The organism is Providencia rettgeri, from assembly GCF_013702265.1.
Lineage (GTDB): Bacteria > Pseudomonadota > Gammaproteobacteria > Enterobacterales > Enterobacteriaceae > Providencia > Providencia zhijiangensis.
Map to the genome: position 1 here is coordinate 1,672,471 of NZ_CP059348.1, position 57,671 is coordinate 1,730,141.

The following is a 57,671-nucleotide window of genomic DNA, read 5'->3' on the forward strand; positions in this document are numbered from 1 at the left end:
ACGGCGAAGATGCCGCCATTTGGTCGCTCTGGTCAATCGGTGGATGTGGTTGTTTCCTCGATGGGTAATGCAAAAAGTTTACGTGGTGGTACTTTGCTGATGACCCCATTAAAAGGGGTTGATGGGCAAATTTACGCAATGGCGCAAGGTAACGTTTTAGTGGGCGGAGCAGGGGCTAGCGCGGGTGGAAGCAGTGTAAAAGTCAACCAGTTAAATGGTGGGCGCATTACTGATGGTGCAACGATTGAGCGTGAACTGGCCAGTAGCTTTGGTCAAAGTGGTGCTATCAACCTGCAACTTAACGAAGACAGCTTCGCATTAGCGCAAGACATTTCAGATGCGATTAACCGTCTGGGGGGAATGGGTTCTGCTCGAGCATTAGATTCGCGAACTGTTCAATTACTCGTTCCTGCAAATAATACAGACCAAGTCCGCTTTTTATCACGAGTTCAAGAGCTGAACGTGCGCACACCGATGGCAGAAGCCAAAGTTATCCTGAACTCACGTACTGGCTCAGTAGTGATCAACCGCAGTGTTACCTTAGACAGCTGCGCGGTCGCACACGGTAGTTTAGCCGTGACGGTTGACCGTCAAACCCAAGTTAACCAACCGAATACGCCATTTGCTGGCGGACAAACGGTGGTCACTCGTAACACTAATATTGGCGTGAAAGAGCAAGGTGGGGCGCTACAGAAAGTGAATGCAAGCGTTCAGCTTAACCAAGTTATCCAAGCGCTCAATACGTTAGGGGCAACGCCAACAGACTTGATGTCTATCCTGCAAGCGATGGAAAGTGCGGGTTGCTTACGTGCGAAACTGGAGATCATCTAATGAGCGATATGCAGTTATTACAGGGGGCTGCGTATGATGTCCAGTCGTTAACCAGTTTAAAAGGTGAGTTAAACAAATCGCCAGAACAAGGGCTGCGTCAAGTGACGCAGCAACTGGAAGCGACATTCGTGGAAATGATGCTCAAAAGCATGCGTTCTGCATTACCGCAGGATGGTATGTTCTCCAGCGACCAAACGCGCATGATGACCAGTATGTATGACCAACAAATTGCCCAAGATCTTGCCCAAAAAGGGCTTGGTTTTGGGGAAATGATGTATCAGCAACTGACCCGTGATCAATCGCCAAGCTCACCTGCACAAGGTGCATTTATGCCACTCAATGAGCAGGATCTGCAATCGTTGCCACCGTTCGCATTAGAGCAAATGGTTCGACGATTTGCCCCTGCCATGGGGGATGCACTGGCATCACCTTTCAAGCAAATCAAATCCTTATCACTCAATAGCAGCAATTTCATCAATCAATTGATTGAGCCTGCTAAAAATGCCAGTGAAAAAAGCGGTATTTCCCATTTCTTAATTTTGGCGCAAGCGGCATTAGAAAGTGGTTGGGGAAAACGAGAGATTCTGACAGCAGAAGGCAAAACCAGCCACAACTTATTTGGTATTAAAGCCGGTAAAAATTGGCAAGGACCGGTCACAAATATTATGACTACGGAAGTGATCAACGGTAAAACCATCAAAATGCGTGATGATTTCCGTGTGTATGGCTCCTATGAAGAGGCGATTTCCGACTATATCAGCCTGTTAACGGAGAATCCTCGCTATAAAGACGTTAAACACGCCGCAACCCCTGAAATTGCCGCACGTCGCCTCCATAAAGCCGGGTACGCGACTGACCCTGGATATTCAGACAAATTGATCACGTTAATTAACCAGATTCGTGGTTCGGGCAGTGTGGCGAATACCTCGGCATCACGGGCGATTCAAGCTTATAACATCGACTTAAACGATATCTTTTAAAGCGTCGCAATAAATCAAAGTTTGCGCTAAACATTTGCGCCAATTTTCCGATAAATAAATAAGTGAAAAATTTTGAGTGGCTAGCGCTGAGATTGAGTCAGCCAATCAAAGCGCTCAGTCCCAAGAATAGGAAAAGCTTATGCTGAACAATGTAATGAATAATGCGCTCAGTGGTGTGAACGCTGCGCAAGGCGGGTTAAGTGTTATTTCTAACAACTTAGCGAACGCTGGCGTAGGTTACTATCACCGCCAAAGTGCTGTTTTCGGGGAGAATCCCGGTACGATGACACCTAATGGTTATTTTGGTAACGGCACCTATTTCAGCCATGTTCGCCGTGAGTTTGATGAATTTGTTAATGCGCAATACAGCCAATCCCGCGCGCGTAGCGGTGATTTCGAAGCGTATGTGAAAAACTGCAACAAAGTGGATGACCTACTGACAAACAATGTCGAAGACTTGTCTGGTAGTATCGGCAGCTTCTTTACTGCGCTGGATACAGCGAGCAGTGATGCAAGCGACAAAACGCTACTTGACGTTTTCTTAGGACAATCCAACGCGTTAGTTTCTCAATTCAAAGAAGCTGATAAACAACTGCAAGAGATGGAACGTGATATCAACCGCCAAATTGAAAATAAGGTGAAAGATATCAACGTCTACGCAGAAAAAATTGCGGGATTAAACCAACAAATCGCACGTGTGCGCTCCGTCAGTGGTTCAGAGCCTAATGACCTGCTGGATGTGCGTGACCGCTTAGTGAACGAAGTTAACTCGTTGATTGGCGTTAAAGTTATCGAACAAAACGGCAACTATAACGTGACCTTTGCCAACGGGTTACCGCTGGTTACTGGCGAAAAAGCTAACCGCTTAGAAGCGGTGCCATCCTCAAAAGATGATAGCCGTTTTAGCATTGGTTTTGTGGGGGCAAATGACCAAGTTCGTGAAATCCCTGACGAAGCGTTCAAAGGCGGCGAATTGAGCGGTATTTTACGTTCACGCCAAGAAGTGCTCGACCCTGCTTATCAAAAAATCAATAAATTAGCGTTAGTTTTCGCGACTAAATTTAATGAAATTCATCAAAAAGGTTTTGATTCTAATGGTGAAACTGGCAAAGACTTTTTCGCGATTGGTAAAGGCTCCGTGGTCAGCAACACCTTCAATACCGGTAAAACTGACTTTGATTTGAGCTACAGCGATGTTTCTCAAGTCACCGGCAAAAACTATGAAATGCGTTTTGATGGTGGCAAATGGAATGTGACCCGTTTACCGGATGGCGTTGACGTTAAAGTTGATACTAGCACTTCAGGCTCACTGAAATTTGAAGGTATTGAACTCAAAATCACGACCAATACTCCTGCACAAGGGGATACTTTCGTCGTTAAACCGATGAATGGTGTGGTTAACGGGATGTCAACGCTGGTAACCGAGTCTTCGCAGTTTGCAAAAGCAGGCAGCAAAGACGGTGGCCCGGGTGACAACGAAAACATCAAAGAGTTAGTTAAGCTGCAAGATCAAAAACTGATTGATGGTGGCTCGACGTTCTCTGATTTCTACGCAACATTAGTCAATGATGTGGGAAGCCGTACTAAGCAAGCGCAAATTGATTCTGAAACCCAGAACAAAATGACCGAAAGTTTCTATCGCCAAGAGCAAGAAATTTCGGGGGTTAACATGAATGAAGAGAGCATTCAGATGCAAAAAATCCAGCAATTCTTTAATGCTAATGCTCAGGTATTAAAGACGGTTGATGATTTATTCAATGCATTAATGCGTGCGTTCTAATTGATGACGTTTTGAGTGATCAAAAACACTGGGTTTTAATCAGAATTTAATAAGGATTTAAGCGATGCGTTTAAGTACGAATATGATTTTCCACCAACGCTTACAGGACATGAATGGCGCTCAATCTCGTTGGATGGAGGCTGGTAGTCAATTAGCTTCAGGGCAGCGTGTAAACAAGCCTTCAGATGACCCGCAGGCGTCATCTCAAGCGGTGCGTATTAACCAGTCTGAAAACCGCAACCAACAATATGTGACCAGCCGCGGTTTTGCGAAAACCGGTATGACGTTGCAAATGAGCATCCTGACGCAAATGACGGATGTCACGACGCAAATCGATACCACCATCATTCAGGCCTCTAACCAAGGCGCTTTGAGTGATAAAGACCGCAATTCACTCGCTGAGCAACTGACTGGCCTGAAAGAGCAATTAGTTGCGCTGGGCAACACTACCGACGGTAATGGTCGCTATATTTTTGCGGGCTTTAAATCTGATAAGCCACCATTTGAAATTGATGCTGCCGGCGAAGTGCTGTACCACGGTGGCGATAAGCCAATCACTCAGAACGTCGCGAGTGAACGTGAAATGACTACCTATTTCACGGGCGCCCAAGTGTTTGAAACCGATGGTGCGGGTATGGTCAATGTATTTAAAGCATTGAACGAAGGCATCAAAGCGCTGGGCATTCCACAAGAAAATGCACCGCAAGCAGATTTAGACAGAGCGCAAGCGGGTATGGACACGGCTAACCGTGGCATTAAAGCGGCATTGGATCAAATCTCCAATATCGAAGCGAAACAAGGTTTACAGCTGCAAGAGATTGATAAACTTGATTTCTTAGCGGATACCCGTTCTATTCAGAATGCGGCGCGTAAAAGTGAGTTGTTAGAGACGAACTGGACAGCGACTACAACGGATTATTATAAAGAGAAGGCGATGTTCCAAGCTTCTCAAGATATTTTCAAAGATCTGAACAGCATGTCATTATTTGGCGGCCGTTAATTGATTTTTACCGCACCCTGTAGCAGTGGCATGTGTATCGGGTGCGGGTTTTCTTCTTAGTGTTTTTCATACGTCTTTCCAATTTTCCTCTCTGATTTTTCTTGCACGATTTTTTTCATTCCAACCCCACATTTCGTTTTTCTCTTTTAAGGTCAATGGGTCTGACTTTTTAATAAATTGATTAATAAACAATAGATTAATAGAGCAAGTGGCTTGCCTATTCTTCACCATAATATTTGAGAGGCAGAATAAAAGCTTATGCAGAGTTGCATAGTGAATGGATAAAAGATCCAGAATGTCGCAGTACTTATGAAATAGAAGAGCGAAGTAATATGTCGCTTGAGATGGTTAGATCAAACCCACAAATTAAACATTAACGACAGCTGCTCAAACGCTTGATGAATCAGGCGTTCTGTATAGCGCGGTAGGATAGAAATAATCAGCCCCAACATGCTGATACCAATAGTTAATGTGAGAGGGAAACCCACCACAAACACGGATAACTGCGGCGTCATTCGGTTTAGAATACCGAGGGACAAGTTGAGAATTAAAAACAGCGTAATAAACGGTAGAGCGAGCATTAACCCATTGATAAAAATGGTATTGGCAAACTGTAAAAACACCCAAAAACCATCGCGGTGCAGGGGCGCGGTTTGGATAGGGATCAGCTCAAACGAGTTCGTCAGAATATAAATCAGCCACAAATGCCCATCGAACGACAAAAACAGCAGCAACGTGATTAGATTTAAAATTCGTCCGAGGATCGGCATATTGGGGCCGCCAGTCGGGTCAAAGAACGTCGCGAATGACAATCCCATCTGTAAACCAATCACTTCCCCCGCATGACGTACCGCGGCAAACGCCATCTGCATGGTCAATCCCATGGCAGCGCCAATCACAATTTGTTGAACACAGACCCATAATCCCATAGCTGAAAATAGAGGGATAGTTGCGATAGGTAATTGTGGGGAAATGACTAAAACGGTAAAAAAGGCGAGGGCGATACGTACCTTACTGATAGCCTGTTTTTCATTAAAAAATGGGGCGGTACCAAACAGGGCTAATAGGCGAACAAAAGGATAGAAACCTTGGCTTAACCATAGCGTGAGGGTTTCGCTGGTGATGGTTAACATGGCTAGCCAATAATAAACGGTAAATTACTGAATAACGTGCGGATATAGTCCGTAAGCAGGTTTAGCATCCATGGCCCCGCGATGATTAACACTGAAATCACCGATAAAATCTTAGGAATAAACGACAACGTCATTTCGTTCACTTGGGTAGCCGCTTGCAGCAAGCTGATAATTAGACCCGCGGCCAGTGCAGCTAACAGCAAAGGCGCCGCCAGCATCAATGCGATTTTCATCGCTTCCGTTCCCATTGCCATTACTGATTCTGGTGTCATGTGTGCTCCTAATTAAAAAAGCTTTGGGAAAGGGAACCGAGTAGCAACTGCCAGCCATCGACTAACACAAATAGCATTAGCTTAAACGGTAATGAAACTGTCGCTGGTGGCACCATCATCATCCCCAGCGCCATCAATACGCTGGCAACGACTAAGTCGATAATCAAAAATGGGATAAATATAGTAAAACCAATCTGGAACGCGGTTTTTAATTCACTGGTAATAAATGCCGGAATTAAAATACGCATCGGCACATCTTTGGCTTCCTGGATATCACCTACTTTGGCGATGCGGGCAAAGAGCGCTAAATCAGATTCACGGGTTTGCCCTAGCATAAAGGTACGCAGTGGCGCAGTGCCTTTTTCTAATGCAGTTTCTAGGCTAATTTTATCTTCGCTAAAAGGCTGATACGCCTCGCGATAAACCTGATCGGCAACCGGGGACATCACAAAGAATGTGAGAAATAAAGCTAAGCCCAGTAAGACTTGGTTTGGTGGCGCAGACGGCGTACCAAGGGCGTTACGGAGTAACCCTAATACGATGATAATACGGGTAAAACTGGTCATCATCAGCAACATTGCGGGGATAAAACCCAGCAAGGTTAAAAACAGTAAAGTTTGAACGGGTAACGACCAAGATTGACCACCATCGGCTAATGTATGGCTGATCACGGCAGGCAATGCCGCAGAGGCAGATTGTGGCAGAGCAAGTAACAGAGCGCTGATAATGGCAGCAGGTTTTAAAGGTGACATGGGCGCTTCCGGTTACTGTTTTTCAGGTGCCACAGCGTTAGCAGCATCCTGTTTTTTCTTGAAAATCGACTGAAACGTTAACGGTTCAGAGGCAAAGTTCACTACATCGTTTTCTAGTGGTGCAGGGTACTGGTGAAGCAAATTCACGGATTGTGATGTGACGCCCAGCACTAAATATTCGTTATTCACTTCCACCACGACAACACGCTCTTTGCCACCGAGAGTACAACGACCTTTCACATTAATCAGTTGCTGCTTAACAAGCGGATTACGTCCAAATCCAAATGTCTTAAACAGCCACGCACCTAGTAAGATCAGTAAAATGATCCCACCAAGTGCCCCTGAAATCTGCGCTAAGCTATCATTTTGGTTGATAGCTTGTGCGGAGTTACCTTCGCTGTTGACGGTGCTGGTCAAAAAAGGCTTTTGAGTGTGCGCCGAATCAATCTGTGAAGGTGGTGTCTGCAAGGACACCTCGGTTTGCAAAGATACCGCTGTTTCGTCAGGCATTTCTAGCGGCTCAAGCGACGCATACGTTCTGATGGCGTGATGATGTCAGTGATACGAATACCATAATTGTCAGACACCACGACCACTTCGCCTTGGGCAATCAAATAACCGTTGATCAGGATATCCAGCGGCTCACCGGCTAAGCCATCTAAAGAAACCACAGAGCCTTGAGACAGGCTCAGTAATTTTTTAATCGTCATTTTGGTGCGACCCAGTTCCACCGATAGGCGAACAGGAATATCCATGATCATATCGACATCAGATAACTGATTTAATGGGTTTTGTCCGTCGAAATTATCGAAATTTTGCATACCTGCGGAGGCGGATTCCGCTTGTTTTTGCTGTTCCAGCGCCTCAGCCCACAGATCCTCTTCATTGTGGTTGGTTGATGCATCAAGAGAATTCTTCGCCTCACTCATTGGTACTTTCCTCATCTAGAGTGTTTAAAACAGGATTAATCAAATGTTCCACACGCAGCGCATACTGGCCGTTTTGGGTACCGTATTGACTGGTTAATACAGGTACGCCATCAACATTGACGATAAGACGGTCAGGTTTCTCGATAGGGAGCACATCCCCTTTTTGCAGTTGCAGTAAGCGAGAAATACGCAGCGGGATCTCAACCAAATTGGCAATCAGTTCAAGTTCTGAACGTTTTACTTGCGTGACTAAGTTAGTTACCCACGCTTCATTTTCTTGATGCCCTTGCTCCATTGGTGGGTTAATTAACCGCTCACGCAATGGCTCAATCATGGCAATAGGGATACAGATACTGAATTCACCAACGGTATTACCAATTTCCACTAAGAACGGGGTGGTAACCACGATATCGTTCGGGGAAGTGGTGATGTTGGTGAATTTAACTTGGATTTCAGAACGCACATACTCGACTTCAACGTCCGCAATCGGCTTCCACGCATCACGATAAGCGCCTAAAGCCAGCTTCAGCATACGGTTGATAATACGTTGTTCTGTATTGGTAAATTCTTTGCCTTCTGAACGAACAGGGAATCGACCATCTCCCCCGAACAGGTTATCCACGGCGATGTACACTAACGCAGGTTCGAAAGTGAACAGTGCGGTACCGCGAAGCGGTGGCATGTGGATCAAGTTCAGGTTGGTTGGAACTGGCAAGTTACGCGCAAATTCATGATAAGGTTCGATTTTAATGGCGCCAACCGTGATATCTGGGCTACGGCGCAACATGTTAAACAACCCCATACGGAACTGACGGGCAAAACGCTCATTAATAATTTCCAAGGACTGCATACGTTCGCGAAATACCCGACGTTGGGTATTCGGGTCATAAGGGCGAACGTTGTCTTTGTCTTGGAGATCCGTTGATGGCTGGTTGCTTGATGGCGCATCATCATTGAGTAGCGCATCAATTTCAGCCTGAGATAAAATATTATCGCTCATGGGTCTTACCGCAGAATAAAAGTAGTAAATAACACGTCTGAAATATCCTGATCAGTATCACCTGGGATCAGGGTAGGGGTAAGTGTCCCCTTAATATCTTTCATTAATTGCAACTTACCCTCGTTAGTACCCATGTTTTTAGATTGCTGTTCTGACAGCAATAACAGTAGGCGACTACGCACTTCTGGTAGGTATTCATGAAGTTGCTTACGCGACTTTTCATTCGCTAGACGTAAGGTGATGTGGATATAGAGCACGCGATCTGCCGCATTGTTTACCCCTGGCAGGTTAACGGTAAACGGTTCTAACTCCATAAAAATCGGTTGAGGCATATTTGGGCGTTTTTCTTCCCCATTCACAGTCTCCTGCGCCTCTTGTTTTGTCGTCCACCAGCTGTAACCACCGAAACCTGCACCGGCTAAGGCAATGAGGGCAAATAGCAAAATTACCCCTTTGTTCGAACGTTTAGATTGATTGCGTGAAGACGACATGTTGCAAAATTCCTGTTGTAAATGCCAAACCCATACGGAGTTTTATACTTTATGATCTCTAGCATTATCCCTAGATTGGGAAGAGTTAAAGGAGTGAAAAACGAAACAAAAAGGCGGTAACTCGACGCTTTAGACCTGAAATTACCGCCATTAGATTATTTCTTAGGCAAAGGTATTAATTCCACCTTGATGTGTTGGCAATTTAACCCCACTCACGCTGGCATGAGATTCACTGATACCAACCGCGCCCATTGATGAATGGGTCGGCTGAATTTGCCCATCATGTTGGCGAGATTGCTGATCAGCGTTTGATTGACCGCTAAAGTTATCTTGCCCCACTGAGCCTTGGGCCAAATGAATACCACTTTCCTGCAGCGCACTACGCAGGACTGGCATCATGCTTTCCATCGCAGCACGAACATGGCTATGTGGAGAAACAAAGTGCATCACGGCTTGATTATCTTCGATACGCAAATGCACATTGAGAGAACCTAACTCTTCAGGATGTAAGCGAATTTGCGCTTGAGAAACCCCTTGGCGAGAGAAAAACAGCATTTGCTGGCTAAGTTGTTGCTGCCAAGCTTCAGTACCAAACGGCGTAGCAAAGTTCATGGTTGGCGTTGGCATCGCAGGTGTTGCTGTTGGCATTGGTGTGGCAGATGGTGTTGCCATAATGCCTGCAACATGGGTTACCGTCGGTGTTGCGGTATTGCTAAATGCGCCACTTTCAGCTTGAACACTAAAAGCCCCTTTAGCGCTGTTTTGCAGATTCTGGGTATTTTCAGCCGTCGCACTGGCGATTTGTGACAATGATTCTGTGCCCGGCGCTTTTTTACCGAGCGACATCGCATCTTGATTCAGATCTTTCGTTGGGATTGCGCGTGGATTGTCCAATGCAAATAACGCCTGATCGCGACGTTCACCGACTTCTTTTTTGCCCATTAAAGCGAGCGTCGGTTCTTCGGCTTCCCCGGCGAGCTGTAATTGTGCGCCAGCCAAGGTTTTATCATCAAATGGCGTTACGTTACGTGCCACATCCGTCAGTTGTTGCAGCGTTTGTGTGAACGGAGTTGCAGAGGGTTTCTCCGTGCTGGTTTGCGGGTTAGCAGCCGCTTGAATACGCTCATCCATGGCTTGTTTTAATTGGCTGATTAAGGCTTGTTCATCGCCTTGTTTACCTGTTAATAGCTCCGCTTGCAGTGGTGATTGTGCATTAAGATCACGACGGAAATTCAGCTGTGCTAAGGTATTTTCAGCTTGTTGTTTTTGAGCTAACTGATTTTGAATGGATTCTTTTTCAGCTAACTGATTTTCTGTGGTTGCGATTTTGTCCGTTGCTAATGGTGCGTCAGTGGATTTTTCTGAGTTGGCTGTGGCTGCATCAGATTGTTTTTGCTCACTGATCTGTTGGTTCAAAGGTGTTTCGTTAGCACTGCCATTGAGCGCAGGGGCGCTATCGCCGTTTTTTTCTGGTGATTGCTGGTTTTCAAGCATGGCCTGAAAAGGGACGGCAGGCGCTTGGTTTTCATCAATTTGCTTGTCTCGCGGCTGTTCCTTCGCGGTGTTAGCGGCAGGGGTAACCGGCAACAGGTTTGCATTGACGTCCATTTATTGGGTTCTCCGTAAAGTCGCGCGTTGAGCAAATTCATCCATCTGCTTTTGCTCTAAGCGATTTTGACGTTGGTTTTGAGTGTGTTCTGCACGCTGGATCAGGGTATCGAACGCATTGACGCGTTGCTGTTTTTCTTGCCAATGACGATTGGCGTCACTGACGCGCTGTTCCCAGAGCGTTAATTGCTGTTGTTGCTGCTCGATAGTCAGTTCCAAAGTCACAAGAAATTGCTGATAGTTCTGCCATTTGTCCGAGTCCATACCCGTGTGCAATGTTTGGTTTAATTTCTGTCGATATTCCGACTGATAGTTTTCCAACATGTGCAACTGCTCCGCCATTTGCGTGTGCGTTTGGCGAACTTGAGCAAGGACTTTAGCCGCTTCCTCTGAGGCATCTTCTGCTAAGCTCAGTAAGGTCGCTAATGCATGACTATTGGACATCGCATTCCTCGTTATTCATTGGGAACAACATGAGCCAGTTGTTCACAAGCGGTTTGATAATCACAACGTTCATCAATATCTTGCTGTAAAAACTTCGACATTCTTGGGTAATACTGAATTGCGGTATCGAGCATCGGATCGCTACCCATTGCGTAAGCGCCGACGTTAATTAGGTCACGGTTGCGTTGATAGCTGGATGTGAGCTGTTTAAAACGCTGGATCTTACGATAATGTTCTTTGGCGATAAGCTCCGTCATGGCACGGCTAATGGAGGCTTCAATATCAATGGCAGGGTAGTGCCCAGATTCTGCCAATGAACGTGACAGAACAATGTGTCCATCTAAAATAGCGCGCGCGGAGTCTGCAATTGGGTCTTGTTGGTCATCCCCTTCAGTCAACACGGTATAAAAGGCGGTAATCGAGCCGCCGTTTTTCCCATTACCCGCACGCTCAACGAGGGCAGGTAATTTCGCAAAAACGGACGGTGGATAGCCTTTGGTTGCTGGGGGTTCACCAACGGCAAGCGCAATTTCACGCTGTGCCATACTGTAGCGTGTGAGTGAATCCATGATCAGCAATACGCTTTTGCCTTGGTCACGGAAATATTCCGCAATACGGGTAGCGTAAGATGCCCCTTGCATCCGTAGTAACGGCGAAACATCTGCAGGCGCGGCGACGACAACGGCTCGGCGTAACCCTTCGGCACCTAAGATATTTTCAATAAAGTCTTTAACTTCGCGCCCACGCTCACCGATCAGCCCGACGACAATAATGTCCGCTTGAGTGAAGCGCGCCATCATGCCGAGTAAGACGCTTTTACCGACGCCGGAACCTGCAAACAGTCCCATACGTTGGCCGCGACCGACAGTTAGCAGCGAGTTAATCGCTCGCACGCCCACATCTAAAATATCGTGGATTGGCGTACGCTCCAGCGGGTTGATGGACGGCGTGATCAACGGCGCACGTTGTTTGGTTTCCAGTGGTCCTTTGCCATCAAGCGGAGTCCCTTGGGCATCTAATACGCGCCCAAGTAGTTCATTACCAAGTGGCAGCAGGCGACTCGTTTGTCCGTCTTCTCCAGACGTTTGCGCATACACGCGCGCACCCGGCGAAATACCTTCGAGGTCGGAGAGCGGCATCAACAACATGCGAGGTCCGTTAAAGCCAACCACTTCGCAGACAACTTCGTCAGTGCCACCATTAATAATGCGTTCGATATAGCAGGTGGCGCCTAAAGGCATTTTAATGCCTTCGGCTTCCATCACGAGACCTGTAATTTTGGTCAAACGTCCATAGCGGCGTACCATCGGAATGCCTTTCATGCGTGACTCTAAGTCATCGAGAGACGCTATCCAACGGCCGAGTCTCGCAGTCATGACAAGCTCTCCGGTGCATATAGACGGCATAATTCTTGCCAGCGAGTGGCGACCGTCATATCAATTTCACCATCTTCAGCGACCACGCGACAGCCACCCATATGCAGGCTTGGGTCGGCGACTAAGCGCCAGCCATTCAAGTCTAACAATGAGCCTAAGTGTTGTTCGATAAGCGCCACATGATTCGGGTTCACATGCAGTTCAGGCTGGCTCGCAAATATTGGTTTTTGTTGCATTAAATGGCTAATTTCTTCTAACAGCGCGGTACCATCGCACACAGTTGATTGCCCCAACACTTGCTTCGCGGCGGTTAGCGCGATTTGCAGCAATTTGGTAGTAACTACCGTGTCAAAGGTATCCAGCGAATAGTGAAATTCTGATAACAGTTTCTGCCACGTTTCAATCACCGGTTGCTGAAGGGCGAGGGCCTGCTCGCTCCCTTGCTGCTCACCAGAACGTAAACCTTCGGTAAAACCGGCTTGATAACCCTCTTTTTGACCTTTTTCAAAGCCTTGTTGGAAGCCCGTTTTCTGGGCATCCTCTTTGATGTTATCCAGCAGGTTGATCTGCTCGAGCACTTCTTTTGGCTCTAAGCAGGGGACTTTTGGCGTGTTCGGTTCAGGAACATCATTCAACGGCGGGATAGCCGATGAATTCAAATCCCATTGATTAAGTTCCCGTAACTGCCAAGGTTGCCATTGCTGATTATTTTTGGATGTATTAGACATACACGTCGTCTCCACCACCAATCGCGATCTCGCCTTTCTCCATTAAGCGGCGAACAATCATTAGAATAGCCTTCTGCTCGGTTTCCACTTGTGACATACGAACTGGCGCTCGAGATTCCAGATCGTCGCGAACAATCTCGGCTGCACGCGCTGCCATATTGTTGAGGAAATGGTCGCGCAGAGCTTGGTTGCTGCCTTTGAGGGCAATAACCAGCGAGTCGGTAGAAACGTCTTGCAGAATGCGCTGAATGCTGCGGTTGTCCACTTCGATAAGGTTTTCGAACAGGAACATTTCGTCGATAATGCGCTGAGCCAGCTCACCATCGTAATCACGCATGGCATCGATAACGCTTTCTTCTTGCTGATTTTTCATCAGGTTGATAATTTCTGCCGCGGTTCTTATGCCACCCATTTTGCTGCGCTTGAGGTTCTGACCGTCTAGCAGGTTATTTAGAACTTCGGTCAGTTCAGCTAATGCAGCTGGCTGAACGCCACCAAATGTTGCGATACGCAGCATTATGTCGTTACGTTGGCGTTCTTCGAACAGCTCTAAAACATCGGCCGCTAAGTTGCGTTTTAAGTGAACCAAAATTGTAGCGATGATCTGTGGATGTTCGTCGCGAATAATATCGGCAACCGTTTGTGGCTCCATATAGTTGAGGCTTTCGATACCAGAGGTAGTCTCTTGCTTCTCGAAAATATCTTCCAAAAGGCTGGCAGCACGTTCTTCCCCAAGCGCTTTGACCAATACCGAACGCAGGTAGTCGTTGGTGTTGATATTTAAGGCGGCAAACTGAATTGCCGACTCTTCAAACTCGGTGAGCACTTCCGCCAGTTCGTTGTTGGAGATTTGGCGCATGTTGGACACCGCCATACTCAACTGCTGAACTTCTTTGGGATTCAGGTGCTTAAACACTTCCGCTGCCTGATCTTCGCCGAGTGTCATCAACATTACGGCGCTTTTTTCTGTTCCAGTTAAATTCATTGGGATTTTCCTAACCACTGACGGATAACCATTGCCACGACTTGTGGGTCTTTCTCTGCCATTTCACGAATACGCTGGCTTTGAATTTCAGCGCTAACACGTTGACGAGTAAGACGGCGACGGGTTTTCTCGTCCATATCTTCACTAATTTCTTCTTCCACCACGAACGGCGCTTTAACTTGAGATGCATTAGCAATAGAGATTTCCGCATCAATTTGCGCTTGTTGGGTTTTACGGTATTTCACCCACTGAGGTTTGATACCGAAGCGCCACATAAACCAAGCAATCAACGCGATCAGCAAGATTTTGCCGTAATCTAACGCTTGGCCAATCACTTGCGGGTTATTCAACAACGAAGGCTCTTCAACCACTGGCGTATCGTCAGTAAATAAGGAGTTCGTAATGTTGATGGAGTCGCCACGCTGCGCGGAATAGCCCATCGCTTCACGGGTTAATGCATCAATTTGTTGCAACATTTCTGGTGGGAGCGGCTTCATTTCTGGGCCTTTCTCACCTTCTTGGGATTGGTAATTGACGATCACCGCAACAGACAGTCGATCAACGACACCAATTTGGCGCTGTGTGTGACTGATTTTGCGATCCACTTCGTAGTTTGTGGTTTCATCACGCTGGGTATTGAGGGTGCCATTACGGTTATTCCCGGCAGTTTTCCCATCGGTGCTTTCTTTATTAGCATCAATCGGTGCGCTCGGTGCGCTTACTGGTTGGTTCGATAATGCGCCCGGTACGCCACTTGGGCCACCGTTACTGTTTTGCAGACTTTCGCTGTTCTGGCGAGAACGAACCGCAGCCGCATCAGGGGTTTGGTTTGGCTTGTACTCTTCAGAAGTCTGCTCAACTTTTGAAAAATCCATCTGCGCAGTGACTTGCGCGTGAATATTGGCACGACCGACTAATGGCGACAGAATATCTTCAATGCGCTCTTTAAGATGGGCTTCCATCTCTTTGGTCATTTTGATTTGTGCGCTATTGGCAGATTGTTGGCTATTGTCGTTATTGGTGAGTAGGCGACCCGTTTGGTCGACAATGATCACGTTGGCGGCGGTTAAGCCTGTCACGCTGCTTGAAACCATGTGGACGATAGCGCTAATTTGCCCTTCATCTAACATTCTGCCCGGCAATAAACCGACAGTGACCGAGGCGGTCGGCAGTTTTTGTTCGCGGACGAATAAGGTTGGTTTAGGGATAGCCAAATGGACTCGAGCGCTTTGAACTGGGCTGAGGGATTCGATGGTACGAGAAAGCTCACCTTCAAGGGCGCGCTGATAGTTGATTTGCTCGCTAAATTGGCTGATACCAAATTGTTCTTTATCAAGCAGTTCAAAACCGGTATTTCCGCCTTTCGGTAGACCTGATTGCGCCAGTTTCAAACGTAATTCATGGACTTTATCAGCAGGCACAAGAATAGCGCTGCCGTTATCCGCGATTTGATAAGGGACGTTCATCTGGGTCAATTGACCGACAATATCGCCACCATCTTTTGCGCTAAGGTTACTCAGCAGCACGCGATAGTCAGGGCTACGGAACCAGAGGAGCAGGGCGACAATAATAGATATCGCAGCAGCACCGGCAATAATTAACGGTATTTTCGGGTCGGCTTTGATGCTTTCGATCAGTGAGGCAAAACCTTTTTTGGCCTCCCCCGTATCTTTAGATGCGGTACTCATAAATATTCCCTGCTATGCAAACTAAACGGATGAATATACGTTTGGTGAAACAATCTTATTTCCCTCTTCGTAACCTCATTTTTTTACGCTGCTATTATTTATTGTCTTGATGCAATCTAATGACGGAATCAGCCTATAATTTTGGTGTTATTTATCGGCTTCAAGTAAAAAACGGTGTGGTAGGGTAGGCAAACTAAAATTCGTGACGGCAATTTTTTGCTCAATTTACCGTTCAACCGAGATTAACTGAAGAGAACAGAATGACGATTCAAGCGATTGAAGGGGTGGTTTCCCAACTAAATGTGATGGCGACTCAAGCGGCACATAACACCAAACCCGTTGTAGAGCCGGTGGGTTTTGCTGATCACTTAGTGGCCTCCGTGAACCAAATCAATGAAACTCGCGTGCAATCTGCACAAAAAGTACAGGATTTCACCCTAGGTAAGCCTGATGTTTCATTAAATGATGTGATGGTCGATATGCAAAAAGCCAGCTTGAGCCTACAAATGGGCATTCAGGTGCGTAATAAGCTGGTGGCAGCGTACCAAGAGATTATGTCAATGCCAGTGTGATTATCATTCTTTAATATTTATGTATTGATACGAAACGCAGGCAATGCCTGCGTTTTTTATTTGTTTTTAAATTGCGAAGTAGGCATCAATAAATAAGTTAATCTATTATTATTCCCCTTTACCATTTTAAATCTAATAATTTCTTACTCATGTAGGGTGAATGGGTAATACACTAAATTAGTGTTTATTTTGTGAGCTCAATAATAGTGGGTATATTATGAATAATAATATTGATGAAAGTCATAGCCGAGATAATGTTATTAACAAAGGAGATTATGAAAGTGTTATTAAAAAAGGTGCGTTCTTTATATTAAATAGTAGTGGTGAAACCATTAATTCTATTATCGTAAGTTATTATTCTGGGTTGAAAGGAAATAAAACGACACAACGAATTAACAAGCTAGAGCATTTAGAAATGGCAGAGTCTGGATGTGAATTTACGTACACTGTAATGGCGTGGAGTCATACGGACTATTGGGATGTTGATTTTAAAATATCAACAGGAAAAATCATATCTTATAGAAAACAAGCCTGTAATATCCGGCATTGGGATAATGGTATTGTGATTATTAATATAGTTAAGAATTTTAAATTGCTTATAAAATTTTCGAATTCAGGTGGTTGTCATAGTTAATTTTTCAATAAAGATTGGAGATAAATGGATAACGTAATAGAAAAAGCGATTTCAACTAACCATACTGGTTATTTTTATGTGATGAACTGCTCTTTACAGGAGCTACAATCTGTTAGTGTCACACATTCTACAGATTATCCTCATAGCATGCTTCATATTACTGCTGATTACAGTAACCTAAAAAATATGAACACAACTAAATTGGGATATTCATTTCCATATGAAACAGGCTTTTTATCCCACTTTGATTACTGGACTGTTGAGATAGAAACAGCATCTGGATACAAATATAAAACTAATGATTATTTTCTTTGTAACCTGAGTTACGACGATGATGGTTTTGTGTATATGGCTATTCTTCCTGATTTATCAGTTCATACTATTTTTTCTTATTCAACAGGATGTGTGAATCATTTGATAAATAATTTTTCTAAATAAGGTTTATGCAATGAATAAAAAAATAATTTTACTAAGTTGTATGTTGTTCTCAAGTTTTTCCATGGCGGAAAAAATTAATATTAATAGGGCATTTTCAGATAATTGTAATACCTACATCAATAAAGAAAAAAGAATTTCGACTATCACATTAGGTGAACAAGATGTATTTAACAAAAGAGCATTTTTCACAATAACTCTACGTGATGGTGATTCGGACACAAAAGAAATATCTATATTGGAATCGGTTGGGAACGAGTATGGTAGAGCAATGTTCCAGCTGATGAACACTGCATATTTATCAAATTCAAATATTAAAATAACGCGTTGTGAACTCAATAAAATTGCAGGTGCTTCAATAGCCTATAAATAAAAAGTCAGTTGTTTTGATAGCTAGAGGGTAATCAATACCCTCATTTTTATAATTCTCTTAGATCTTCCTGATATAAAAATATATTTATTTTATACATCAGGAAGTGCTATCCAGTTTTTTGACTAACCAGAGACCACTTTGTTTCATTGCGTAGCCAAATAAAACGCCGACAATAAGCGACGGGATAGTCAGTTGCCAATTACCTTGCGCTGCAAAGGTTGCACAGGCACCGATAAAGGTTCCAGGAATATAGGCCAACCACGATTTTTGGGCTTGAAAGCACATGATAAAAGCGATAATCGTGGTCACAAAGTAGCCTGCAAAATTAGGTAGGTCATGGGTGAGTTTATCGCTATGAATAATGACTAATCCCCAAACAACACCACTTAAAGCCGTCAGTGCAGTGACAAGCAATCCCTTTATCCCTTCTTTGGGATAAGCAAAATAAGCCGTGCAGCCTAAAAAGCCCGCCCAACTGATCAAGCCAAAGAGATCAGCAACCCATGCCCATAACCCAGAAAGAATTGCAGTCGTTAATGATAGAGAAAAAAGTAGTTTCACAATGCGTACTTCATGAATAAGTTAAGATAACAACTTTGAGAAAGCTGAGCATTGTATAGAGGGATTTTAATTGTTGCAATTAAATGATGGATAATTATTGTGGAGGAAAGACATAATGTATAAGTTAAAAGTGTTATGGATGATTTGAAATCAATTTTAGAAAATTGAATGGATATATTGATAATTAATCGTTAAATAAAAATTAGCATCAATTTACATTGATGCTAATAAATATGGCAAGAAGAATAAAGATAATTATTGGATGGAAATTACCAACCGTAAGCAATACCTGCACCAATAACTGCGCTATCAGAATTATTCCAAGAAATAGAGCTACGAACGTTTAAATTTTGTTTGATTTGATATTGAGCTCCTGCGGCAACGGCTTTACCATTCTTAAAGTTACCTGCGCCTAAACCCATACTAAAACGGTTGCCGGTAATATAGGGAATATTGCTCATTGCAGCAACAGAGGCAATACCTGCATTGGCATCACGAGCAGTTTGGTTGATTTTACTTTCCATTCTTTCAAATCTAGAATCAATTTGCTTAAAGTGTTGAGTATGTAATTTGTCTTGTTTATCTAGTTTCTTTATTTCTGCATTAAGTCGTTTGGTTTCTTCAAGGTTTTTTTCACTGACATCATTAATTAGAGAGTTAATAACCACTTCACTATTAAATAATTCTTTGTCAGTATATTTTTTGATTTTTATTTCATTGTTTTTAATATTCCCCTCAAGTACAGAGACGGAATTTTCTAATTCCTTAATAGAATCAAGTGTTTTCATTTGATTTTCAAAGTTTATTTTTTCATTGATGCTACTAGTATTATTTAAATCAGAAATTGATATATTTAACATATTAATGTCATCAGTGTTATTTCTAACTCTTTCATCGAGAGAATTTGAGTTGCTTTGTAAGAATATGGGTGGATTATTATCCGGCGATATTGGTGGATAGTATAATTGGCCAATTGGCGAGCCAGCGTGAGAGTAGGGAGGAGATGGAGGGGTAGAGCCGGGTAATGTTGAGGTAGGTGAACGACTTGGTGTTTGTGGTGCTGACTGTTGCATCATTGGCGATAAGCTTTCTGCAGCAAAGGTGCTGATGTCAATGATAGGGGCCATTTCCTCAACGATATTGGCATATTTTTTTATTTTAGCTTTTTGAATATCGATGATATTTCGATTATCTTCATGCCGGTGTTCTGGATAATCATAAGGTGCATTAATCGCATCTTGATAACCAGTTAAAGCAAGGGATTGAGAAGATAAGGACGTGAGGATCACCATACTTAAAGTACTTAATAGTAATTTATTTTTCATAACGAAATTTCCATATAACGAATAAAAATCATAAAGGAATAATTGAGGTAAATTATTCTTAAGAAAAAACGTTGAAATAATAATTTGGATGTTTTAAAAAATAAAATCCGTTTTTGTTTTTAATTAACTCGGGAAAATCGTGTTGGATGAAGATTAATACAATGGGATTGATGAGGGGAATAAAGTGTAATGCTTAGATGTTTTAAAGCAATTTAAAGATTAATTTTTACTAGGCTAATAATTTAGAAAAAGGGGAATATTAAATACATTCCCCAATCATGGTATAAACTATTTTTTCACTTTATGGACGATATCAAAATATTTGGTTTTATCATCCTGTGATGGGTAGATGCGGTAAGTATACTCTTCCGGTGTCACAGTCACGTTTTCAACCACACGCGTGAACAGGACTTCACCTTTGTCATCTTTGGCCGTTAATGAACGGGTTTTACCATCTTCGCTGAATGACCAATCACCTTGCATTTTAGGCGCCCCCTCAAGGGTTAGCATCTTAAACGTGCCATCAGGGAAATACTCTGCAAGCCCAAAGAAGTTCGCCACTTGTTTATCTGTTGCAGGCACCTCTTTTTTATCTTGATCGACAGCTTGAGTAGTTACCCAGACTTTATCAATCATAATTTCTTCATAGGCATTGGTTTTTTTCGCGCTAACGGCTTGCTTTGCAACAGGTGCCGTTGAGTTAGCTTGAGCCGTAAAAGCAGCAGTGGTGGACATCACAATCAAGGCGGCAATAATCGGTTTTAATTTCATAAGAACTCCATTTATTAAGATTAGAAATGTGAGTAACAAAATCGAACAGGTCTTCATCATTAATTAAACAGCGAACAAAGCAAAGGTAATAATTATGATTAAGTATTAAAAACGTAAGCTTACGTTGGGTTATGTATTCAAAGAAAATAGGCATCAGCAAACAAAACTCGGCTTATCCCATGTAATTTTTCTGTTAAAAACAGTATTAAATAGAAAGTCGAAATAAAATTATAGCTAAGCTATCTAATCAGTGTTAATTCAGACTTATATTTTGGTCAGTTCATCATGAAAAATTTACAAATACTATTTTTTGCGGATTGTCCGATTTCGATAAAATGTGTTGGGTTTTGCCTGTAGACAGGGGTTATACGGAGAATTTTCTGGTGATTTCAGATGTATTTTGTCTTAGATCATGTTATTTTTCTGTGAAATTTTCATCTCCAAGCCACTTTGCCATTTTTTGCATCTTTTGTGGGTAAAAAAAGGACGATACTTTAATACATAAATTTGTATGAAAGAGCATGGGCTTGAGTAAAAGTAATTGAATCAACAGGATTTTAGCTATGGCAGTAAGAGAAATTATTGAAATTCCAGATGAAAGATTGCGTATTCAGTGCAGTCCCGTTACGGATTTCGCAGCAGTACAAACATTGGTCGATGACTTAATTGAAACCATGTACAGCACTGATAATGGTATCGGGCTGGCGGCAACGCAAATCGCCGAAACCAAAGCCATTATGGTGATTGATATTTCAGAAGAACGTAATGAGCCAATGGTATTTATCAACCCTGAAATTATTGAGAGCGAAGGGGAGACAAGCTATCAAGAGGGGTGTTTATCCGTACCGGATGTTTATGCGGATGTGCCACGCTTTTTGCGTGTGAAGGTGAAGGCGTTTGACCGTGACGGCAAGGAGTTTGTTGTCGACAGTGACGAGTTTTTAGCGATTGTCATGCAACATGAAATTGACCATTTAAACGGTAAAGTGTTCATCGACCACTTATCCACGTTAAAGCGCAATATGTTGTTGAAAAAACTTAAAAAACAGCAAAGATTAAAACAGCAGTAAAAATTAAAGTAACAGCATTTCCCGTCTATTTTACGGCTTCCCGAGACCCAACAAGTGTGATTCGGGGAGCTGCTATTGTGTTCTTTGTGCCAATTGAGTTGTCCTATTAAGTTAAGCGTCAGGTGAACTGCCTGACACTTTACCGTTTACTCGAGAGGTTTAATAACCCTTGGAGCATCGGGTTGATCAAATTGGCCGTAGCTATTATTCAATACCTTTTGTTGGTCGAGCTGTTTGATTTCTTTACTTAAAAAATTCAGATGATTTTGTAAGTGTTCTTTTGTCACTCGTTCGTTTTCAATGATCTGGTGTAGTAACTGAACAAAGTCGTCAGTAATAGGTTGTTCCTGCTCATATTCTTGAGTCAGAGCCGTTAAATTCTCAACGGCAAGGACATATTCAGTTTCTCGGGAGATTAATGACTCCCATTCCCCTGATTGTGCGAGCGAAACTAAGTTTTCACTTAATATTAAGACATTACGATATATTTCAAGTAAATAGAGAGGATTTTTATTGTCCACCTGGTTATCTTTCATCCACATTTGCACCGATTTGTTGCCATGCAGAGGCGATATCGGAGAGTAATTGGTAAACTTCTTGGACATAAGTCACGTTGTTTTCTATGTTGGCGCGGAGCAATTGCCGCGTCATGTATTCATACAAACTCGCTAAATTTTCAGCAAGTTCGCCACCAGCCTCGTAATTTAGCGATTGTTTTAATCCCGTGTCAATGATGTCGATTGCTTTTGAGATTTCTTTACCCTTTTCAGCAATGTTTCCCTGCTCCATAAAAATCTCCCCCCGTTTAAGGGCACTTAAGGCCCCTTTAAACAGGATTTGGATCAGTTGATACGGGGTCGCATTGGCGATTTCACTCTCCAAACTGACCTGCTGATAGGCTTGATTAGCTTTACGTTGATACATGCGGTTAACCTAAAAGTCTGCCTAATGAACTGCTTGTGCTGTTCAGTGAACTCATCATCTTATCGAGGTTTTGGAACTGACGACGATAGATATCCATGGTGTTTTCAATTTGTTTATTGGTTTGCTCGATACGTTTATCGATGCTTTTCTTTTTCTTCTCTACGCCATCTGTGGCGTTATGCAGCGTCCCTTCTTTGCTATCTAAGGTATCCTTTAAGAAATTAAAGTTTTCGGTAGCAAATCCAGTTTTTTCACCGTCACCGGCAAAGAATACTTTTACGCTCGATGGGTTATCTTTTATGGCGCTATCGAGTTTTTTACTGTCGATCTCTAACGTACCGTCCAGTTTTTGTTTAATTCCCATTTTATTCAGCAGGTTTAATTCACCGCTATCTTGTGGGGTACGAACTTGGTTACGTAAGGTGCTTTGAATACCACGTAAAGTTGAATCACCAATTAATGGGCCATTGGTTTTATCCGGTGCTGTGCCTTTTTCGGTCGGGGTATATTTAGTGAGTTCTTTAGCTAAGGTTTGGAATTCATTATAGGCATCCACCCAGGCTTTAATTTTAGCTTTAGCTGGCTCAATATCTTCAGAGATAATTAAATGGTCTGATTTACCATCTTCACTCTCTTTCTTTAAAGATAGGGTTAAACCAGGAAACAGGTCTTTGGCTTCGTTAGTCTGCGATTCAAGGTCAAAACCGTCGATAGTTAATTGTGCATTTTGCGGTGGAACTTTTTGTTCCATACCACTGCTGGCTTCATCCATAATCGTGACTTTACCATCGACTAAGGTTGACTCGACATTCAGCACTTTTGCTAATTTATCATCGCCGTCAACACTGATGCTCATACGGCTATCAGTACCCGCTTTTTTCGAGGTAACAACGAGGTGGTACTGGTTATCTTTATCTTTAATAACGGATGCCGAAACGCCTTTATCCGCTTTGTTGATGGCATCGGCAATTTCAATTAATGAGGTGCTCTCATTATCGAGTTTGATAACAATCTTATCTTTTGCTTCTTTTTGCGAGGGTTGGGTAATGGTAATCGTGCGTTCTTTTGCATCGCTACCTAGTAATTCTTTATTATCGCTATGCCCTTTGGTGGCAATAGTTTGCGCTTTCGCCAGTTGGGTGACTTTAACATCATGCACACCAGCAACCGCTTTACCATCGGTTTTTACATCAAAAGATTTATATTCACCACTCACTTTGGTGGTGCTGATATCTTCGTATTTCTTAAGATCTTCCGCCGCTTTTTTCAGTTTTTCTAATGAAGATTGCATTTTGCCAAATGCACTGATTTGCGCATCATAGCTGGCTTTCTGTTGTGTCAGTGGGTCTAAGCGGCGTCTTTCCATTGCCTCTAATTGATCCATTTGCACATTTAAGTCTAAGTTAGCCCCAATACCAAGTGTGGATATGCCTGCCATAAATCTCTCCTGAATATAAACCCTGAAAATAAATTCGTATTTAGTCCTTTATCGGCGAATTGGGGAAAAATATTAGACTATTCTGATAAATAATAATGGAAGGAGTTAAACCGTAAAAAGCAGGTAATTAGGCTTATTGAATAAAAATGATAAGGTCATTAACCATAATCGAAGGGTTTAATAAAAAATTTAGGGTGAAAAAAGCTGATTCCAGCACGCTTTTGCCAATAGGCGTGAAAAATTTTTATAAAAATGGCTAAAGGGGTTTTTAGAGGCGCCGATAATGTTATTGCTGACAACATTTACCGAGTTAAGCCAGCGTGCTTAATCGACTATTAAGATAAAAAGGACATACATTATGGCACAGGTTATCAATACCAACGTTCTGTCTCTGACTACTCAGAATAACTTAAACCGTTCACAAGGCGTACTGGGTACTGCGATTGAGCGCTTATCTTCTGGTTCACGTATCAACAGCGCAAAAGATGACGCTGCGGGTCAAGCAATCGCTAACCGTTTCACTGCAAACGTTAAGGGTTTAACTCAAGCAGCACGTAACGCAAACGACGGTATCTCTATCGCACAAACTGCTGAGGGTGCAGTTAACGAAATCAACGATAACTTACAACGTATTCGTGAGCTGACTGTTCAAGCACAAAACGGTACTAACTCTAAGAGCGATATCGATTCTATCAATAAAGAAGTTACTGCGCGCATGGACGAGATCAACCGTATCTCTGAACAAACTCAGTTTAACGGTGTGAAAGTTCTTAGCGAAGATACTTCAATGAAAATTCAGGTTGGTACTAACGATTCTGAAACTATCGCTATCAATTTGAAAAAGATCGATAGTAGTGTATTAAAATTAGATAATTTCGATGCAAGTGCTAATGGTTTAGGTAAATCAATGAGTACTGCTGAAATTGGCGCGATGAAAGGCCCTGATGCAACTGCAAAACCAGTTACTGAAGCTGCTGCGAAAACTGCAATTGAAGCTTTGAAATTTGGCGGTAAAGATGTTGAAGGTGCCAAAGTTTATCAAAAAACTAATGACGATGGTACCGTTGATGGTAATAACGTATACGTCACAGGTAAGGTTGATGGTAAAGAAGTTACTTTTGCAACCACAATGACTATTGCGGATGGCGCAACTGTTGCCACTGACCCATCAACAGTAACTTTTGGCACATTAGCTGAAGTGACCGATGTACAACAAGCTGAAATTGATGCTAAAGGTCCTCTGGGCACTTTAGACAAAGCACTAGCGAAAGTTGATAGCCTGCGTTCAGATTTAGGTGCTATCCAAAACCGTATGCAGTCTACTATCAACAACCTGAACAACTCTGTTAACAACCTGAGCGCAGCACGTAGCCGTATCCAAGATGCTGACTTCGCTACAGAAGTTTCTAACATGAGCCGTGGTCAGATTCTGCAACAAGCAGGTACTGCTGTGTTAGCGCAAGCTAACCAGGTTCCACAAGGTGTTCTGAGCCTGTTACGTTAATTTAGACTTTTATAGTTTATTAAAGACCAGCTTTGCTGGTCTTTTTTTTGCCCGTCATGTTTCGCGCCGCAGCGTTGTTATTAGTTTGAACGCCCGTCATGTTTCGCGCCACAGCGTTGTTGACTTCAGTCGCTCACCCGAATCACGTACTCATGTACGCTCATCGGGATAATCTCCTTCGTCGCCTAGCTGCAACACGAATTATTTAGGGCGCGCTTTGGCGTTGTTAAGAGCAAAAGAAAGGGCAAAGGCAAGGTCAAAAACAAGAAAATAGGCAATCAAAAAATATCTGGTTTCATCAAATTTATTTAGGATAAAAAGAATAACGGCTGATTTAGTGCCTTACTCTGCGGATTGAAATTACGCGTAACACAGATAATGGCTACCTTTAGTTAAAACTTGAAGGGTGATTCAGGTTGTGAGTGATTTATATACTGCCGAAGGTGTCATTAATAAAAATAGCCTATGGGAGCGTTATTACCCTCTAATACGCCATGAAGCCCTGAAACTGCAAGTCCGACTTCCTGCCAGCGTTGATATCGATGACCTAATCCAAGCGGGTGGCATCGGGCTACTCCACGCATTAGAACGTTTCGATGCCTCATTAGGTGCCTCTTTTGCCACTTACGCCGTGCAGCGGATCCGCGGATCTATGCTCGATGAACTGCGCAGCCGTGACTGGGTTCCCCGTAGTGTGCGTCGCCAAGCGCGAGAAATGACCAAAGCCATTGGTGAACTTGAGCAAAGCCTTGGGCGCAGTGCCACAGAGCCGGAAATTGCCAAAGCGCTGGATATCGATTTGGCGGAATATCGCCAAGTACTGCTTGATACCAACAATAGCCAACTGTTCTCCTACGATGAATGGCACGAAGTGCATGGTGAAAGCTGCGAACCTTCAATGGATGAAGACGATGGCGGCAACCCACTGAGCTTACTGATGGAATCCAGCCTGAAAGACCAAATCGTGGCGGCGATAGAACAATTGCCAGAGCGCGAAAAAATGGTGCTAACGCTGTATTACCAAGAAGAGCTGAATTTGAAGGAGATAGGTGCGGTGTTGGAGGTGGGGGAGTCGAGAGTTAGTCAGCTCCACAGTCAGGCCATTAAGCGGTTGCGTTCTAAATTACGCTCGTAGCTCGAACGCTCGTCATACTTCGAACCACAGCGTTGTTGGCTGCTCTCAGCTACCCGAATCACATACTCATGTATGCTCATCGGGATATCTTCGCTTGCCGCCTAGCTGTGAATTCGAATTATTTAGAGCTATGTTTGGGGAAGGTCAAGGGAAAAAATCAAAACCAAGGTCAAAGGAAAAACCAAAAACAAAGCAAAAACAAGGGGGAAATTAAGGAAAAGTAAAAACTAGCTTTTCACTTTGTCTAGAAAGCTTTTGGCGGAGATATGCCATGTGTTGGGGCAGGGATTGAAGCCGAGTTTGGGGTAGGTGTTTTGGGAGTCGGGGGTGGAGCGAAAAATTAAATGACACTCGGGGGGAAGCTCCTCGGCGGTGAGGCGTAGCAAATGCTTACCGACACCTTGGTGAAGATACTGAGTATCTACCGCAATTTCAGAGATATAGCAGCAAAAACTAAAATCCGTGATCGCGCGAGCGAAACCCACCACCTGCTCATCCACCCAAGCACTGATCAACAAATCTGCATTATTTAACATCGAATCCAGCAACGCGACATCGTCAGTGGGCACAAACGTATCCAGTGGAGATTGCTTCAATAAATTCAAAAAATCATCCACTGAAATCGAATGGTTCACTTTATAGGTGATGTGGCTATTCACTGGCTCCATGTCATTCCCTCATAAATAAAAACGCTAATATAGTTTTAGCTCGAAATCATGAAAATTGCCTGTTTTTGTTTGTATTTTTGCGTGATGACATTGCGCTATTTGATGGAGAGTAATGAAAGCAATAGATAAAAATGCAGAAATAATTACTATGGATATTAGTAAGTATTCAATCAATTGATTTTATATCTAATTATTCATAACTGATTAATAAACAATAAAATTTAAAAATCAAAAATATATTTTCTACACCGATAGGTTGTAAGTGCATATAATGCCAAATTATGCATTTACAGTAGGTATCCATATGTTCAAAAAGGTTATTGTTGTCTTTTTTCTTGTTTTCTGTGCTCCTTTTGGCTTTGCCACCGACTTGTCATTTAAAGAAAAATCACCCGTTGATCGCTTATATCATGAAAACTACCAAGGAATGGACTCACTGCGGGAAGAGCAGAAGTTCAAATTTGACCCGAAATTAAAAATTGCTCAGCAAGATCGTAGCTATCAATCGCTACTCGAACAGCGAGATGAAGATGAAAAATCCTTGCTCAATCACATCCGCCCTTGTGATATCAACCCAACGGCAGTAGGCTGCCCGGGGCATTTATCGTGGATGAATAACCCGCGCGAGCTTCAATCCATGCTAGAGCAAAAATATCAGAATGAATAATTAGCATTTCTCGTATTGCAAACAAAAGGCGCTTATTGGGCGCCTTTTGCATTGTTTAAATAATCAGCTCCCTATCAATTTCCTTCGGGAAAGGTCAATGTTGCCCCCGGTGCTTCGCGGCTTAAATGAATAAAATTCAAATGCTTCTCATACTGGTCGAGGATATCGCTGATCACCTGCTCTTTGGTGTAATCCATTAAATCGTTAGCTTGGGTGCCTTCCCATAAATAGGTTTCAAGGCGGTAATAGTGGGATTTACCAGAGCGAGCGCGGTAGGTAAAGCTTGGCACCGTATAGCGACGTGGCCAGATTTGGTAGATAAAACTTTGCTCTTCTTCTAAATCGACCACTAACTCTAAATGATTAAGTCGCTCTTCTTCGGCAAGAGGATGGATCGCAAATTCCACCTTAGCGCCACGCAACTCCAGCTCTTTCGCCACATCTTGCATCGCGGGAATACAGACTAAATCTAACATCCGTTGGGTATAGGTGGTGCCCGGGAAATTCATCACGCGTCCCAGACGCTGTTTCCACTTAATGGGCTCATTACCATACAGCGGCGCAGGGGCATTGGTATTAATGGCACTGACGCGGCGATAATCTTCAAACCGCAATGACTTATACAGCCCTGCCATAATAAAGAAGATCACAAAACTAAACGGCAACCCCATAATCACGGTGGTGTTTTGCAGGGCGGGCACTCCATCGGTCATTAACATCCCGAGAGTGAGTAAACCAATGGCTACTGACCAAAAAATTCGCAGCCAATTGGGGGAATCATGATTAATATCGCTCAGTTTTGAGGTGAAATTCCCCAGCACTAACGAGCCAGAATCCGCTGATGTCACGTAAAAAAGTAACCCCGTGATGGTGGCAACGGAGGCGGTTAATCCAAACCCCGGATATAACTCGAGTAGGGAATAAAACCCTTTCTCGGGAGCCTCTAATACCGTTTCGGCCAACGCTTTATTGCCATGAATAATTTCATATAGAGCGCTATTACCAAAGATAGAGAGCCAAAGTAGCGTGAAGACAAACGGGATGATCAGCGTGCCAATCACAAACTGGCGAATGGTGCGACCACGGGAAATTCGTGCCAAAAACAGCCCAACAAAAGGCGACCATGCTACCCACCATGCCCAGAAAAACAGCGTCCAGCTATTCATCCAGTCAGTCGGTCTATCAAACGCAAAACTGTTCAGGGTCATGCCCATAAAACGGTTCACATAATCTCCGACGTTGAGTACCAGCGCGTTGAGCAGAAATTCAGTATCCCCTACAAATAAGATAAACAGGATTAGCCCCAATGCCAGCAGCACGTTGAGTTCCGAGAGAATGCGGATCCCTTTATTGACTCCCGATGTGGCAGAAATCACCGCCATGATCACCGAAAGAAAAATCAGCCCGCCTTGCACCGTTAGCCCTTGGGGAAGGTCAAACAGCACTTTTAGCCCGTAATTGAGCTGTACTACACCAATACCGAGGGTAGTGGCGATACCGAAAATCGTCCCGAGCACGGCGGCGATATCCACTGTATGGCCAATCGGTCCGTTAATTCGATTACCAAAAATCGGATATAGGGCAGAACGGATGGTTAATGGCAAATTATAGCGATAACTAAAGTACCCGAGCGCGATGCCCATCAAGGCGTACATTGACCAGCCCGTGAGTCCATAGTGAAACAGTGTCCACACCATCGACTGACGAGCCGCTTCAAGAGTTTCGCCTTCACCCGTTGGCGGTAACATATATTGAGTGACCGGTTCAGCCACTGAGAAAAACATCAAATCAATGCCGATCCCCGCGGCAAACAGCATCGCCGACCAGCTGAGCAAACTAAATTCCGGTTTGGATTGTTCTGGTCCCAGTTTGATATTCCCAAAGCGTGAGGTCGCGATAAAAATCACAAAAACGATATACAAGGTGGCGGCGAGTAAGTAATACCACCCGAAGGTTTTTGACACCCAACCCAGTGTTGCAACAATCCATTGATTTGCGGTGTCAGTCATCAGAATGGTGAAAAAAGAAAACGCCAGTATTAAGGCGGCGGAGGTAAAAAAAACAACGTGATTAAGTTGGTCTTTCTGCCCATTTTTTGGACTTTTTGAATTTGTCATTGGCAGTTCCACAGTTTTATCTGGATGAAAATTTAAAATGAAATTATTTACTAACGCATTGAATTATTAGTAAATATTTAAAATTTCACGGGTATCTCCTCGAGTAATTTGTGAATGAATTGTTGTAAACCATAGTTAATATTGATTGAACATTCAATTAAAAAATCGTTTAATGAATGGGTTCAATGGTCTTATTAGGTCTTCATGCCATGCCGAAAATAGGCGTTCAATCGATACGTAAACAGCAGTTAATTCAGGCCACTTTAGCGGTCATCAACGAAGTGGGAATGCAAGAAGCCAGCTTTGTGCTGATCGCCCGTAAAGCGGGGGTATCTACTGGGATTATTAGCCACTATTTCCGTGATAAAAGCGGTTTATTGGAAGCCACCATGCGCCATATCCAGTATCAATTAGGGTTTGGTATTGCGATGCGACTCAGATTATTGAGTGGTGAAAATCCTAAAGCGCGAATTCAGGCGATTGTGGAAGGGAACTTTGACTCCACCCAAATCAGTGAAGCCGCGATGAAAACGTGGCTGGCATTTTGGGCGAGCAGTATGCATCAACCAAATCTGAACCGCTTACAGCGGGTGAATGACCGCCGCTTATATTCAAACCTCAGCTATGAATTTGGGAGAGTGCTAAATAAACCTGCTGCACGCCGTGCTGCTAAAGGTTTGGCTGCCTTGATTGATGGATTATGGCTACGTAGTGCGCTGAGCAATGAGTCTTTTCCTGTGACGGAAGCGCTCAGCATCACTAACGAGTATATCGATATGCAATTGGCACGTGCAGGAGACCATTCGACCTAACTATTTTTCAAAGGAGACGTTATGCAACATCCACCGATTCATAAGCTTTACATTCATGGCGGATATGTCGACAGTTCACAACCTGAATGCGGGCAGTTTGAAGCAATCAACCCAGCCAATGGCGACGTGATTGCACATTTGCAATCAGCTAGCATCGACGATATTCACTGGGCGGTGGAAAGTGCAAAACAGGGGCAAAAAATTTGGGCGGCAATGACCGCGATGGAGCGCTCACGTATTTTGCGCCGTGCCGTGGATATTTTACGTGAACGTAATGATGAACTCGCCTATTTAGAAACCCTCGATACGGGGAAGCCACTTTCTGAAACGCGCTTTGTGGATATTGTGACGGGCGCGGATGTTCTTGAATACTATGCGGGCTTGATCCCCGCTCTAGAAGGGCAGCAAATTCCGCTACGTGAAACCTCGTTTGTCTATACTCGCCGTGAACCCTTGGGGGTTGTTGCGGGGATTGGCGCATGGAACTATCCCATTCAAATTGCGTTATGGAAATCCGCACCAGCACTGGCGGCGGGTAACGCCATGGTATTTAAACCCAGCGAAGTTACCTCATTAACCGCATTAAAGCTGGCGGAAATCTACACGGAAGCGGGTTTACCTTCGGGGGTGTTTAACGTGGTAACAGGAATGGGCGGTGAAGTGGGTCAATGGCTAACAGAACACCCTGATATCGCCAAAATCTCATTTACCGGTGGCGTCCCGACAGGGAAAAAAGTGATGTCCAATGCCTCTAGTTCAAGCCTTAAAGAAGTGACCATGGAGCTGGGCGGAAAATCGCCGCTGATTATTTTTGATGATGCCGATTTAGACAAAGCCGCTGATATCGCCATGATGGCGAACTTTTATAGCTCTGGGCAAGTGTGCACCAACGGGACGCGAGTATTTATCCCAGAAAACCTGAAAGCCGATTTTGAAGCCAAAATCGCGGAGCGCGTTGCTCGCATTCGTATTGGCTCACCAACCGATGAAAATACCAATTTTGGGCCTTTGGTCAGCTTCAAGCATCTGGACAATGTACTGCGCTATATCGAGATTGGCAAGGCGCAAGGGGCGACAGTGTTATGTGGCGGTGAGCGTCTGATGACTGAATCGCTGGCAACCGGTGCTTATGTGGCACCGACGGTGTTTACTGATTGCACAGATGAAATGCAAATCACCCAAGAAGAGATTTTTGGCCCTGTGATGAGCATTTTAAGCTATCGCACAGAAGATGAGGTGATTGAGCGAGCAAATCACTCGATTTATGGTTTAGCCGCTGGGATTGTCACGCAAGATCTCGCTCGTGCTCATCGCGTTATTCACCAATTGGAAGCGGGAATTTGCTGGATCAATACTTGGGGAGAATCTCCTGCACAAATGCCAGTGGGGGGTTATAAGCATTCCGGTGTCGGTCGTGAAAATGGCCTAATGACGCTGCAAAATTACACTCAAATCAAATCCATTCAAGTTGAACTCGGAGAGTTTTCATCCATTTTTTAATCATTTAATTTGACTGAAACAGAGGAGATAACAATGGTCTATGACTACATTATTATCGGTGCTGGTTCAGCCGGTAACGTTCTTGCTACCCGCCTGACAGAAGATACTGATGTTACTGTGCTGCTCCTTGAAGCAGGAGGACCGGATCACCGGTTCGACTTTCGCACACAAATGCCAGCGGCATTAGCTTACCCACTTCAGGGGCGCCGTTATAACTGGGCGTATGAAACAGAGCCTGAGCCTCATATGAACAACCGCCGCATGGAATGTGGGCGCGGTAAAGGGCTTGGCGGCTCTTCATTGATTAACGGCATGTGTTATATCCGTGGAAATGCCATGGACTTTGATGGCTGGGCGCAAGCGCCAGGGCTAGAAGATTGGGCATATGCCAACTGTTTACCGTATTTCCGTAAAGCAGAAACCCGCGATATTGGTGGAAATGATTACCACGGCGACCAAGGTCCCGTGAGTGTGACGACGCCAAAACCCAAAAATAATGTGCTATTCCACGCGATGGTTGAAGCGGGTGTTCAAGCGGGTTATCCGAGAACGGATGATTTAAACGGTTACCAGCAAGAGGGGTTTGGTCCGATGGATCGTACCGTGACGTCAAAAGGGCGCCGTGCGAGTACCGCCAGAGGGTATCTAGACCAAGCTCGCGCCCGTAAAAACTTGACGATAGTTACCCATGCCACTACGGATACCATTGAGTTTGAAGGGAAAAAAGCGGTTTCTGTGAAGTATTATTTAGGAAAGCATCAGCAAGTGCAGGTGGCGAAGGCGCGCAAAGAAGTCTTATTATGCGCTGGGGCTATCGCCTCCCCGCAAATATTGCAGCGCTCCGGTGTCGGCCCTAAAGCGGTATTAGCGCAGTTTGAGATCCCTCCCGTTCATTATCTGGAAGGTGTGGGTGAAAATTTGCAAGACCATCTGGAAATGTACTTGCAATATGAATGTAAGCAACCCGTTTCCCTGTATCCCGCATTGAAATGGTTTAATCAGCCGATGATTGGTGCGCAGTGGTTATTTAAAGGTACCGGTATTGGTGCCAGTAATCAGTTTGAAGCGGGTGGGTTTATTCGAAGCAGTGAAAAATTTGCATGGCCAAATATTCAATTTCACTTTTTGCCAGTGGCGATTAACTACAATGGTAGCAATGCGGTGAATCAGCACGGTTTTCAGGCTCATGTGGGATCCATGCGTTCGCCAAGTCGCGGTCGAGTGCAGATAAAATCTCGTGACCCGCATCAACACCCTAGCATCTTGTTCAATTACATGTCTTGTGAGCAGGATTGGGAAGAGTTTCGTGCAGCGATCCGCATCACAAGGGAAATTATGGCTCAGCCAGCGTTAGACCCGTATCGAGGCGAAGAAATCAGCCCCGGTAAGCACATTGTGACCGATGAACAACTTGATCAGTTTGTACGAGAACGCGCAGAAACGGCGTTTCATCCTTGTGGAACGTGTAAAATGGGCTCGGATGAAATGGCAGTCGTCGATGGAGAGGGGCGAGTTCATGGGATTGATAACCTGCGAGTGATTGATGCATCCATTATGCCGCTGATTATTACAGGCAATTTAAATGCCACAACCATTATGATTGCGGAAAAAATAGCGGACAAAATTCGCGGTCGAGAACCATTAGCACCCAGCCAGGCTCCTTATTTTAAAGCGGGTAGTCAGGCAGCTAGAGCAGGCTAAAACGTGGTTTATGGGTGACGTATTTTATGGGTGAGGGGACGTCCTCACCCTTTGTGTTATTTATCCACAATTAAGTTAGGGAAATGAGCCATGACGCTTGGAGTGAATAGGGCAAGGTAAGTATTCGAAATAAGATATAAAACAGATTTATACTTTTTATTTAATAAAGGGTAGAGTATTGAATTGAAAGGTTCATATTTGGATGTGTAATCTGAAATTTAACGCTATTGGTGTCAATCTGACAAAAAAATCCTCCAAACGAAGGAGGAAAATAAATATTAAGCGAGACTACTTATATAACACTAATTTTGTATTTACCAAAGCTGACCAGCTAATAAAAATGATCATAATTTGCTATATGAAAAAGGAATGTAAACCGAAAATAATATGGCAAGTATGAATATTAACGGACAGAATTAACCAGCCACTGTAAATAATTATCTTCAACTTGGTTCGGGTCTAACCGAATTAATTCAGGAATTTCATAGGGATGAATTTCCTTGATAGCATCAAATAACGCTTGTTGATTACCAATCGTACTTTTTATCAGTAATAGAATTTCATTATCTTCCGTCACATTTCCTTTCCACAAATAGACTGATTTCATTTCTGGTAATAATGAAACACAGGCAGCAAGGTGGTTATTCAACAGGTATTGTGCAATTTTTATCGCGCTTTCTTGGCTATTAGTTGTGCTTAAAACGATACAAGGTTGTTGTTGGCTCTTATAATGATTATCGTCAAATGTCATTTCAATCTCCTTTATTTAAAGGGCTTATTTAAATGAGTAGTCTGATTCATTCTAGCTTAGCTGCCCATAAGAAAACGTAGCCACATAATGATACAAATAGAGAAGTGCGTTATTAATGTGGAGGTGATTATTACTTATAACGATTATCTTATTGGGTAATGAATTGGCTGCCCATGAGATAACAATATATTTACTCTAATAGCTTAAGGCTTGAGCTAAATAATTTCATTAATCAATTAGCCTGTTTGATTTTTATTCGCTCTAATAAACTAAAGTAAATCTATTTACAAGGTGCTTTATTGCTATTTTTGATTAATTATGAGTAATTCGATTCAGCATTAAGTTTTAGATAGGTAAATATCAATAATTATTGAATTTTTGTATATTAATTGAGTTTTGGGAAATATTTTAATATTTAATCGCTTTAATCCGATGGAAGAGTTAGTGACGTTTTTACGTATAAATGTTACTCGTTTTTATTTTGCAGCCACTTTTAACTCACTTTAAGGGAGTGTGACTGTTTGTGAATTTCAATTACATTTTGTTACATAATGGCTTGAAATTCATATGAAACTCAGTAACCAAATGATAACGATCAATATTTTCAGATGATTATTTGCTAACATCAACTGAGAATAAAAAAATATATATTGCACTTTCTCTGTCATTCCATCTCAAAAACTGTATGGATACCCTTATGAATAAACTGACTCCGTTAAAACCGATACCCACTTTAATCGCCGTCGCGATAACGTTAATTATCTGGTTTGCTATTCCTGTTCCTGAAGGTGTTAATCCGAATGCATGGCATTTATTAGCCCTGTTTGTCGGAACTATCGCCGCGATTATCGGTAAAGCATTACCAATTGGTGGTGTTTCTATTGTTGCTATTTCATTGGTGGCCGCGACAGGCGTCACTAATCCAGAATCGACGAAAGGCGCGATTGCAGATGCATTAAGTGGTTTTTCCAATGACCTGATTTGGCTGATTGGTATTTCCATCATGGTCTCCATGAGCTTGAATAAAACGGGGCTGGGAGCGCGTATTGGTTATTACGTTATTTCTCTGTTTGGTAAAAAAACCATTGGGATTGCATACTCATTGGCTATTGCAGAAACCATTCTTGCACCGGTGACACCAAGTAACACCGCGCGAGGCGGGGGGATTATTCACCCGATTATGCGTTCGATTTCAGACAGTTTTGGATCTAAGGCGGAAGACGGCACTTCAGGGAAAATAGGGCGCTACCTCTCTTTAGTGAACTACAATATCAACCCAATTACCTCTGCGATGTTTATTACGGCAACAGCACCGAACCCATTGATTGTGAGCTTAATTGTCAGTGAAGCGGGTAAAGGCAATGAGCTAACTTGGGGAATGTGGGCGATTGCGGCATTCGTACCGGCGATTGTCTCTTTGATTTTAATGCCACTGGTTATTTACTTCATGTATAAGCCAGAAATTACTTCTACACCGGATGCGCCTAATTTCGCCAAAGAGCGTTTACAACAATTAGGCCCCATTTCACTGCCAGAAATGATCACTTTAGGGGTTTTCATCCTGTTATTAATGATGTGGGCAGGGGTTCCTGAAATGCTGTTTGGCCCATCATTTAGCGTGAATGCGACGACGGCAGCCTTTATTGGTCTGAGCGTATTATTGGGCACTGGGGTGATTAACTGGGATGATGTCCTGAAAAATAAAGGGGCATGGGATACCGTTGTTTGGTTTGCCGCACTGGTAATGATGGCAAGCTTCTTAGGTAAATTAGGTCTGATTAAGTGGATGTCTGTCACAGTGGGAAGCTCCATTGATAGCATGGGAATTAGTTGGGTTTGGGGTACCTTAATTTTGGTGCTTATCTATGTTTACTCCCACTATTTCTTCGCCAGTACTACGGCGCACATTACCGCAATGTTCGGGGCTTTCTTTGCGGCGGGTCTCGCATTAGGTGCACCGCCAATGCTGTTAGGTTTAACCTTAGCATTCTCCTCATCCTTAATGATGTCATTAACTCACTACGGCACGGGTACAGCACCGATTATCTTCGGTTCGGGCTATGCCACACTGGGCGAATGGTGGAAAGCAGGCTTTGTGATGAGTGTGGTTAACTTAATTATTTGGATCAGTTTAGGGAGTATTTGGTGGAAATTTCTGGGTTACTGGTAATGCCATTGAAGATTAACTAAAAATACTTATTCATCAAAAGCCGGAATTATCTTCCGGCTTTTTTATCCTCTATAGACTGTGAGTGAAATTATATTTTACTGGGCGAAAAATCATAAAATTTAAACCTTAAATTAGTGAATTCATTGAAATAAATAGGGCAATTAAATATTCAATGGAAACAAGCTTTTTTAATTTAAAGCAGCTATGATTAATACTAAGGCATGTTGTAGGGTTTTAATGTAATCCGATATAAACAAAGATAAATAGGTTAAAAATGAAAAAGACAGTATTAGTATTGGGTATGGCGGGTATGATGGCATTGTTGTCAGCGTGTTCAGACGAGAAAAAAGAGATTGCAGAGTATCGTTCTGAGTTCGTAAACAACTGTGTAAAAGCAGCAGGCGAATCTGATGCAGAAACCGCGCAAGCTATTAGCGCAATCTGTGGCTGCGCTTACGATAAAACTGTTGAAAAATATGGTTTAAAAGAATTTAAACGTTTAGACAGCGAACTGCAAAAATCACCTGCTGCTGCGCCTGAATTCCAACAAACTATGATTTCATTTGTTCAAGAGTGTGCGACTAACGCGCGTTAATTGAATAGCTTTAGTCATTGTTAAATAAAGCCACGGTGATGAAAAATCCCGTGGCTTTGCTGTTTTTAGGACTGGTTTTTAAATCAACGCTTATTTAAAGCTACTTTATTTAAATAACTGCTTAAATTGATGCGGAGCACAGCGTAAATATTGTGGTGCTACATTAATTTGTTCATTGAGAACACTGGCGGCACGCCATGGCCAGCGCGGTTCGTATAAAATACCGCGACCAATCGCAATAAAGTCAGCTTGCCCAGTCGCAATAATCGCTTCTGCTTGATGAGGTTCGGTGATCAGTCCTACAGCAATCACTGGCATATCGGTATGTTCGTGAATCGCTTGTGCCAGTGGCACTTGGTAATTTGGACTAACAGGGATCTGCTGCTTGTCTGACAATCCACCGGAAGAAACGTGGATATAATTGCACCCTAATTCTTCCAGCACTTCAGTGAGTTCAATAGATTGTGTCAAATCCCAGCCTCCAGCGACCCAATCTGTTGCTGAAATACGGATACCGATAGCAATATTTGGACTGACTGTCGCACGCACTTTACGAAATACATCCACTAAAAATCGAGTACGGTTAGCAAAACTGCCACCATATTCATCTTGTCGCTGATTGGCGATAGGAGATAGGAATTCATGCAGTAAATAGCCATGAGCTGCATGAATTTCAATTAAATCAAAACCCGCTTGTTCAGCGCGTTTTGCGGAATCTACAAACTGTTGGGTGATTTCGTGGATCTTATTCACAGTGAGAGCCTTCGGTGGATAGCTGTCACCAAAAGGCAGGGCGGATGGCGCTACCGTTTGCCAACCATGCTGATCTTCTGGTGCTAAGTTTTGTCCACCTTCCCACGGTAGTGCGCAGGATGCTTTTCTGCCTGCATGGGCAATTTGAATTCCTAATTTTGCATTGGCAAAACTCTTGATGTTCGTTAATAGGGTTTTAAACGCCTGCGTTTGAGCATCATTCCATAAACCTAAATCTTGGTAAGTAATTCGCCCATCGGGGGTTACAGCACTCGCTTCGACAATCACAAGGGAGGCGCCGGATAAGGCCAGGTTCATATAATGAGCCTGATGCCAAGGACTGATGAGACCTTCATGTGCGGAGTATTGGCACATAGGTGGCACAATAATGCGGTTAGTTAGCTGAACTTGACCTAAGTTAGCCGGTGAAAATAGGTAACTCATTCCTTTTTCCTTATAACGAAACTTAAGATAATTCTGACAGTATACAAAAAAAGGAAGACCATTCTTGTGATAAAGCGGCAAATTTAGGTATTCAAAAAAATTTTTCGTTATAAGCAAGCTGAAAAAGCAATAACGCGAAGATAATTTTGAGGAAAAGAATAAAAAGTATAAATCTCTGCTTGCTATTTTTTTTATGAATAAAAATACGAGGGATAGAATATAGATATATAGCAATGTGCCATTTCAAATCATGATAAATACTCGCTTAGTGTATCTCTCTTTGTTAACTCCATGATAAATCTAGAGAGATAAACTTAATTTGGTTTTATGGTTTTTATGGTGCTAATAGGTTTTCACTCTGAGTTTCTATTCTATTCAATGATTTTATTTACCTTGAAATCAATATTGCCGCCGCAAAAAAATAATTTTCATCTTGCAACCTATATAGGGGCTTTATATAAGCAATGATTAACCCTGAGTAATATTAGTTTTATGTAAAAAGAGCCATGGAGATGAAAATAAAATTACAACTGTAAAAGTGTAGCTGCTTTATTTTCAACAACGTGTATTAGCCTGTGAAAATATAATTCTAAAAAGGAAGGTCAATGTGTTAACAATTATTGGTATTTTAATCATCGTGACAATCGTCACTTTACTGATGATGGGTAAAGCTAGCCCAATTATTGCAATGTCTTGTATTCCTTTTATTGGTGCACTGCTAGCGGGATATTCTATTGGTGAAATCTCGGTCTTCTTCGAAAGCGGCATTAATAAAGTAGCAAAAGTGGCAGCAATGTTTTTGTTTGCCATTTTGTTCTTCAGCATGATGAAGGACTTACATATTTTTGACCCACTGATCCGCATGATGGTCAAAATGACCCGTGGTAATGTGATTATCGTCTGTATTATGACCACGTTGATAGCGGGGGTGGTGCACTTAGATGGCTCCGGCGCTGCAACGTTTTTAATCATTATTCCGGCATTATTACCGCTATATCGACAATTAGGTATGAGCCCATACCTTATGTTGCTGCTGATGTGCGCAAGTATGGGGATCATGAATATGGTGCCGTGGGGCGGGCCACTAGGTCGTGCGTCAGCGGTAACAGGCATTGATGCCTCTACACTATGGCAAGGCTTAATTCCCGTACAATTGATTGGTATGGGTGGCGCTGTGGTATTTGCCATCATTATGGGAATGCGTGAAAAGCGCCGTATTGCTTCGGCTGCATTAAATGGCACCACACCGTATCAAATGGATTCACTGTTAGGTGAAAGTGAGCAAATCGCAGATGTGGTTGACATTGCTCATAAACCTAAAAAGCCATTAATTAATGGTGGATTGATTGTCGGGGCGATTATCTGTTTAGCATTCGGGCTACTTTCAGCACCATATGTGTTTATGATAGCGCTTTCTTTAGCGTTATTAATTAACTATCCAAATCCAAGAGAGCAGATGAAAGTACTTTCCCTGCACGCCCCACAGGCATTAGGCATGGTGGCAATTATTCTTGCTGCGGGCGCGTTTTTGGGTATTTTATCCGACGGTGGAATGTTGAAATCCATTGCGATGGATCTGACATCAATTCTGCCAACGGAATGGGTATCAAAAATTCATATTTTTGTGGGTATCCTCGGCGTACCTATGGATATTTTCACCAGCACTGACGCTTACTATTTTGCATTGTTGCCGATTATTCAGCAGATTGCCGCGACGGCAGGGGTTGATCCTTCAGCGGTGGTGTACGCCATGGCGATTGGGAATAATGCCGGTACGTTTGTGAGTCCGTTTTCACCAGCAGCATGGTTGGCGATGGGGCTGGCGGGGATTGATATGGGGCGTCATTTGCGGTATTCGTTCGGGTGGATTTGGTTATTTAGCTTTTTCACGCTAGCCGTCGGGGCGGTTCTTGGATTGTATTAATCGCTCGTCGTCTTTTGCACCCTAACGTTGTTGGCTTCAAAAGAAAACCCTAGTCACATACTAGTGTATGCTCCTAGGGATTTTCTTTTTTGCCGCCTAGTTACGGCACAAAATCCATAGAGCCAATGTTTGGGAGTATTAGGTCAAAAGCGACAAATAAAACCAATGTATGGGGAAGCTAAGGAAAAAACTAAAAGCTAGAATCTGAAATTTGAAGTCTGAAATCTGAAAAGATAAAAAACAGTGAGAAAAAATAGTTGCTAAGTGGAACATCGATTATCGGACAGTGACTATATTGATGATGAGGGAATTATGTGAAGATACCTTTATTATCTGAAACCTATAAGGCTCGACATGCGCAGACCACTTTCTTCCTATCATCCTATTTTGTATTGGCTGCGCGTGAATCAAAAACGTCTGGTTAGACGCTGGCATTGGGCATTTTCAGGGCGCAAATATACCCGCAATTTAGCGGAGCAACCGCTAGAATACCGTTACCATAAACACACATCACGGCTGATCCGCAAGCTGGGTCAATCAGATCTTCGGCTACAACATAACAAAGTGATAAACCTAGGTATTGCGATTGAAACGATGAATGGCATTACGATCGCGCCGGGGGAATACTTCTCGTTTTGCCGCCTTGTGGGAAAACCCACAGCCAAACGTGGATTTGTGGAGGGTATGGAACTTTCCTACGGAGAAGCTCGCAGCGGAATTGGCGGAGGAATTTGCCAACTCAGCAATTTAATCCACTGGATGGCGCTGCACTCTCCATTGCAAGTGGTGGAACGAGCCAATCACAGTTTTGACCCATTTCCTGATGAAGGGCGCGTTTTGCCATTTGGATCAGGTGCCGCTATTTTCTATAACTATATCGACCTTGTGCTGTATAACCCAACCCAAGCAACATTTCAGTTAGTGTTTAACATTGGCGAACACCAAATTGAAGGGGAGCTATTGTGCTCTGAGCCCCGCGAAAATAAATATCATATTTACCAACAGAACCATAAGTTTGTTCGAGAAGGCGGCGTGATTTATCGCCATAATGAAATTTGGCAGCAAATCACCACCAAAGGGCAAGAGCCGCTCACACTTAGCGATCGCTGTTTATACCGCAATAAAGTGGTTGTGAAATACCCATTGGATGAATCTCAATTGAGTGATGTGGGTTAATACGAGCACAATTAGGAATATGTTACTGGCTTTTACCTAATTAGTTCGTTTAGAATCCCCCAAATAAGTTATTTCTTGCTGTTTTTCTGATAAAACACCCAAAATGAGGCCGTCTCGCGGACTAGATATGTAATACCGACACTTGATTTCTCAATTATCGCAGAGGCAAATCTTGCAAAAGATTTGTTGTGTTTTGTTATTTCTGTAGAGAAAGCATAATGAATATGCAATCAAGGAAGTATGGTAGAACGTATCACTATCCGTTCTCACCTGGCACCACCAGCGACGATCGTATTAATAGCGATTGGTGGGCGCACATCCAAAATATTGAACAACTAGTTCATACTGAAAAACTCGATGGTGAAAATAATTGCCTGAATCGTCACGGCGTATTTGCTCGCTCCCATGGCGCTCCGACTCAGTCGGCATGGTCGCAACAAATTCGTCAACGTTGGCAATTAATTAAAGACGATCTGGGTGATATCGAATTGTTTGGCGAAAATCTGTATGCCGTGCACTCCATCGAATATCAACATATCGAAGATTATTTTTACGTGTTCGCGGTGCGACAAGGGAATTATTGGCTCAGTTGGGATGAAGTGAAGTTTTACGCCTCACTGTTTGATTTTCCGACCGTACCAGAGCTTCATTTGGCTATTGACAAAACCCTCACAGCCCAGCAATACAGCAGCGGATTAATCGCCGCGGCAGGGGAAGATAGCCAATTTATTGCACGAGATACCCACACCGGAAAACCGTGCAGCATGGAAGGCATTGTAACGCGCAATCGCCAAGGTTTTGCCGTGGATGATTTTATGCAGCACGTTTTTAAATATGTGCGCAAAAACCATGTCAAAACCGATATCCACTGGAAGCGAAATTGGCAGCGTGCGAAATTAGCGTTTGAGATGCAAGGAGGTGACCAATGAGTTGGCAACTGACAAAACAGCGTGAATGGTCGCAACTTGCTGATCAGTTTGAATTTGTGCGTGATATGCACGGCGTTCCCCAAGATGCGCTGCACCATGCGGAAGGGGATGTGGCCATTCATACCCAAATGGTATTAGCGGCGCTGGAGGCGTTACCGGAATATCAGCAATTGCCCGAAGCGCAGCAGCAGATTGTCTGGACAGCGGCGCTCTTGCATGATGTGGAAAAACGCAGCACCACTCGAGAAGAAGAGGGGCGTATTCGCTCACCGGGGCATGCAAAAAAAGGCGAGTTATCCGCTCGCAACATTCTGTTTCGTGAAGTGGAAACACCATTTGCTATCCGCGAACAAATTGCCGCATTAGTGCGCTTTCACGGTTTACCGTTATGGTTGATGGATAAGCCTGACCCAGAGCGAGCCTTATACGCCGCCTCATTACGGGTCGAAATATCCTTGCTGTGTATGTTAGCGAAAGCAGATGCTATTGGGCGTGAATGCGAAGACAAAGCGGACTTATTAGCGCGCATCGAGCTATTTGAACTGTTTTGCCGTGAACATGATTGCTGGGATCAGCCGAAAGCTTTCGCGTCATTGGCAGGGCGTTTTCACTATTTCCATACTCAACGTGGTACGCCGGATTATCAACCGTTTGATGAAGACGGTAGCGAAGTGATGATGTTGTGTGGTCTACCGGGAATGGGGAAAGACCATTTTATTCAACAGCATTACCCACAAACGCCGATGGTATGTTTGGATGAAATTCGCCGAATGCATAAAATCAGCCCAGCGGATAAAAATGCCCAAGGTTGGGTCGCGCAGCAAGCGAAAGAGCAGGCGAAAGTCTATTTGCGTAGTAAACAAGATTTCATCTGGAATGCGACATCGCTAAGTGCCTCACTGCGTGAAAGCATGATCAGCCTATTTGCCCGCTACCAAGCCAAGGTGCATTTGATTTATCTGGAAGTGCCGTATAAGCAGTGGCAGCAGCAAAATCGCCAGCGCAAATATGAGGTACCGGAAAATGTGATGGAAAGAATGGCGGGGAAACTGGAAATTCCAACCCCTGATGAAGCTCATCAAGTTTCCTATTTTATTAATGGTGAATTTTTGAGTGAGCTGGTGAAGTAAGTTTTATCATCCTGCCTCTGTCAAAGAGGCAGGGCAATCAGTTCGCCATCAAGGCACAAAAACCTTTCCTTCAAATAATTTTCTAGCAGTACGAATAATCGAAGCTTGAATGCCTTCCGGTTTATCCGTCGGGTTACTTAGTGCTACCTCAAATTGACCACTGAGATGTTCAATGGCAATCTTCCGCATATCCACATCTCCTTGCAGATAACGTTCTATAACGGTACCTGAAACCACGCAGCCGGTGGCAATGGCAATTGCGCCCGTTACCGCTAATGCACCATGGCATTTATGGGGCATAAAGTAGCGCACATTAATGGTGCCGCCGTGAATGGCGGGGGAGACCAAAATCGGTTTGGGGATCACTTTTTTGCTCACATCCCCTAACCCCATCATGGCACCAGCTTGTAGACGAATGTGCTCCAGTTTTTGCATAAACTCGCTATCGCCTTCAAGTTGCTCCGCCGTTTCATACCCCGTTTTATTCAGTTGGGGGGCATCGATAAGCACCACAGGCGTCGCCATATCGAGGCAAGAAACTTCAACACCATCAATGATATCGACCACATTTCCGGTAGGGAACAATTTCCCTGTTTTGGTTCCACTGGCATTAAGAAAAGTTAAACCAACAGGGGCAGCCTGACCGGGAACACCCGCAATCGTTGCATTACCGTTATATTCCACTTGCCCATTAGGGGTTTGAATGGTGGCGTTGATAAAGGTATTGGTGTTGACGTTACGCACCCTGACGGTGGTCATATCTCCGGTGATAGGTACTAACCCTTTTTCTAACGAGAATGACCCGACCGCACACAGAATATTGCCACAGTTAGGGGCTGTATCGACGATGCGCTCAGTAATAGCGACTTGTGCAAAAAGGTAATCAACATCCGCTTCTGGGTGTGTCGATGGGCTAATAATGGCCACTTTACTGGTTTGCGGGCTACCGCCACCAATACCATCGATTTGTAAAGGATGACCGGAGCCCATAATCGCTAAGATCAGTTCATCACGTTGTTGAATGTCGGTCGGGAGATCATTCGCGAGGAGAAAGACACCTTTTGATGTGCCTCCGCGCATTAATGTACAAGGAATTTGTTTCATCACGCGTCCTTTTTGAACGCCTTACCGTAAGAAAAATGGAGTGCGTTATATTGCACTCCATCTTTTTATGGGGTAAGGGCGATTAGATTAAACCCATATTGATAAGAATTTCCCACCAACCTAAACCAATAGTCATGTGAACTAATAAGCTGAGGAACGCGATAATCCCACCAATGATCCACCAAGAACGAATATCGTTATAGCCTGCACCGAAGACGATTGGGGCTGCCGCGCCTCCGTAATGGGTTAAGCTGCCGCCGTAAGCGTTAGAGAACAGTAGGCCCAGCGCTAACAGCATCGGCGGTGCACCTGCGACCATACCAACGGTGGCGAAAACAGGAACCATCGCCGCCACATAGGCACCACCAGAAGCGAACAGGTAGCGAATAGCGACACTGATAAACATGATGACAAAGAACGCTAACATCGCTTGGTCACCGAAGGAGAGGTGTTCGCTCATCACATCGGCTAACCATTTGAAGAAGCCTGCTTTGGTGAGCACGCCGGACATACCGATAATACCACCGTACCAAATCAGAGTGTTCCAGCCACCTTTGTTCTTCAGCACATCATCCCAAGTGACGACACCGAGGATCAGTGTTAATGCCATGACTGCAATGGCGACACTTGAAGCACTGACACCGATTTTATCTGCAAATATCCAGCCGGATAACGCCAGTACAAAGATAATGCTGAGCAGTTTTTCACGCACGGTCATCGGGCCTAAATCCGCTAACCCTTTTGCAGCGATCTCTTTGTTATTCACCTTTTTCAATTCAGGTGGATACAGTTTGTAGATAATTAGCGGAGTCAGGATCAACATGATTAAGCCCGGCACGGCAGCGGCTAATGCCCAACCACCCCAACTTAAATGGATACCCATAATGTCGGTCATCATCGCTAATGCTAGCGCGTTTGGTGCCATTGCCGTTAAGAACATATAGCTGGTGGTTTTGGTCACCATATACACGTTTACCAGCAAATAGTGACCCGCTTTACGGGGGCTTTTTTCAGGATCAGATCCTAATGCAACCGCCACACTGTTGATGATAGGGAAGACAATCCCACCGGCACGTGCGGTGTTAGACGGCGTTGCTGGGGCGATAATCAAGTCAAGGATAGCGGTGACATAACCCAGCCCAAGAGTGGTGCCACCTAATTTTCCAATAAGAATATAGGAGAGGCGCTTACCCAAACCGGTTATGACGAACGCGGCACTCAAGGTGAACGCGGCGAAAACTAACCATGTTGTACCGGATGAGTAACCACTTAGAACTTCGCCAACTTTGACGTCTTTAGTGCCTGTTACACCGATGATCACTGCACTGGCAGCAATCGTGGCTAACAAGATCACAGGCTCGGAATAAGGTTTTAATACCAGTCCCACAATGGCGGCAAGGTACAAACCAAATAACAGCCATGCAATACTCGGTAGCCCTGCAGGCGTCGGTATTAAGGCTATGATTATTGGAATGGCTATTAAAACTAATAGCTTCCATATTTTATCTTTTTGCATAGGCTAATCCTTCAAGAATATAAACTTTAAATTTCTTAAATCACATAAAACGAATATCTAAAATGTGTGGAAACCTATTTCTGGATATAGCGGTATCTTGAATAGTGTTATTTTTTAATAAAACTATTGGTTAACGCTTATTAACAGAAATGTTATTAATGATTGAAAAGCAAAATCAGTTTTTATTTAAAAATTATTTTCTCTGGTTTTAATTAATCAATTTTGTGATGTTTGTTCCTTTGTTAATGAATATTTAAATTGCTTTTATTTATGAAGCTAAATAAGCATTCGCAGGTAATCGCGCAAAAAACCACGTTAGAATTAATAAATCTGCGCTGCCTCCGGGGCTTAAATTCTTTTCAATACACTGCAAGTCAAATTGTTGAACTTTGCTTAAATCCTGTTCGTCTTGAATTCCTTGCTGCAACAAGCTAGTTGCTTGCTGTTTTACCCACTGAAGCCCCGTCATGCCTCCGCGATTGGCGATGTTGGTATCGTCATTGAGACTCATCAGCAAAATTAGCGTATCGAGTAAGGCGATATCGGCTTGTTTACCATCAGCCAGCTGTTTCAAGTAGTGGGGCAGTGCATGGGCAATCACCAATTGATAACCTTGTTCTGCTTCCCCTCTGGCGCCGGTGAATCCATACTCTTGGAATAAACGTTGTCCTGCTGTTGGGTGTTCTGCGGGCTGTTGCAGCTCAGCGGTTAATCCTTGGCACATGCCAGAAACGACTTGGCTAATTGCGCTGGGCGTAACTCGTTGCTGTAACCCGAATAAACGCCCCACCGCAGTGAGCACTAAACCTAATGAAAAAATTGAGCCTTTGTGGGTGTTTACGCCTTGAGTGGCACGAAACATCGCTTTTTCACAATCGATACCGATACCGCGAATTTGGCGAAGTAGCTGGTGAATCGGTAATTGATAATGTTCATAACCTGCATGCAAAAATAGCGGAAAGAATTTTGCAATCGCATTGGCACTTAAATGAAAATCGGTCAGAGCCATATCTTTATGGGCGCCAGTGTTGCATTTATCCACTAAACCCGGTTTAGGGGTTAAATTCACTTCCGCAAGCATCGCTTGCCAAGCCAATTGGCTGTAGTGATTCACCACGTCATCATTTAACGTACGTTCTTGGCTAATTTTTTGCTGGAGCATAGGCTAACTCCTCGATACGGCGCAAAATCTCTTCAAGGGAATGGCTGCGTTGGCGCGCGCACACCTTGGCTTCATTGTCACAAATCAAGCAGCGTCTAGTCGGTAAATTGAATTGGCTGCGAGAATATAAAACGCCATTTGCATCAAAAACATCAAAGTCCCAAAGTCGGCCGACGGGGGATAATTCTTCCGCTTCCATTAAGGCTTTTTTGACCTCAAGGGCATCGGCATTGACGGCGACTAAACATTCCGGTCCGGTAACGAAAGGGAATGATTGTTGTGATAAAAGTACCCACTGCCTGCATGAAGCAACTTGCTTAAGCGCATTTAAGCCTTGATTAAAAATGTCTCTGACCAGTTGATTGTCTTTAACCGGTCCCGGAAAAACGACAGTAAATGAAATCAAGGTTACCTGATGGAGACCAATCCACTCTTGCTGACGAGCCTGACGGGCATCACGGCTCGCCAGCAAGTCAGGTAAGGAAATGTCAAATTGCTCTTGGGTATCAGGCAGTGGGTAAAACATGTTCTACTCCTTCACTTGATGGACAACATCAATTACAGAACCGTCACGATAACGCACCACCGCCACCACTTTATCGGTAAATTCGATAGGATTTGGGGTACCTGTTAATAATTGGGCGCGTTCACGTAACCATTGAATAGAAACGGTTTTGACGCCTTGGCTTTCCAGTTGTTGCTTCAGCTCCGGGCGTGCTGGGTTAACAGCAATACCATGGTCAGTCACCAAAATATCGACGCTAGAACCCGGTGTAACGCAAGTCAGTACATCGTCCACCAACGTTGGGATACGACCGCGTACTAACGGCGCGACGATGATAGACAGTTTTGCCGCCACCGCCGTGTCACTATGCCCACCGGATGCGCCACGAATAACCCCATCGGAGCCGGTTAACACGTTGACATTAAAGCGAGTATCAATCTCTAAGGCACTGAGCACCACCACATCGAGCATATCCACCGAGGCGCCTTTAGAATCAAAGCAAGCATATTGGTTGGCACTGATTTCAATGTGATTTGGATTACGTGCGAGCGATTCTGCCGCTGCACGGTCAAAGCTTTGCACATCGAGTAACTTCTTAATTAAGCCTTTTTCATGAAGGTCTACGATGGTGGAGGTGATCCCACCTAACGCGAAGCCTGCATGAATATGATGACGGCGCATTTTATCCTCGAGGAAGCGAGTGACTGCCAGTGACGCCCCGCCAGTACCGGTTTGCAGTGAAAATCCTTCTTTGAAGAAGCCTGATTTTTCAATCACATCAGCGGCGGTACGTGCGATCAATAACTCACGCGGGTTGGAGGTCATGCGAGTGGCATCGGCACCAATTTTGTCGGCATCCCCCACACGTTTGACTTTGACAATGTAGTCCACTTCATCTTGCTTAATGCTCGATGGGTTATGTGGGTAAGGCAGAAATTCTTCGGTCAACATGACCACTTTTTTGGCATTTTCTGCGTCGATTTTGGCATAACCGAGTGAACCGCAGCTCGCATTACCCGTGTATCCGTTCGCATTGCCGTATTCGTCGCAAGACGGAACGCCGATAAATGCCACGTCGATTTTTAATTCGCCGCTATGAACAAGGTTGGCACGTCCACCATGGGAGTGAACTTGTACGGGTTCCGCTAATTCGCCGCGAGAAATCGCTTCGGCTAATGGACCACGTAAGCCAGAGGTGTAAATCTTAGTGACGACGCCATGGCGAATATGTTCAACCAGTGGCGAGTGGCAAGCGCTGAGTGAACTGGATGCCAAGGTGAGGTTGCGAAAGCCCATTTCGGCAATCACTTGCATCACCATATTGATGGTTAAGTCACCGCCACGGAAAGCGTGGTGGAAAGAGATGGTCATGCCATCTTTTAATCCTGAACGGCGGATAGCCACTTGCAGGTCATCACACAGTTTGCGGTTGCGTGGTTTTTGTACTTGCTGCTGAACTTTACCGATATCTTTGAATTCACGCAGTAATGCATCGTCTTTAGGTGCTAAGTAGGCTGATACGCGAGCCTGACGCAATGTATTGGTTGTCATAATATTCTGCCTCACTCTTCCCGAATGCCTGATAATGCCGCGCGTGATAACACTAAGCGGGCTCTTTCAATTACAGGGCTGTCTACCATTTTACCGTTGAGGGAAACGACGCCTTTGCCTTCTCGCTCTGCGGCATCAGCGGCATCTACCACACGCTGCGCATGGTCGACTTCTTTTTGGGTTGGGGCATACAAGTTATGCAGTAACTCAATTTGTCGTGGGTTAATTAATGATTTGCCATCAAAACCAAGCTGCTTAATGAGTGCGGCTTCTTTGAGGAAGCCTTCTTCATTGTTGGCGTCAGAGTAGACGGTATCAAAGGCTTGAATACCGGCAGAACGCGCAGCTTGTAAAATGGCGCACCGAGCATAGAGGAGTTCAATGCCTTCTGGAGACCGCTCGGTGCGCAAATTGCGGACATAGTCCTCGGCACCTAATGCGATGCCTATTAATCTTGGAGATGCGTGAGCAATATTTACGACTTGGGTGATCCCCATCGGGGATTCGATAGCCGCAAGTAACCCGGTGCTACCTTCTTCGCGCCCACAGCTTTTTTCAATGCGTAGAATTTCGTTTTCAATATCAATAATATCTTGTGCGGTATCGGTTTTCGGTAAGCGCACAATGTCGGCACCACCGCGAACGACGGCTTCGAGGTCAGCAACCCCATAAGCAGAATCGAGGGCGTTAACGCGCACGATGGTTTCAATATCTTGATATAACGGGTGTTGCAGTGTGTGATACACCAAACGACGCGCCGTGTCTTTTTCTCGAATGGTGACGGAGTCTTCGAGGTCAAACATCAGGGCATCGGCTTTATAAATAAAGGAGTTACTGAGCATCGCGGCGTTGGAGCCTGGGACGAACAGCATACTTCTGCGAGTGCGGCTTTTTCTTTCCGGTGTCATTATTTATCCTCCCATGGCAGAGCATCGAGATCACAGGCGCGAGCCAGTAAGGCTTCGAGGCGAGCGCGTAGAACGCACTCCAATGCACCTTTGTCATCCACCACAATTTCAGCGCCTTGAATATCGTATTTTTCAATCATTTCAAGCACGATGGCATTGATGGCATCACCAAATTGTTTTTCAACACTGCTGGTGATCTGCAATGAGACCTCGAGAGTGTCTTCAAGAGGCTCGATTCGTACCATGACATCACTGGATTCGAGTGTGCCGGCAACCGCTGCGTGTAGTATCTTCATATTTCACCTATAACTAATTCAAGCTTGTAGTGCGGGAGTAGGCGACGGAGTCTGCGCTGCTAGCATCTCTTGTAAATAGTGATACGTAGCAGGGGGCACAATCGGCTTGATCGCCGCAAGATCTTTTTTAGCGAGCAGTTTTCGAACTTGCGAGGCGGAAACCGCCGTGCCGTCGATCACTGTCCGCGGGAATTCGACCAGTTCAATGGGTGGGAATGGCATTTCATCGGTTTCCAGCCAGTAGCGCATGTCTTGGTTATATTGGTTAGTGACTTGGCAAAATGGCTCTGAGCCGACGAAACGATGGGTGATTCCCAGCGCCGGAGCAATATATTGGCGAAAAATCTTAATATCGATTTCTGTATAACAGTTGTTGGCTACAGTAATGTCTTTAATAAAATAACAAGGGAATGTAGCCCGTGAAATAATGTATTCCGAACCTTTATGAATAGTGAGGTTATTAATTCCTTTTGTGCCTTCTTCAATTAATTTCAGGCGAACTTTATACGGAAAACGGGAAGTATCTTCTTTGACGACAAATAAATGTAGCCAATCACAATTTTTTGATGCTTGCTCAATTAAGTAACGATGCCCCAATGTGAATGGGTTGGCATTCATCACGATAGCACCAATTTTTTTCCCCGCTTTATATTGAGCTTTTAAACTTTTAATATAGCGATTTAAATAGCAGCAGCTATTTTCCATTAAAACCATCACATTGGGTACAGTGGCTATAGTATGAAATCCGCACTGATGAAATAGCTCTTCATTTTGGTATTTGGTATAGATAAATAGGTGCGTGGTATTATTTTCATAAGCGAGGTTCACCAATTCAGTCGCTAATTTTAAGGCTAAACCTTCACCACGAACTTCATCGCTAATAGCAACGCATTTAATGACATTCTTCGCGAGACCACCACAGGCAATTAACTTTTCGTTACGTGTGATCGTAATAAAGACGTCAACGCTGGCATCAATGTCTAAATCATTCTCTTTTAAAAACTGAGTGATATCATTGAGTTTTCTGTTCTCATGACGTTTTACTTGGTTAAACGTTATGTTGTCGAACATAATGGTATCCTGCATCTCATTTAGAGATGTATTAAAAATGTTGCTAATGTTAAAGTTAATTAAATAAATATTTTTGGCTTGCCTTTAATTACCTAAGTTCTCAATTTTTATTTAATTATCCTTTTCAATATTCATATTAAATACACTGCATATAATATATTTGACCTATTTCATATTTCTAAAATGAGTTTGTATTTGTTTAATGGTTTTAATGTTTTTAATTACGAGTTATGAACTTTACTCAGTGGTTTTAATGTGTTTAATTAATATTATGTGCATTACTAAGCGGACTAAGTTATCTTTTATCTTCATTATTGGTATTTTTGCGTGTAACAATAATTTTACTTTTTAGCGAGTTATAGAGAGACGAGATGAAAACAGAGTTTTCACAGATCCCATTTAAAAAAGGGAATATTTTTTCATTCTCTGGAAGAGTCTTTCTTCTATTGTTACTGGCATCAGTGCTATTGACGTTTGGATTAGGCAAATATTTTACGGATACCACAGAAAACCGCATGATGGCGAACATTCGCGTACTTGCCATGAGCCAAGCCAAAATGATCGCTTCATTGGATGGCATCGTCAGTACTGTAAAAGATAAAGATATTCCTAAGCTAAAAATTATTGCCGATAAGCTCAATCAAGATTCCAGTTATGACTATGTCGTTATTGGCGATGAACATTCCGTTCGTTTATATCATCCGAATAGTGAAAAGATTGGCTACCCAATGCAATGGAATAAACCGGGGGCGCTAGAAAATGGTGAAAGCTATTTTATTAAAGGCGAAGGCTCCATGGGGAATGCGGTACGTGCAAAAACGCCTATCTTTGATGAGAACGGCAAAGTCATTGGCGTTGTTTCCATTGGTTATCTCACCACCAAAATAGATACCTCATTAGCGGAGGTATTTGTGCAAACATCAGCAACATTTTTAGGGGTGTTGGTGATTTTGCTATTTCTCTCTTGGGCATTCGCCCGATTAATTCAGCGGCAAATGCTCGGCATGGAACCTGAAGAAATAACCCAATTAGTGTTGGTGCAAAAAGGGATTTTTGATGCGGTGTTTGAAGGCATTATTGCCGTCGACCGTTATGGAAAAATTATTAATATCAACCATAACGCCAGAAAAATGTTAGCGCTGAGTGAGTCGGCAAAACAGTTAATCGGTAAACCGATTTCTGAGTATGTTTCTCCCGCAGGCTTTTTCACGAAAGAAATCGCGAAAAACCATCATGACATAGTTTGCGAATTCAATGGGTTGAATGTGATAGCTAGCCGAGTTGCTATTATGGATGGTGAGTTGCTGGCGGGAGCGGTGATCAGCTTCCGTAGCCAAAATGATATTGAATCCTTAAATGCGCAGCTTTCTCAAGTTCGCCAATATGTGGATAATTTGCGTACATTGCGCCACGAACACTTAAATTGGATCTCCACGTTAAGTGGTTTGCTGCAAATGAAAGAGTATGACCAAGCCTTAGCGTTAATTAAGGGGGAGTCGGAATCTCGGCAACAATTAATTGACTCACTGCGCGAACAATTTGCAGATAAACAAGTGGCCGGGTTGTTATTTGGTAAATATCACCGTGCGCGAGAATTGGGGTTACAGCTTATTTTTGTGCCGGGTTGCCAACTCCGTGAATTACCTAACTCATTAAATAGCACGGAACTCTGTGCTGTATTAGGAAATTTATTAGATAATGCCTTCGAAGCCAGCTTAAAGAACGAAGCGGGTAATAAACAGATAGAATTGTATATCTCAGATGAAAATGATGAGATTGTGATTGAAGTTGCTGATCAAGGATGTGGTTTTCCTCTTGAGCTGCAAGATAAATGGTTTGAACGCGGAACAACAACAAAAACGGATGCTGTCGATGGGCATGGGATAGGACTATTTTTGGTGGCTTCCTATGTTAATCGATGTAATGGGGCGGTGATCATTGAAGATAATCAACCGTATGGTACTGTATTCTCTATTTTTATACCGAAAGTGAAGACGCAAAATGGCTAAGATAAAAATCCTCATTGTCGAAGATGAACTGCTCCTTGCGGAGATGCACGCGGAGTACATTAAAGCTTATCCTGCTTGTGACAAAGTCTGGCTTGCGGGCAATCTTGCAGAAGCAAGAAAAATGATTGAGTACATGAAGCCGGACTTGATTTTGTTGGATAACTATTTACCTGACGGGAAAGGGATTGATTTAGTTCATGAACTGCTTCAGGAACGCAATAGTGCAGATATTGTGTTCACCACCGCCGCCAGTGATATGGAGACAGTCTCTGAGGCGATTCGCCTCGGTGTGTTTGATTATTTGGTTAAGCCGATAGCCTATGAGCGTTTAGGGCAAACGTTAGATCGCTATATTCAGCGTAAAGCGGTTTTGCAGGGCGCCAATAAAACCAATCAAAGCCAGATTGATGACATGTTTAATACCTATGCCCGCGGTGAGAGTAAAGAAGAGTTACCGACGGGGATTGATGCGATTACGCTTGATAAGGTGCTCGCGTTATTTGCAGTACCCGATGCGGAATATACGGCAGAGACAATTGCAGAAACCATAAAATTAAGTCGCACCACCGCTCGCCGTTATTTAGAGTATTGCTTAGCTCAACGTAAGATTGAAGCGGAAATTGAGTACGGCAAAGTCGGGCGCCCACAAAGGATATATCGGGGTAGTTGTTAGTTGCTGTAGGTAGACGATTGAAGTCTGCGTGAAGATGTTTGCGCCAATTTCCCCAAAAGGTTGTTATGAACGTACTGATCCTTGGCGCTCGAGCGCCGGCCTGTCTTGAATGGGCGCGAGCGTTTAATGAGGCAGGATGGACTGTCAGCGTCGGTGATTCGCTCAGTCAGCCGCTGAGCCGCTTTAGTTGCTCTGTGCAAAATTATGTCCGCTTACCTGAACCTCGACAGGATCCGACTGCTTGGATTGAAGCCCTTGCGACAGCGATTGAAAATCAACATATCGACCTGCTGCTACCCACTTGCGAAGAAGTGTTTTACTTGTCTTATGGCCTTGAACGGTTGCAGCCGTTGTGTCGGGTGTTAACCAGTGAATTTTCATTGTTGCATCGTCTGCATCATAAAGGGAATTTTGCAGCCATGACGAATGGCTGGCCTGTCGCTGCCCCTGAAACCCATCTACTGACCGATAGCCAAGCATTACTTGCATTTATGGATGATGCTGCAAGCTGGGTATTCAAACCCGCATATTCGCGATTTGCCTCACAAACCATGATCCGCCCGTCAGCCCAAAAGCTAAACAACGTGCACCCCACTCAGACCGAGCCTTGGGTAGCACAGCGATTTATCGAGGGGCAGGAGTTTTGCAGTTTTAGTGTCTTGGTTGATGGTGATCTACGTGCTCACAGCTGTTATCAGCCACGTTATCGAGTCGGTCGGGGATCAGGGATCTATTTCCAACCCAGTACACCGGAACCCGTACGCCAATTTCTTGAACATTTTGGGCGCGAGACGGGGTATAACGGGCAAGTAGGGTTCGATTTTATTCAAGACAAAAACGGTCAGTTCCATGTATTAGAGTGCAACCCGAGGGCGACCAGCGGTGTGCATCTGTTTGATAATCAGCGACAGTTATTAGTAAATAGCTTGAGTCATCCATCAGAACAGATTCTTGAACCGACATTAGAACCTCGAATGATCGCACTGGCGATGTTGTTATTTGCCGCACCACGACGCGCCTTGAGCCCGACGTTCTGGCGTGATTATGCTGCCGCCCGCGATGTTATCGTGCAAAAAGGTGACTGGTGGCCGTTGATAACACAAGTCGGAAGTCTCACGGAAATCGTTGCTCGGGCGGTATCTCGGCGCTGTGGATTATTAACGGCGTCTACAGCAGATATCGAATGGAACGGCCAGCCGCTAGACGAGCGTGCCCCATGAAATTATTGTGCGAAGATCAAATTGTTAGTGAGAGCTCCAGCCCGAATGACAGCTTGGCTCGGCGTTATGTGCGCGCTTGTGCCAGTGAGTCTTTGATAGGCAATGTGAGCACGAAAATGGCGTTGCTCGATACGGGAACGCAGCAATTTCCGGTCAGTATCACGGACGGCAACGAACCCGACGACAACTGCTATGTGGTGTCTCCTCAAACAGCCTACAGTGGTTACGCCCGTGAAGAAATCAAGCGCCTCGGTCGGCCCTATCTGACTTGGCCGTTGAAGTTACTGACTCAAGCCGTTGAGTGTCTACTGAATGCGGGAAAGATCAACAAATTGGTGCAGGTAAACAACTGGCTGCTATCGACCAATCTTTATCCTAATGATTGGGATGTCACTGAATTGCCAGCTATCACGACATTGCTGAAGCAAAACTTTCCTGAGCATGGAATTGGTTTTCGTTCACTCAATGATTTTAGTAACCGCGAATTACGACAATGTTTGCAAAATCTAGGCTATTTGAGCGTTCCTAGTCGACAAGTTTATCTTTTCGATGGCAGATCTGGGGAGCAAGCGCCGTTTCTCAAGCACCATAATACTCGGCTGGATGCCACTTTATTGCGACGAAGCCCGTATACCGTTGTATCCGGTAGCGAATTGAATGATGACGATTTCAAGAGAATAGAATATCTGTATAACCTGCTTTATTTAGATAAATATTGTACGTTGAATCCCCATTATAGTGCGCAATGGATGCAGCAGGGGCAGCGTGAGGGTTGGCTTGAAATCCGCGCTTTGCGCACGGTGGATGGACGTATTGATGGCGCGTTAGGCTGGTTCACGTCTTCTACTATGATCAGTGCACCTATAGTTGGTTACGATACCGCATTGCCTCAACGGTTTGGGCTGTATCGACAATTGACCCGTCTGTGCCTGCAAGAAGCGGCTGAGCGTCGTCAGGTGCTGAATTTTAGCTCTGGCGCGGCTGAATTCAAACGCTTACGAGGTGGTAAACCGCAGATCGAATACAGCTTGGTCTACATCGCCCATTTATCTTGGGGACGACGCCTTGTCTGGAAGGTGCTGAGTTTTCTGTTACATGGTATTGGTGTGCCGATGATGAGGAAGCTAAAACTGTGAAGCCGTTTGAACATCAATAGTGGCCTGTGGCTATCAGTGACAAGTTGCGAAACCAACCCGTGGCGTGCCAGTTGCATGATATTCCGCTGGTGCTGTTTCGCGACAGTGACGGGCATGCTGCTGCGCTGCCAGACCGTTGTCCGCACCGTTTTGCGCCATTGAGCGCGGGAAAAGTGTGTGATGGGCAGATTGAATGTCCTTATCATGGCTGGCGGTTTTCCGCCGACGGGCGATGTACCCGAGTGCCCGGTACCGACCTTGCGGCGGGAAGTAAGCCGCTGCTCGAGAGTTTTCCTTGTTGCGAAGCTCATGGGCTAGTTTGGGTTAACCTAAGCACAGAGCGCCCGCTGCTCCCCCCAGTTGCACCTTCTGAGAGCTCACAGATAGTCGATACATTTTGGATCACGGATGACGTGCAGTGCTCGCTGCAAGATGCGGCAGAGA

General features: G+C 44.0%; 57 protein-coding genes (2 of these 57 only partly in view). 26 read left to right on the forward strand and 31 right to left on the reverse strand.

The features are described from left to right. The 4 genes from H0913_RS07560 to flgL all read left to right on the forward strand — a co-directional run. Positions 1-831: the 3' portion of a flagellar basal body P-ring protein FlgI gene (locus H0913_RS07560; protein WP_036951445.1), read on the forward strand. Its footprint begins 285 nt before the window's first position; 831 of the gene's 1,116 nt are visible here — the last part of the coding sequence; its start codon lies off the left edge, out of view; its stop codon occupies positions 829-831. Then, entirely contained in the window at positions 831-1,811 is a 981-nt protein-coding gene (flgJ, locus tag H0913_RS07565; protein ID WP_036951441.1) for a flagellar assembly peptidoglycan hydrolase FlgJ, read from the forward strand. Before H0913_RS07560 ends, flgJ begins: the two co-directional genes overlap by 1 nt. Before the next feature lie 139 nt (positions 1,812-1,950). Next, on the forward strand, positions 1,951-3,591 hold the full coding sequence (gene flgK, locus H0913_RS07570; RefSeq protein WP_181478393.1) for a flagellar hook-associated protein FlgK: 1,641 nt from the start codon (positions 1,951-1,953) through the stop codon (positions 3,589-3,591). Positions 3,592-3,655: 64 nt separating this feature from the next. After that, positions 3,656-4,591: a flagellar hook-associated protein FlgL gene (flgL, locus tag H0913_RS07575; RefSeq protein ID WP_154604161.1), complete on the forward strand. Its 936-nt coding sequence runs from the start codon at positions 3,656-3,658 to the stop codon at positions 4,589-4,591. Positions 4,592-4,944: 353 nt separating this feature from the next. Here flgL and fliR read toward each other — a convergent pair whose 3' ends face one another. The 13 genes from fliR to fliF all read right to left on the reverse strand — a co-directional run bounded on the left by fliR (position 4,945) and on the right by fliF (position 15,997). Further along, positions 4,945-5,724, reverse strand: coding sequence for a flagellar biosynthetic protein FliR (gene fliR / locus H0913_RS07580; RefSeq protein WP_154604160.1), 780 nt, complete (start codon positions 5,722-5,724; stop codon positions 4,945-4,947). A 2-nt stretch (positions 5,725-5,726) separates the two neighbouring features. Then, complete coding sequence (gene fliQ / locus H0913_RS07585) at positions 5,727-5,996, reverse strand: flagellar biosynthesis protein FliQ (protein ID WP_006657520.1); 270 nt, start codon at positions 5,994-5,996, stop codon at positions 5,727-5,729. 8 nt (positions 5,997-6,004) lie between these two features. Then, positions 6,005-6,748: a flagellar type III secretion system pore protein FliP gene (gene fliP, locus H0913_RS07590; protein ID WP_181478395.1), complete on the reverse strand. Its 744-nt coding sequence runs from the start codon at positions 6,746-6,748 to the stop codon at positions 6,005-6,007. 12 nt (positions 6,749-6,760) lie between these two features. Then, on the reverse strand, positions 6,761-7,258 hold the full coding sequence (gene fliO / locus H0913_RS07595; protein ID WP_181478397.1) for a flagellar biosynthetic protein FliO: 498 nt from the start codon (positions 7,256-7,258) through the stop codon (positions 6,761-6,763). Between the two features lie 2 nt (positions 7,259-7,260). Continuing rightward, entirely contained in the window at positions 7,261-7,677 is a 417-nt protein-coding gene (gene fliN / locus H0913_RS07600; protein ID WP_036951399.1) for a flagellar motor switch protein FliN, read from the reverse strand. Beyond that, a complete protein-coding gene (fliM, locus tag H0913_RS07605; RefSeq protein ID WP_154628468.1) occupies positions 7,670-8,677 on the reverse strand; it encodes a flagellar motor switch protein FliM in 1,008 nt (335 codons plus the stop codon). The genes fliN and fliM overlap by 8 nt, the downstream gene beginning before the upstream one ends. 5 nt (positions 8,678-8,682) lie before the next feature. Next, positions 8,683-9,168: a flagellar basal body-associated protein FliL gene (gene fliL / locus H0913_RS07610; RefSeq protein WP_181478399.1), complete on the reverse strand. Its 486-nt coding sequence runs from the start codon at positions 9,166-9,168 to the stop codon at positions 8,683-8,685. Between the two features lie 162 nt (positions 9,169-9,330). After that, positions 9,331-10,776 (reverse strand): flagellar hook-length control protein FliK, encoded by a 1,446-nt coding sequence (locus H0913_RS07615; RefSeq protein WP_181478401.1) that lies wholly within the window; start codon positions 10,774-10,776, stop codon positions 9,331-9,333. Beyond that, complete coding sequence (fliJ, locus tag H0913_RS07620; protein ID WP_154604154.1) at positions 10,777-11,220, reverse strand: flagellar export protein FliJ; 444 nt, start codon at positions 11,218-11,220, stop codon at positions 10,777-10,779. A gap of 11 nt (positions 11,221-11,231) precedes the next feature. Further along, a complete protein-coding gene (fliI, locus tag H0913_RS07625; protein WP_036951385.1) occupies positions 11,232-12,596 on the reverse strand; it encodes a flagellar protein export ATPase FliI in 1,365 nt (454 codons plus the stop codon). Beyond that, positions 12,593-13,324, reverse strand: coding sequence for a flagellar assembly protein FliH (gene fliH, locus H0913_RS07630; RefSeq protein ID WP_036951383.1), 732 nt, complete (start codon positions 13,322-13,324; stop codon positions 12,593-12,595). The genes fliI and fliH overlap by 4 nt, the downstream gene beginning before the upstream one ends. Further along, on the reverse strand, positions 13,317-14,309 hold the full coding sequence (fliG, locus tag H0913_RS07635) for a flagellar motor switch protein FliG (RefSeq protein WP_006657530.1): 993 nt from the start codon (positions 14,307-14,309) through the stop codon (positions 13,317-13,319). The genes fliH and fliG overlap by 8 nt, the downstream gene beginning before the upstream one ends. Continuing rightward, positions 14,306-15,997, reverse strand: a complete 1,692-nt coding sequence (gene fliF / locus H0913_RS07640; protein ID WP_181478403.1) for a flagellar basal-body MS-ring/collar protein FliF — start codon at positions 15,995-15,997, stop codon at positions 14,306-14,308. The genes fliG and fliF overlap by 4 nt, the downstream gene beginning before the upstream one ends. A gap of 260 nt (positions 15,998-16,257) precedes the next feature. Between fliF and fliE the strand changes: the two genes are divergently transcribed. From fliE to H0913_RS07660, 4 genes are all read left to right on the forward strand, one after another. Further along, positions 16,258-16,569: a flagellar hook-basal body complex protein FliE gene (gene fliE / locus H0913_RS07645; RefSeq protein ID WP_154639153.1), complete on the forward strand. Its 312-nt coding sequence runs from the start codon at positions 16,258-16,260 to the stop codon at positions 16,567-16,569. A gap of 217 nt (positions 16,570-16,786) precedes the next feature. Continuing rightward, a complete protein-coding gene (locus H0913_RS07650; protein ID WP_181478405.1) occupies positions 16,787-17,203 on the forward strand; it encodes a hypothetical protein in 417 nt (138 codons plus the stop codon). Positions 17,204-17,227: 24 nt separating this feature from the next. Continuing rightward, positions 17,228-17,641: a hypothetical protein gene (locus H0913_RS07655; RefSeq protein ID WP_154604150.1), complete on the forward strand. Its 414-nt coding sequence runs from the start codon at positions 17,228-17,230 to the stop codon at positions 17,639-17,641. Between the two features lie 10 nt (positions 17,642-17,651). Next, entirely contained in the window at positions 17,652-18,011 is a 360-nt protein-coding gene (locus tag H0913_RS07660) for a hypothetical protein (RefSeq protein WP_154604149.1), read from the forward strand. Positions 18,012-18,107: 96 nt separating this feature from the next. Here H0913_RS07660 and H0913_RS07665 read toward each other — a convergent pair whose 3' ends face one another. The 3 genes from H0913_RS07665 to H0913_RS07675 all read right to left on the reverse strand — a co-directional run bounded on the left by H0913_RS07665 (position 18,108) and on the right by H0913_RS07675 (position 20,668). Continuing rightward, positions 18,108-18,572, reverse strand: a complete 465-nt coding sequence (locus tag H0913_RS07665) for a DUF1097 domain-containing protein (protein ID WP_181478407.1) — start codon at positions 18,570-18,572, stop codon at positions 18,108-18,110. Between the two features lie 269 nt (positions 18,573-18,841). Then, a complete protein-coding gene (locus H0913_RS18645) occupies positions 18,842-19,897 on the reverse strand; it encodes a YadA-like family protein (RefSeq protein ID WP_232368842.1) in 1,056 nt (351 codons plus the stop codon). A gap of 288 nt (positions 19,898-20,185) precedes the next feature. Further along, complete coding sequence (locus H0913_RS07675) at positions 20,186-20,668, reverse strand: DUF4822 domain-containing protein (RefSeq protein WP_181478409.1); 483 nt, start codon at positions 20,666-20,668, stop codon at positions 20,186-20,188. Positions 20,669-21,231: 563 nt separating this feature from the next. On the opposite strand from H0913_RS07675, the gene def reads away from it, so the two are divergent. Further along, complete coding sequence (gene def / locus H0913_RS07680; protein WP_154604147.1) at positions 21,232-21,738, forward strand: peptide deformylase; 507 nt, start codon at positions 21,232-21,234, stop codon at positions 21,736-21,738. 146 nt (positions 21,739-21,884) lie between these two features. On the opposite strand, the gene fliT is transcribed toward def, so the two are convergent. From fliT to fliD, 3 genes are read right to left on the reverse strand one after another with little or no spacing between them, the layout of a single operon-like run. After that, positions 21,885-22,274: a flagellar protein FliT gene (gene fliT / locus H0913_RS07685; RefSeq protein WP_036951364.1), complete on the reverse strand. Its 390-nt coding sequence runs from the start codon at positions 22,272-22,274 to the stop codon at positions 21,885-21,887. After that, entirely contained in the window at positions 22,264-22,662 is a 399-nt protein-coding gene (gene fliS, locus H0913_RS07690; protein WP_006657543.1) for a flagellar export chaperone FliS, read from the reverse strand. The genes fliT and fliS overlap by 11 nt, the downstream gene beginning before the upstream one ends. 4 nt (positions 22,663-22,666) lie before the next feature. Further along, positions 22,667-24,100, reverse strand: a complete 1,434-nt coding sequence (gene fliD, locus H0913_RS07695; RefSeq protein WP_181478411.1) for a flagellar filament capping protein FliD — start codon at positions 24,098-24,100, stop codon at positions 22,667-22,669. 358 nt (positions 24,101-24,458) lie between these two features. Between fliD and H0913_RS07700 the strand changes: the two genes are divergently transcribed. Then, positions 24,459-25,604 (forward strand): FliC/FljB family flagellin, encoded by a 1,146-nt coding sequence (locus H0913_RS07700; RefSeq protein ID WP_181478413.1) that lies wholly within the window; start codon positions 24,459-24,461, stop codon positions 25,602-25,604. 418 nt (positions 25,605-26,022) lie between these two features. Beyond that, positions 26,023-26,739: an RNA polymerase sigma factor FliA gene (locus H0913_RS07705; protein ID WP_039861494.1), complete on the forward strand. Its 717-nt coding sequence runs from the start codon at positions 26,023-26,025 to the stop codon at positions 26,737-26,739. Positions 26,740-26,966: 227 nt separating this feature from the next. Here the strand turns inward: H0913_RS07705 and H0913_RS07710 are convergent, their stop codons facing one another. Then, positions 26,967-27,407 (reverse strand): GNAT family N-acetyltransferase, encoded by a 441-nt coding sequence (locus tag H0913_RS07710; protein ID WP_154639160.1) that lies wholly within the window; start codon positions 27,405-27,407, stop codon positions 26,967-26,969. A 304-nt stretch (positions 27,408-27,711) separates the two neighbouring features. Between H0913_RS07710 and H0913_RS07715 the strand changes: the two genes are divergently transcribed. After that, positions 27,712-28,074 carry a hypothetical protein gene (locus H0913_RS07715; RefSeq protein WP_232368843.1) on the forward strand — a complete coding sequence of 121 codons (363 nt, stop codon included), beginning with the start codon at positions 27,712-27,714 and terminating at the stop codon, positions 28,072-28,074. Positions 28,075-28,148: 74 nt separating this feature from the next. Here H0913_RS07715 and H0913_RS07720 read toward each other — a convergent pair whose 3' ends face one another. Beyond that, entirely contained in the window at positions 28,149-30,191 is a 2,043-nt protein-coding gene (locus H0913_RS07720) for a choline transporter (protein WP_154628486.1), read from the reverse strand. A 209-nt stretch (positions 30,192-30,400) separates the two neighbouring features. On the opposite strand from H0913_RS07720, the gene betI reads away from it, so the two are divergent. From betI to betA, 3 genes are read left to right on the forward strand one after another with little or no spacing between them, the layout of a single operon-like run. Further along, on the forward strand, positions 30,401-31,003 hold the full coding sequence (betI, locus tag H0913_RS07725) for a transcriptional regulator BetI (protein ID WP_154604437.1): 603 nt from the start codon (positions 30,401-30,403) through the stop codon (positions 31,001-31,003). 21 nt (positions 31,004-31,024) lie between these two features. Continuing rightward, the gene (gene betB, locus H0913_RS07730; RefSeq protein ID WP_181478417.1) at positions 31,025-32,503 is read left to right on the forward strand and encodes a betaine-aldehyde dehydrogenase; all 1,479 of its coding nucleotides are present in this window, start codon (positions 31,025-31,027) and stop codon (positions 32,501-32,503) included. A gap of 33 nt (positions 32,504-32,536) precedes the next feature. Next, positions 32,537-34,204, forward strand: coding sequence for a choline dehydrogenase (betA, locus tag H0913_RS07735; RefSeq protein ID WP_181478419.1), 1,668 nt, complete (start codon positions 32,537-32,539; stop codon positions 34,202-34,204). 403 nt (positions 34,205-34,607) lie between these two features. Here betA and cutA read toward each other — a convergent pair whose 3' ends face one another. Next, positions 34,608-34,955, reverse strand: coding sequence for a divalent-cation tolerance protein CutA (gene cutA / locus H0913_RS07740; RefSeq protein ID WP_154604139.1), 348 nt, complete (start codon positions 34,953-34,955; stop codon positions 34,608-34,610). 697 nt (positions 34,956-35,652) lie between these two features. Between cutA and H0913_RS07745 the strand changes: the two genes are divergently transcribed. After that, entirely contained in the window at positions 35,653-37,125 is a 1,473-nt protein-coding gene (locus H0913_RS07745; protein ID WP_036951333.1) for an anion permease, read from the forward strand. 274 nt (positions 37,126-37,399) lie between these two features. Beyond that, positions 37,400-37,720 carry a hypothetical protein gene (locus tag H0913_RS07750; protein WP_154604137.1) on the forward strand — a complete coding sequence of 107 codons (321 nt, stop codon included), beginning with the start codon at positions 37,400-37,402 and terminating at the stop codon, positions 37,718-37,720. 105 nt (positions 37,721-37,825) lie between these two features. On the opposite strand, the gene H0913_RS07755 is transcribed toward H0913_RS07750, so the two are convergent. Next, the gene (locus H0913_RS07755; protein WP_181478421.1) at positions 37,826-38,917 is read right to left on the reverse strand and encodes an NADH:flavin oxidoreductase/NADH oxidase; all 1,092 of its coding nucleotides are present in this window, start codon (positions 38,915-38,917) and stop codon (positions 37,826-37,828) included. Between the two features lie 607 nt (positions 38,918-39,524). Between H0913_RS07755 and H0913_RS07760 the strand changes: the two genes are divergently transcribed. The 4 genes from H0913_RS07760 to H0913_RS07775 all read left to right on the forward strand — a co-directional run bounded on the left by H0913_RS07760 (position 39,525) and on the right by H0913_RS07775 (position 44,076). Continuing rightward, positions 39,525-40,841 carry a CitMHS family transporter gene (locus H0913_RS07760; protein ID WP_181478423.1) on the forward strand — a complete coding sequence of 439 codons (1,317 nt, stop codon included), beginning with the start codon at positions 39,525-39,527 and terminating at the stop codon, positions 40,839-40,841. Between the two features lie 354 nt (positions 40,842-41,195). After that, entirely contained in the window at positions 41,196-42,017 is an 822-nt protein-coding gene (locus H0913_RS07765; protein ID WP_181478425.1) for a VanW family protein, read from the forward strand. Between the two features lie 218 nt (positions 42,018-42,235). Beyond that, positions 42,236-42,946, forward strand: coding sequence for an RNA ligase family protein (locus H0913_RS07770; protein WP_154604130.1), 711 nt, complete (start codon positions 42,236-42,238; stop codon positions 42,944-42,946). Next, a complete protein-coding gene (locus H0913_RS07775) occupies positions 42,943-44,076 on the forward strand; it encodes an AAA family ATPase (RefSeq protein ID WP_181478427.1) in 1,134 nt (377 codons plus the stop codon). Before H0913_RS07770 ends, H0913_RS07775 begins: the two co-directional genes overlap by 4 nt. Before the next feature lie 48 nt (positions 44,077-44,124). On the opposite strand, the gene H0913_RS07780 is transcribed toward H0913_RS07775, so the two are convergent. From H0913_RS07780 to citC, 8 genes are all read right to left on the reverse strand, one after another. Beyond that, entirely contained in the window at positions 44,125-45,180 is a 1,056-nt protein-coding gene (locus tag H0913_RS07780; RefSeq protein ID WP_181478429.1) for a 4-oxalomesaconate tautomerase, read from the reverse strand. A gap of 82 nt (positions 45,181-45,262) precedes the next feature. After that, positions 45,263-46,696 (reverse strand): anion permease, encoded by a 1,434-nt coding sequence (locus H0913_RS07785; protein ID WP_036951311.1) that lies wholly within the window; start codon positions 46,694-46,696, stop codon positions 45,263-45,265. A gap of 268 nt (positions 46,697-46,964) precedes the next feature. Continuing rightward, positions 46,965-47,858, reverse strand: coding sequence for a triphosphoribosyl-dephospho-CoA synthase CitG (gene citG / locus H0913_RS07790; protein ID WP_181478431.1), 894 nt, complete (start codon positions 47,856-47,858; stop codon positions 46,965-46,967). Next, positions 47,839-48,384: a citrate lyase holo-[acyl-carrier protein] synthase gene (gene citX / locus H0913_RS07795; RefSeq protein ID WP_181478433.1), complete on the reverse strand. Its 546-nt coding sequence runs from the start codon at positions 48,382-48,384 to the stop codon at positions 47,839-47,841. Before citX ends, citG begins: the two co-directional genes overlap by 20 nt. A 3-nt stretch (positions 48,385-48,387) precedes the next feature. Next, positions 48,388-49,914, reverse strand: coding sequence for a citrate lyase subunit alpha (gene citF, locus H0913_RS07800; protein ID WP_181478435.1), 1,527 nt, complete (start codon positions 49,912-49,914; stop codon positions 48,388-48,390). Positions 49,915-49,925: 11 nt separating this feature from the next. After that, on the reverse strand, positions 49,926-50,822 hold the full coding sequence (gene citE, locus H0913_RS07805) for a citrate (pro-3S)-lyase subunit beta (protein ID WP_154604124.1): 897 nt from the start codon (positions 50,820-50,822) through the stop codon (positions 49,926-49,928). Beyond that, on the reverse strand, positions 50,822-51,118 hold the full coding sequence (gene citD, locus H0913_RS18875; RefSeq protein ID WP_036951301.1) for a citrate lyase acyl carrier protein: 297 nt from the start codon (positions 51,116-51,118) through the stop codon (positions 50,822-50,824). The genes citE and citD overlap by 1 nt, the downstream gene beginning before the upstream one ends. An 18-nt stretch (positions 51,119-51,136) precedes the next feature. Further along, positions 51,137-52,189, reverse strand: coding sequence for a [citrate (pro-3S)-lyase] ligase (gene citC, locus H0913_RS07815; protein ID WP_181478437.1), 1,053 nt, complete (start codon positions 52,187-52,189; stop codon positions 51,137-51,139). A 371-nt stretch (positions 52,190-52,560) separates the two neighbouring features. Here citC and dpiB point away from each other — a divergent pair, with 371 nt between their 5' ends. The 5 genes from dpiB to H0913_RS07840 form a co-directional block, all read left to right on the forward strand. Next, positions 52,561-54,198: a sensor histidine kinase DpiB gene (gene dpiB, locus H0913_RS07820; RefSeq protein ID WP_181478439.1), complete on the forward strand. Its 1,638-nt coding sequence runs from the start codon at positions 52,561-52,563 to the stop codon at positions 54,196-54,198. Then, complete coding sequence (gene dpiA / locus H0913_RS07825) at positions 54,191-54,871, forward strand: two-component response regulator DpiA (RefSeq protein ID WP_181478441.1); 681 nt, start codon at positions 54,191-54,193, stop codon at positions 54,869-54,871. The genes dpiB and dpiA overlap by 8 nt, the downstream gene beginning before the upstream one ends. Positions 54,872-54,936: 65 nt before the next feature. After that, complete coding sequence (locus H0913_RS07830; protein WP_181478443.1) at positions 54,937-56,091, forward strand: ATP-grasp domain-containing protein; 1,155 nt, start codon at positions 54,937-54,939, stop codon at positions 56,089-56,091. After that, a complete protein-coding gene (locus tag H0913_RS07835; protein ID WP_181478445.1) occupies positions 56,088-57,227 on the forward strand; it encodes a GNAT family N-acetyltransferase in 1,140 nt (379 codons plus the stop codon). The genes H0913_RS07830 and H0913_RS07835 overlap by 4 nt, the downstream gene beginning before the upstream one ends. A 26-nt stretch (positions 57,228-57,253) precedes the next feature. After that, positions 57,254-57,671 carry the 5' portion of a Rieske 2Fe-2S domain-containing protein gene (locus tag H0913_RS07840; protein WP_181478447.1) on the forward strand. It continues 557 nt past the right edge of the window, so 418 of the gene's 975 nt are visible here — the first part of the coding sequence; it begins with the start codon at positions 57,254-57,256; its stop codon lies beyond the right edge, outside the window.

Excerpts from the sequence above, each read along its gene's own strand:
- flgJ (WP_036951441.1), top strand. The coding sequence starts at position 831 with ATGAGCGATATGCAGTTATTACAGGGGGCTGCGTATGATGTCCAGTCG.
- flgK (WP_181478393.1), top strand. The coding sequence starts at position 1,951 with ATGCTGAACAATGTAATGAATAATGCGCTCAGTGGTGTGAACGCTGCG.
- flgL (WP_154604161.1), top strand. The coding sequence starts at position 3,656 with ATGCGTTTAAGTACGAATATGATTTTCCACCAACGCTTACAGGACATG.
- fliR (WP_154604160.1), bottom strand. The coding sequence starts at position 5,724 with ATGTTAACCATCACCAGCGAAACCCTCACGCTATGGTTAAGCCAAGGT.
- fliQ (WP_006657520.1), bottom strand. The coding sequence starts at position 5,996 with ATGACACCAGAATCAGTAATGGCAATGGGAACGGAAGCGATGAAAATC.
- fliP (WP_181478395.1), bottom strand. The coding sequence starts at position 6,748 with ATGTCACCTTTAAAACCTGCTGCCATTATCAGCGCTCTGTTACTTGCT.
- fliO (WP_181478397.1), bottom strand. The coding sequence starts at position 7,258 with ATGCCTGACGAAACAGCGGTATCTTTGCAAACCGAGGTGTCCTTGCAG.
- fliN (WP_036951399.1), bottom strand. The coding sequence starts at position 7,677 with ATGAGTGAGGCGAAGAATTCTCTTGATGCATCAACCAACCACAATGAA.
- fliM (WP_154628468.1), bottom strand. The coding sequence starts at position 8,677 with ATGAGCGATAATATTTTATCTCAGGCTGAAATTGATGCGCTACTCAAT.
- fliL (WP_181478399.1), bottom strand. The coding sequence starts at position 9,168 with ATGTCGTCTTCACGCAATCAATCTAAACGTTCGAACAAAGGGGTAATT.
- H0913_RS07615 (WP_181478401.1), bottom strand. The coding sequence starts at position 10,776 with ATGGACGTCAATGCAAACCTGTTGCCGGTTACCCCTGCCGCTAACACC.
- fliJ (WP_154604154.1), bottom strand. The coding sequence starts at position 11,220 with ATGTCCAATAGTCATGCATTAGCGACCTTACTGAGCTTAGCAGAAGAT.
- fliI (WP_036951385.1), bottom strand. The coding sequence starts at position 12,596 with ATGACTGCGAGACTCGGCCGTTGGATAGCGTCTCTCGATGACTTAGAG.
- fliH (WP_036951383.1), bottom strand. The coding sequence starts at position 13,324 with ATGTCTAATACATCCAAAAATAATCAGCAATGGCAACCTTGGCAGTTA.
- fliG (WP_006657530.1), bottom strand. The coding sequence starts at position 14,309 with ATGAATTTAACTGGAACAGAAAAAAGCGCCGTAATGTTGATGACACTC.
- fliF (WP_181478403.1), bottom strand. The coding sequence starts at position 15,997 with ATGAGTACCGCATCTAAAGATACGGGGGAGGCCAAAAAAGGTTTTGCC.
- fliE (WP_154639153.1), top strand. The coding sequence starts at position 16,258 with ATGACGATTCAAGCGATTGAAGGGGTGGTTTCCCAACTAAATGTGATG.
- H0913_RS07650 (WP_181478405.1), top strand. The coding sequence starts at position 16,787 with ATGAATAATAATATTGATGAAAGTCATAGCCGAGATAATGTTATTAAC.
- H0913_RS07655 (WP_154604150.1), top strand. The coding sequence starts at position 17,228 with ATGGATAACGTAATAGAAAAAGCGATTTCAACTAACCATACTGGTTAT.
- H0913_RS07660 (WP_154604149.1), top strand. The coding sequence starts at position 17,652 with ATGAATAAAAAAATAATTTTACTAAGTTGTATGTTGTTCTCAAGTTTT.
- H0913_RS18645 (WP_232368842.1), bottom strand. The coding sequence starts at position 19,897 with ATGAAAAATAAATTACTATTAAGTACTTTAAGTATGGTGATCCTCACG.
- H0913_RS07675 (WP_181478409.1), bottom strand. The coding sequence starts at position 20,668 with ATGAAATTAAAACCGATTATTGCCGCCTTGATTGTGATGTCCACCACT.
- def (WP_154604147.1), top strand. The coding sequence starts at position 21,232 with ATGGCAGTAAGAGAAATTATTGAAATTCCAGATGAAAGATTGCGTATT.
- fliT (WP_036951364.1), bottom strand. The coding sequence starts at position 22,274 with ATGAAAGATAACCAGGTGGACAATAAAAATCCTCTCTATTTACTTGAA.
- fliS (WP_006657543.1), bottom strand. The coding sequence starts at position 22,662 with ATGTATCAACGTAAAGCTAATCAAGCCTATCAGCAGGTCAGTTTGGAG.
- fliD (WP_181478411.1), bottom strand. The coding sequence starts at position 24,100 with ATGGCAGGCATATCCACACTTGGTATTGGGGCTAACTTAGACTTAAAT.
- H0913_RS07700 (WP_181478413.1), top strand. The coding sequence starts at position 24,459 with ATGGCACAGGTTATCAATACCAACGTTCTGTCTCTGACTACTCAGAAT.
- H0913_RS07710 (WP_154639160.1), bottom strand. The coding sequence starts at position 27,407 with ATGGAGCCAGTGAATAGCCACATCACCTATAAAGTGAACCATTCGATT.
- H0913_RS07715 (WP_232368843.1), top strand. The coding sequence starts at position 27,712 with ATGTTCAAAAAGGTTATTGTTGTCTTTTTTCTTGTTTTCTGTGCTCCT.
- H0913_RS07720 (WP_154628486.1), bottom strand. The coding sequence starts at position 30,191 with ATGACAAATTCAAAAAGTCCAAAAAATGGGCAGAAAGACCAACTTAAT.
- betI (WP_154604437.1), top strand. The coding sequence starts at position 30,401 with ATGCCGAAAATAGGCGTTCAATCGATACGTAAACAGCAGTTAATTCAG.
- betB (WP_181478417.1), top strand. The coding sequence starts at position 31,025 with ATGCAACATCCACCGATTCATAAGCTTTACATTCATGGCGGATATGTC.
- betA (WP_181478419.1), top strand. The coding sequence starts at position 32,537 with ATGGTCTATGACTACATTATTATCGGTGCTGGTTCAGCCGGTAACGTT.
- cutA (WP_154604139.1), bottom strand. The coding sequence starts at position 34,955 with ATGACATTTGACGATAATCATTATAAGAGCCAACAACAACCTTGTATC.
- H0913_RS07745 (WP_036951333.1), top strand. The coding sequence starts at position 35,653 with ATGAATAAACTGACTCCGTTAAAACCGATACCCACTTTAATCGCCGTC.
- H0913_RS07750 (WP_154604137.1), top strand. The coding sequence starts at position 37,400 with ATGAAAAAGACAGTATTAGTATTGGGTATGGCGGGTATGATGGCATTG.
- H0913_RS07755 (WP_181478421.1), bottom strand. The coding sequence starts at position 38,917 with ATGAGTTACCTATTTTCACCGGCTAACTTAGGTCAAGTTCAGCTAACT.
- H0913_RS07765 (WP_181478425.1), top strand. The coding sequence starts at position 41,196 with ATGCGCAGACCACTTTCTTCCTATCATCCTATTTTGTATTGGCTGCGC.
- H0913_RS07770 (WP_154604130.1), top strand. The coding sequence starts at position 42,236 with ATGAATATGCAATCAAGGAAGTATGGTAGAACGTATCACTATCCGTTC.
- H0913_RS07775 (WP_181478427.1), top strand. The coding sequence starts at position 42,943 with ATGAGTTGGCAACTGACAAAACAGCGTGAATGGTCGCAACTTGCTGAT.
- H0913_RS07780 (WP_181478429.1), bottom strand. The coding sequence starts at position 45,180 with ATGAAACAAATTCCTTGTACATTAATGCGCGGAGGCACATCAAAAGGT.
- H0913_RS07785 (WP_036951311.1), bottom strand. The coding sequence starts at position 46,696 with ATGCAAAAAGATAAAATATGGAAGCTATTAGTTTTAATAGCCATTCCA.
- citG (WP_181478431.1), bottom strand. The coding sequence starts at position 47,858 with ATGCTCCAGCAAAAAATTAGCCAAGAACGTACGTTAAATGATGACGTG.
- citX (WP_181478433.1), bottom strand. The coding sequence starts at position 48,384 with ATGTTTTACCCACTGCCTGATACCCAAGAGCAATTTGACATTTCCTTA.
- citF (WP_181478435.1), bottom strand. The coding sequence starts at position 49,914 with ATGACAACCAATACATTGCGTCAGGCTCGCGTATCAGCCTACTTAGCA.
- citE (WP_154604124.1), bottom strand. The coding sequence starts at position 50,822 with ATGACACCGGAAAGAAAAAGCCGCACTCGCAGAAGTATGCTGTTCGTC.
- citD (WP_036951301.1), bottom strand. The coding sequence starts at position 51,118 with ATGAAGATACTACACGCAGCGGTTGCCGGCACACTCGAATCCAGTGAT.
- citC (WP_181478437.1), bottom strand. The coding sequence starts at position 52,189 with ATGTTCGACAACATAACGTTTAACCAAGTAAAACGTCATGAGAACAGA.
- dpiB (WP_181478439.1), top strand. The coding sequence starts at position 52,561 with ATGAAAACAGAGTTTTCACAGATCCCATTTAAAAAAGGGAATATTTTT.
- dpiA (WP_181478441.1), top strand. The coding sequence starts at position 54,191 with ATGGCTAAGATAAAAATCCTCATTGTCGAAGATGAACTGCTCCTTGCG.
- H0913_RS07830 (WP_181478443.1), top strand. The coding sequence starts at position 54,937 with ATGAACGTACTGATCCTTGGCGCTCGAGCGCCGGCCTGTCTTGAATGG.
- H0913_RS07835 (WP_181478445.1), top strand. The coding sequence starts at position 56,088 with ATGAAATTATTGTGCGAAGATCAAATTGTTAGTGAGAGCTCCAGCCCG.